The following is a 57,671-nucleotide window of genomic DNA, read 5'->3' on the forward strand; positions in this document are numbered from 1 at the left end:
GTCCCGTCCTGACCGCGACCACCCTCGGCCTGGAGGCGCGGGGCGGGCCCGCACCGTGCCTCCAGGCCGGCCCTGGTCGCGTCCACCGCGTCAAAGCGACAGTGGGTTGCGGAACATTCGCGGCACACTGTCGCTTTCGCGAACCAGACCCGGTGCGGTCCGCCTGATCTGTCGCTCGCGCGTCAGGCGGCGCCGGCCACCCGCCGCGCCTGCGCGACGGCCCGCCGCACGCCGAGCGACCAGCCCGGCCCGTGGCCGGGCAGCACGTGCTTCGCCTCGGTGTCCGCGAGCCGGTCGAGCGACGCGACCGCCGTGTCGACGTCGGAGGTCGCCGCGGGTGCGACGATCCGCGGTCCGATCCCGCCCGTGTACGGGTCGAAGGTGACGAGCGCGTCCCCGGCGATGACGGCGTCACGGTCGGCGAAGTGCAGTGCCACGTGGCCGTCGGTGTGCCCCGGGGTCTCGATGATCCACGGGTTGCCCGGCACGTCGGCGCGGTTCTCCATCGGTTCGGTGTCCGCGATGCCGTCGACCGTGACCGCACCGGCGAGCAGCATCCGGCCCAGGGGGCGCAGACCACCCGGGTGGAGCGCCACGAACCCGAAGCGGTTCGTCTGCGGCCGGTACGAGTACGGGTGCGCGGCGAGGTGCCGATCGCCCGGGTGGACGAACACGGGCGTGCCCCAGTCGCGGTGCATCCGTGCGGCGGTGCCGACGTGGTCGAAGTGCCCGTGCGTGAGCAGGAGCCCCTCGACCTGGTCGGGCGTGTAGCCCAGGTCGTGCACGGCGAGCTGCAGGTGCGGCCATGCGGCGGGCAACCCCGCGTCGACGACGAGCAACCGATCGCCGGTCTCGACGAGGTACGTGTTGGTGTGTGCGATCTCGAGGCGGTGGATCCCCTCGGCGGCGTCCCGGAAGAGCATGTGCGGCACGGTAGACGCGGCCTGCTGGGCACGATCCCGGGTGGGACGTGTACGAAATGGGGAATGGCCAAGGACAGTCTGCCCGAGCTCGAACTCGCCAACGTGCGCACCCGCGAGGGCATCACGGACACCGTGACGGAGCTGAAGCGACGCGCGGACCTGCCCGCCCGGACGCGGCTCGCGGTCGCCAAGACGAAGCAGCGGTGGCACCGCGACCCCACGCCGCTGGTGGCGATGGGCATCACTGGGCTGACCGGTGTCGCGGCGATCGTCCTCGGCATCGCGCTCCGGAACAAGCCCGCTGGGCACCTGGCTCAGCCGCCGGCGAACTCGGCCTTCACGGCGCTGCTGCCGTTCGGCGCGCGTGGCGACGCCCCCTCGGCGAAGGAGCAGGCGCAGGCAGGTCGCAAGGGCCGGAAGGCGCGGGCCAAGGCTGCCGAGGAAGCCCTCGAGCGTGACCCGGCACACCGGGGCCGCGTGAAGCAGCAGGTCGGCATCGCCGCGGTGCAGCGACGCGCGAACAAGAACCGCAAACAGGCGGTCAAGCGGTCGAAGGCGGCCGTGAAGGCGAGAGGCTAGTCCCATGGCGCACGAAGAGCAGAAGCCGGACCCGGACGACTCCCGGAAGCCCGACAACCCCACCGACCTGAAGAAGCCGACGCTCGTCTACACGCTGAAGAAGACGCTGCGCGAGTTCACGAGCGACCAGTGCACCGACCTGGCGGCGAGCCTGACGTACTACTCCGTGCTCGCGCTGTTCCCCGGGCTGCTGGCGGTCGTGTCGCTGCTCGGCCTGGTCGGACAGGCCGACAGCACGATCAAGACCCTGCTGCAGATCATCGGCAACATCGGGTCCGACCAGGTCGTGGACCTGATCAGGGAGCCGCTCGAGGGGCTCGTCCGCTCGCCCGCCGCCCCGATCACGTTCATCGTCGGTGTCGTCGGCGCCCTCTGGTCGGCCTCCGGCTACGTCGGCGCGTTCGGCCGTGCCATGAACCGGATCTACAACGTCCGTGAGGGCCGCCCGATCTGGAAGCTCCGCCCGACCATGCTCGGCGTGACCGTCACCACCGTCGTCCTGCTCGTGGTCGGTCTGCTGGTGCTGGTGAGCGCTCCGCTCGCCCGCAGCTTCGGCGACGTCATCGGCCTCGGCGACGTGGCCGTCACCGTCCTGTCGATCGTGCAGTGGCCGATCCTGCTCGTCATCGCGATCATCGTCGTCGCGGTGCTCTACTACTGGTCGCCGAACGTCAAGCAGCCGAAGTTCACCTGGGTCAGCGGCGGCTCGATCCTGGCGCTCCTCATCTGGATCATCGCGAGTGTCGGCTTCGGGTTCTACGTCGGGAACTTCTCGAACTACAACGCCACGTACGGCTCCCTCGGTGGGGTCATCGTGTTCCTGCTGTGGATCTGGATCACGAACAACGCCCTGCTCTTCGGTGCCGAGTTCGACGCCGAGATCGAGCGGGGTCGCGAACTGCAGGCCGGCATCCGCGCGGAGGAGGACATCCAGCTCCCCGAGCGTGACACCCGCCAGATCGAGAAGCAGGACGAGAAGCGGGCGCAGGACGTGCTCGAGGGCATCCGCATCCGCCAGGGCGTCGACAACGACTGACCGCGGTTCGTCCGACCACCGCTGACGGGCGCTCTCCGGGTCGGGGCGCTACGGTGCGAGCGTGCCGTCCTTCCTCGAGGGGCTCCCGTTCCGGTGGCTCGTCCTCGCGCTCTTCGTGATCGTGTTCTGCCGTGCGCAGGCCACGTACTGGGTCGCGCGGCTCGCGGTGACGGGGGCGTCCCGATCGCGGTGGGGCGGCTGGCTGCGGTCACCGGCGGTCCGCCGCGGTTCGGCGCTGCTGGACCGCTGGGGATTGCCGATCGTGACGGTGAGCTTCGTCGTGGTCGGCCTGCAGACGGTGATGAACGCCGCAGCGGGGCTGGCACGGGTCGCCTGGTGGCGGTACACGATCGCGATGGTGCCGGGGTGCGTGGCATGGGCGTTCCTGTACGCGACCATCGGGCTCGCCGTGTTCTGGGCGGTCGTCGCGGCGCTCGCCGGCTCGCCGTGGGGCATCGCAGCGCTCGTGGGTCTGGTGGTCGTCGCCGGCGTCGCGCTGACGGTCCTGCGTCGTCGTCGCGACCGCACAGGAGGCCCGGCCCGGCTTCCGTAGGCTGGCATCCGTGACGACAGACCAGCTCCAGAACCGTCCGGTCGCCCTGGTGACCGGAGCCACCCGCGGCATCGGCCGCGCGATCGCCGCCGACCTCGGCCGCACCCACCACGTGCTCGTGGGCGGCCGGTCCGCCGACGCCGTGGACGCCCTCGTCCAGGAGCTGCCGAGCGCGGCGCCGTTCGTCGGTGACCTGGGCGCGGGCGAGGTCCCCGCGCTGCCCGATCGGCTCGACGTCCTCGTGCACTCGGCCGGTGTCGAGCAGGGCACCACCGTCGCCGACACCCCGCGCGCAGTGTGGGAGCAGGTCTTCGCGACGAACGTGTTCGCGGTCGCCGAGCTCACCCGGCTGGCGCTGCCGGCACTGCGGGCAGCCCGGGGCATCGTCGTGCCGATCAACAGCGGCTCCGGGTTCCACTCGGGCCCCGGTGGTGGGGTGTACGCGGCGTCGAAGTTCGCGCTGCGGGCCTTCGCCGACGCCCTGCGCGAAGAGGAGCGGGCGAACGGCGTGCGGGTGTCGAGCGTGCACCCGGGCCGGACCGACTCGGACATGCAGCGGCAGCTCGTGGCGAAGCTCGGGGAGTCCTACGACACCGACTACTACCTGGCACCCGAAGACGTGGCCGCCGCGGTCCGCACCGTCGTCGACCTGCCCGAGCGCGGCACCGTCGAGTCGCTCGCGATCCGGCCGACCCGACGGCGCTGACGTCCGTCCCTCGACGGGTCACCGCAGCTCGATCCGTTCGTCGAGCTCGAGCCGTTCCAGGAACGTCTCGTCGTGGCTCACCACGACGAGTGCTCCCCGGTAGGCCCGCAGCGCGTCCACGAGCTGGTCGACGCTCGTCAGGTCGAGGTCGTTCGTCGGCTCGTCGAGCACGAGCAGCTGCGGCGGCGGGTCGGCGAGCACCAGGGCCGCCAGCGCCACCCGGAACCGCTCGCCGCCGGACAGGTCACCGGCCGGGCGGTCGACGGTGTCCCCGCGCACCAGGAACTTCGCCAGCCGGTTGCGGACCTCGGCGACGGGCACGTGCGGGGCGTCCCGGCGCACGTTGTCGAGCACCGTGGCGGAGTCGTCCAGGCTGTCCTTCCGCTGCGGCAGGTACGCGATCCGGTCGACGTGGGCGACGGCCGTGGTCTCGGGCAGCGGGTGCTCCCGCGCGGCGGAGTCGCCGACGAGCTGCTCGAGCAGGGTGGACTTGCCGACGCCGTTGTCCCCGGTGACGGCGATCCGTTCCGGCCCCTGCACGATGACGTCCCGTCCGCGGACGGTCACGGTGGCGATCCGACGCGAGGCCGGCACGTCCGGGTCGGGCAGGGTGACGTGGATCGACTCGTCGTCGCGCAGGCGGAGCTCGGCCTCGCGCTTGGTGGCGAGTGCGGCGGCTTCGTCGTCCGCGTACCCGACGCGCAGTCGACCGGCGGTCTCCTGCGCCTTCTTCCGCTGCTCGTTCGCCAGGATCTTCGGCATCGAGCGGCCCGCTTTCTCGCCGGCCTTCGCACGTCGGGCGATCTTCGTCTCCGCCTCGATGCGCTGCCGCTTCTCGGTGCGGTGCCGCTGTTCAGCGACGCGGACCTCGCGCTCGACGGCCGCCTGCTGCACGGCCAGGTGCTCCTCGAACGCGCTGAACGTCCCGCCGAACACCGTCATCGACCCGGCGCGGAGCTCCACGGTCTCGTCGACGTGCTCCAGGAGTTCCCGGTCGTGGCTGACGACCACCAGGGTGCCGCGCCAGTCGTCGACCAGGTCGAGGAGCAGCCCGCGGGCCCGGCGGTCCAGGTTGTTCGTCGGCTCGTCCAGGAACACGATCGGCCGCGCGCGCAACCGAACTCCGGCGACGGCCACGAGCACCGACTGCCCGCCGGACAGCGTCGACACCGGCCGGTCGAGGTCGGTGCCGTCGAGCCCGACCCGGTCGAGCACCGCGGCGGCCCGTTCCTCCAGGTCCCAGTCGTCGCCGACTGCCTCGAGCTGTGCGGCCGTGGCGTCGCCGGCCAGGACGGCCCGGAGCGCGGTGAGTGTGGGCCGGACGCCGAGCAGGTCGGCGACGGTGTCGTCCTCGCTGGCGTGGGCCCACGCCGCCGGTTCCTGATCGACGCGCCAGCGGCGATCAGGCCGTGCCGGTGGGGAGAGGCGCTGCGGCAGGTGGTCGACGGGACCCGACGTCGCGATGCTGCCCGACGTGGGGTGGAGCCGGCCGGTCGCGAGCCGGACCAGCGTGGACTTGCCGGCCCCGTTCCTCCCGACCAGGCCGGTCCGGCCACGTCCGAACGCGGCGGTGAGGTGGTCGAGCGCGACGGTGCCGTCGGGCCAGGCGAAGGTGACGTCGTGCAGGACGACGGACGGACTGGTGGGCATGGGGGTGTCTCCCGGTGTCGATGCTGGGCGCACGACACCGAGGCCACCGCGGTGCGGTGGAGCGCCCGACGGGGCGCGCGATCACGGTGTCAGCGCGTGGGCTGAGCGGTACCGGTGATCGACAGCAATCCGTGTGCTTCCGTCGGGGGACCCCCGTGTCCGCCATCCGTTCCGCCGGTCGGTCTCCCGCCCCGGCGGCCCCGCGATGACGACGAGGTGACCTCCACGGTAATCCCGTGACACGGGCACCCGCAAGGGATGACAGGCTGGGGGCATGCCGGAGAACCTGTTGCCGACCCCGTCGTCGAACCCCGAGACCCTGCTGCCCGCCGAGCCGGAGGTGACCGCCGCGATCGAGGCGGAGGCCCCCGTCGCCAGCGTGGTGGTGTCCTACCCGTCGTCGAGCCTGGCGTGGGCGCTGCTCGCCGACGAGGCGTGGGCGCGTGGCGCGACCCTCGAGTCCTACGCGTACGCCCGTGTCGGGTACCACCGTGGGCTCGATGCCCTGCGCAAGGCCGGCTGGCGCGGTGTCGGCCCGGTGCCGTGGTCGCACGAGCCCAACCGTGGCGTGCTGCGGGCGCTGTTCGCCCTGCGGCGTGCGGCCGAGGCGATCGAGGAGCCGGGTGAGGCCGAGCGCCTGACCGACTTCCTGAACGCGAGCGACCCCGAGGCCCTGCGCGCCCTGTCCGCCGGCGCGTAGCTCCCGCACGCAAAACACCGGTGTTCGCACTGCACGCCGCGGGATGCGGGTGTGCAACGTGCGAACACCGGTGTTTTGCGCGTGACCGCCTAGCCCAGCAGCACGCTCCAACTGAAGGCCTGCGGCCAGAGCTGGTGCTCCGGCAGCACGTCGAGCCCGCACGCCCGGCTGCCGAGCCCGTGCTGCGCAGCGTCGAGGTACAGGTACAGGTGGTCGGACGTCGGCAGCTCGTACGGGTGCTCGGCGCGGTCGATCTGCTGCGCGGTCCACGGCGACAGGGTGAACCCCGCACGGTGCGACCCGACCGTCGCCACGGTGAACGGCCCGACCGACAACGAACGCAGCGATGGCCGGTGCCCGGTCTCCTGCGGCCGCGAGTACTCCACCCCGAGCGACCGCACCGGCGCGGTGAACCGGCCGACACGGGCAGCGTGCGAGGAATCGGCGTACGACTCCAGCGGTCCGGTCCCGAACCAGGTGGCGTCCGCGTCGGCCAGCGACGCCGGCAGGTCGAACCGCACCCCGATCCGCGGCCACGTGACGTCCCAGGCGCCGAACGGCACGGCGTCGGTCTGCAGCACGAGTCCGTCGGACGTCAGGGTCCAGCGGTGCGTGACCTCGAGGCCCCACCCGCTGTTCGCCGCCGCCACGCGGACGCGCTGCTCCAGACCGGAGTCGGTCCGCGACACCGACACCAGCCGGTGCGTCAGCCGGTCCAGCCCTCGGTCGCGCCAGCGCGTCGCTGACGGGGGAGCGGTCGGGTCACCGACCCCGTGCGTGAGCACCGGGTCCGCGGTCTCGTAGCCGCCCTGTGACGCCAGGCTGTCGTTGTCCGTCGGTGCACGCCACAGCTCGAGGCGGGGCCCGGCGACCTCGTGGCCCTTCCAGGAAACCAGGTCACCGCGGGCACTGAAGGTGCCGTCACCCAGGTGGTCGCCGTCCCACCCCTGCCGGGAGGCCCGTGGTGCGTCCGCCGAGCGCGCCGCGACGAGCCGCTGGGTGCGTGCGACGACGTGGCCGGTGTCCGCCCACGCGGTCGGCCCCGCCAGTTCCACGGTCAGGTCGAACCAGAGCTCGTCGCCGGGTGCGAGTTCGGACGTGGCCGCGTCGAGCACCTCCGCGGGCACCGGGACCGTCGCGGACTCACGGGCGGCGACGATGCCCGTGGACAGGCGCCCCGAGGCTTCGACGACGCCGTTCCGCGACAGGGTCCAGCAGAGCCGGAGCCCGGCGGTCGAGGCCGAGTGGTACCGGTTCTCGACCAGCACCGTGGTGTCCGAGACCGCCAGGCGGATCGGGGCCACGACGGCGGCGAACTCGGCGAGCCCCGGTGTCGGGGTGTCGTCGGGCAGTACCAGGCCGTCCATCACGAAGTTGCCGTCGTGCACGACCTCGCCGAAGTCCCCGCCGTAGGCGTAGTAGTCCTCGCCGGCGGGCGTCTTCGCGAGCAGGCCGTGGTCCCGCCACTCCCACACGAACCCGCCGTGCAGCCGCGGGTACCGGTCGACCAGGGCCTCGTACTCGGCGATCTGCCCGGGGCCGTTGCCCATCGCGTGCACGTACTCGCAGTGGATGAAGGGCTTCGACCGCTGCCGTGCGGCCTCGGCCGGGCCGCAGCCGAGCAGGGGCGTCGGGGTGCCGCCGCCGATCGACTCGGTCTCCTGCAGCGTCGGGTACATCCGCGAGTAGACGTCGGTGTACTCACCCGTGTAGTCGCCCTCGTAGTGCACGGGGCGCTCGGCGTCGCGGTCGTGCACCCACTGCGACATCGCCGCGAGGTTCCGACCGGTGCCGGACTCGTTGCCGAGCGACCACATCACGATCGACGCGTGGTTCTTGTCGCGCTCGACGGTGCGGGCGATGCGGTCGAGGTAGGCCTCGGCCCACGCCGGGTCGTCGGAGGGGTTGCCGACCCAGTCGGTGAACAGGAACCCGTGGGTCTCCAGGTCGCACTCCAGGATCACCCAGAACCCGAGCTCGTCGGCCAGGTCGAGCACGCGGGGGTGCGGCGGGTAGTGCGAGGTGCGGATGGCGTTGACGTTGTTCCGCTTCATCAGCGCCATGTCGGCGCGGGCGTGCTCCTCGTCGAACACCCGGCCGCGCACGGGGTGGGTCTCGTGCCGGTTCACGCCGTGGAACACCACGCGCTCGCCGTTCACCAGGAACCGGTCGCCGACGATCGACACGGTGCGGAACCCGAGTCGGAGCGAGACGGTCTCGCCACCGGCGCCACCGGCGGCACCGCCCGAGCCGACGGCCGCGCCGGCCGCCGCGAAACCCGTCGACAGCGTCGCGTCGTACAGCTTCGGCAGCTCGGCACTCCACGGCTCGACGCCCTCGACCTCGATCGGCGCGACGTCGTCCGCCGTGGCCCAGGTGACGTCGACGCCCAGGTCGGGCACCGAGAACCGCACCGGGAACACCGCGTCGAGCGTCGGGAACGTGATCGTGCCGGTCCCCGTCTCCGGCCGTCCCGACGCCGCGGTGCCCGCCGACGCAGCCGTGCCGAGCGTCGCTCGCCAACCGGCACGCACGAACACGTCGTCGATCGGCGCCGTGGGCCGGACGAGCAGGGTGACGTCACGGAAGATGCCCGGCAGCCACCACTGGTCCTGGTCCTCCAGGTAGGACGCCGCCGACCACTGGTGCACCCGGACCGCGAGCTCGTTCGCTCCCGGGCGCACAAGCTCGGTGACGTCGAACTCGGTCGCCAGGCGCGAGCCCGTCGACCACCCCACGAGCGTCCCGTTCAGCCACACCCGGAAGTGCGACTCGACCCCGTCGAACCGCAGCAGCACCCGGCCGGTGCCGTCGAGCGACGACGGCAGCTCGAACGTGCGGCGGTGGTCACCGGTCGGGTTCTCCTCCGGCGGGTGCGGCGGGTCGATCGGGAACGGGTACTGCAGGTTCGTGTAGCTCGGTGCGCCGTGCCCGTGCAGCACCCAGTGCGACGGCACCGGGAGCTCGCCCCAGGCCGGGTCGTCGTCCTCCCCACCCTCGGTCGCGAAGTCCTCGGAGACCGAGGCGACGGGCGACCACCGGAACCGCCAGTCCCCGTTCAGCGACAGGGACGGGGCGTCGGTGTGCAGCCAGGCACGGGGTGCCAGCCGCGAGTCGGAGCCGGGTGCGGTGGACGAGAGTGCGGAGTGGGTCAACCCTTGACCGATCCTTCCGTGAGGCCTCCACGCCAGAAGCGCTGGAGGACGATGATGGCGATGACGAGCGGGATGACCGAGACGAGCACCCCGCCGGTGGTGAGCTGGTAGAACTCCGGCAGGCGGTCGACCTGCGAGCGCCAGTTGTTCAGACCCAGTGTTATCGGGTACAGCTTCTGGTCTGCCAGCATGATGAGCGGCAGGAAGAAGTTGTTCCAGATCCCGACCACCTGGAACAGGAACACGGTGACGAGCGCCGGGGTCATCTGCCGGAGCACCACGGTGTGGAAGATCCGCAGTTCACCGGCACCGTCGATGCGTGCCTGTTCGAGCAGGGTGGTGTCCACCGACGCGGCGGCGTACACCCGGCACAGGAACAGCCCGAACGGCGACACCAGGCTCGGGATGAGCACGCTCCAGTACGTGTCCGTCAGGCCCATCGACGAGAACAGCAGGAACAGCGGCAGTGCTGTCGCGGTCCCCGGCACGAGCACGCCGCCGAGGATCGTGCCGAACACGAACTGGCGCCCCCGGAAGTCGTACTTCGCCAGCGCGTACCCGCCGGCCGCGGCGAAGTAGGTCGCCAGGACGGCACCGACGCCGGAGTACAGGATGCTGTTCGCGATCCACCGGACGAAGATGCCGCCGTCGTAGGTGAACACCTGCTGCAGGTTGCTCCAGAGCGCGAACTCGCCGCCGAACCAGAACCCGTTGGTCGAGAACAGCGCGCCCGTGGTCTTCGTCGCCGCGATGACGACCCAGTACAGCGGGACGATGAAGTACAGCGCGACGACGACGAGGATCCCCGTGACGACGATCTGCGAGCGCGGCGACCGGTCGAGCTTGCGGCGCTGGTGCGCCGAGATCGACGTGGTGTCCACGGGGACGGCGGTCTTCGCCGTGGCCGGCGCTTCGATGGCTTCGCTGGTCATGCGTCGGCCCCCTTCGTTCCGTTCTGCAGACCGGACCTGGCCTGGAGGCCCGGGTCGGCTTGGGTGGTGACCGTGCTGCCCGCCGCAGCGCGCGTCTGGAGCGCGGTGCGGGCCTCCCGGCCGTCGCGCCGTGCGCGCTTGCGGCGGTCGCGTTCGTCCTTGGGTGGTCGGTTCGTCAGCGCGAGGAACGTGAACGACAGGATGAACGCGGCCAGCGCGATGATGACCGCCTGCGCACTCGCGACGCCGTACTCGTTGAACGCGAACGCGTTCGTGTAGGCGGCGTAGTTCGGCGTGTACTCGGTGTCGATCGCCGGGGCCACGGTCGACAGGATCTGCGGCTCCGCGAAGAGCTGCAGGGTGCCGATGATCGAGAACACCGTCGTGAGCACCAGGGCCGGTGCGATGAGCGGGATCTGGATCCGCCACGCGACCTGGAACGCGTTCGCGCCGTCGACCTTGGCGGCCTCGTAGACCTCGCCGGGGATGGACTTCAGCTGCGCCACGATGATGAGCATGTTGTAGCCGGTGTACGTCCACGTGACGATGTTCGCGATCGACCACAGCACGCTGTTCGCGCCGAGGAAGTCCGGCTGCAGCCCCATCGACTGCAGCAGCGACACGATCGGCGACAGGCCGGGCACGTACAGGAACGACCACAGGATCGTGGCGATGACGCCCGGGACGCCGTAGGGCATGAAGTAGATCGCCCGGAAGAAGCCCGGCCAGCGGGCGCTCGCCGACTCGAGCAGCAGCGCGAGGATCGTGCAGGCGATGATCATCACCGGGACCTGGACGATGCCGAAGAGCAGCATGCGGCCGATCGAGGCGACGAACCCGCTGTCCTGCAGGGCGATCGCGTAGTTGTCGAACCCGGCGAACCGACCGACGACGCCGTCCTCACCGAACAGGCCTTCACGGTCGACGGTGGTGAACGACTGGAACAGGGCGCTGATGATCGGGATGACGAACGTCAGCAGGAACAGGGCAAGGAACGGGGCGAGCAGGATCCACGGGGCACGCTTCTGCGCGCTCGTGGCCTTCGTGCTCGTGCGGAACGCGGGCGTCCCGCCGGCCGGTCGGCCGGTGGACTGCCTGGTGGTGGTCTGCTGGGTCATCGTGCCGTCCTGACGCTGAGGCCCTTGTCCTTGAAGGACTGGACGATCTCCCGCTGTGCGAGCTCCACGGCGTCACTGAGCTTCAGGCCCGAGGTGAGCTTGCGGCGGAACTGGTTCTGCAGGCTGGTGAAGGCCGACTGGGTCACCGGGGACCACGACCAGTCGATGTTCTGCTCCTTCGAGGCCGGCACGAAGACGTCCTCGTTGTAGTTCTGGCCGGAGAACCACTTCGACGGCTTCTCGCGCTGCGCCCCGATGTAGTCGACGGCGGGCGACCAGCCGATGCCGCAGTGCTTGATCATCGCGTCGATGCCCTCCTTCGAGGTGGTCATCCACGTGATGAACTCGAGCGCCTCCTTCGGGTGCTTCGCGTTCGCCAGCACCGCGGCCGTCGAACCGCCGATGGCGCTCGAGCCGAAGCCGTCGGCGCCCCACTTCTGCATCGGGGCGACCTTCCACTTGCCCTCGCCGCCCTGCACCGACTCGATCAGGGCGTCACCCCAGCTCGCGCTCGTGACCGCGGCGATCTTGCCGCTCGCGGCCGCGGCGTACCACCCGGGGGAGTACGCACCGGCACTCGTGTCGACGAGCTCGTCGTCGATGACCCCGTCGAAGAAGTCCGCGACCATCAGGGTCTTGTCGTCGGTCATGTCGACGACCCACTCGTCGCCGTCGACCTTGAACCAGCGCGCGCCGGCCTGCTGTGCGTACGCGGCGAACGGTGAGGCGTCCGCGACCGGGAACACTTCGAGGTAGTTCTGCTTCCCGGTGCTCCGGACCTTGTCGGCCAGGTCACGCCACTCGTCCCACGTCGTCGGGGGTTCGCCGCCGGCCTGCTCGAGGATCGCGGTCTGGTAGTAGAACCCCATCGGGCCGGTGTCCTGCGGGATGCCGTAGATGCCGTCGACGAACGACACCTGCGCCCACGCGGCCTCGTCGTACTTCGACTCGAAGTCCTTCGCGCCGTACCGGGCCAGGTCGACCAGGCCGTTCGCGAGCATGAACTCGGGGATCTGCCGGAGCTCGACCTGCCCGATGTCCGGGCCGCCGCCGGCCGCGAGCGCGGAGTACATCTTCTGGTACCCGCCGCTGTTGCCGCCGGGGATCCAGTTCGCCGACACCTGGATGTCCGGATGTGTCCTGTTCCAGACGTCGCAGACCTTCTGCAGGTCCTTGAGCCAGGCCCAGTAGGTGAGCTGGACGGTCTCACCCGAGGCCGCGGCGGGCACGAGGGCCGCCTTGTTGACGTTGGTCGAGCCCGGGACCGCACAGCCGGCGAGGAGTCCCGCCGCCGCGGTGCCGAGGCCGAAGCCCAACAGGTGTCGTCTCGTGATGGGTCGTGGTCGTGGCGCCATTGCCGCACTCCGTTCGTCGTTGATCGGGGTTGTCGACACCCAATCACAGAACCGAACGCCGTTGTGGTTTCGTGACCGTACCGACACTGCGCGTTCCCGGCGCACCTTGGAACGGCCCCAGGCCCGGGCGCGGACGGTGGGGTCACAGAGCAGACACCGACGCCCCGGACGGCGAAGGCCGCCGGTGGCACGACCGGGAGGACAAGCGATGACCGAACGCGGGAACACCACCCATCGCCCCGAACTCGACGAGCAGCTCGCGCACGAGGCGCAGAGCATCGTCCAGGGGCACGGCAGCAACGCCCACGTCGAGGAGTTCCGGCAGTCCGAGCCGGTCCCCGACGACACCGACGGCCCGGAGACCCTCGCGGCGTCGGGCTACGACGGCGAGCTCGAGGGCGAGCTGCAGGACGACGCCACCGACGTGCTCCCCGAGGACGACGCCGACCGGGCCGACCCCCTGCCCACCGGCGACGGCGACGGAGCCGACGCGACCGTGTACCGCACCGAGACCGGGGAGGGCAGCACCGATGGCTCTGACGCAGAATGACGCGCCGCACCTGCAGTCCGGCATCGCCGAACGCCTGAAGCGCGGGGGCACGTGGACGTGGGCCTACGTCGACGCGTCCGGTGACCGTGAGGACCCGCAGCACCTCGCCGCCCTGCAGCGCCGGAAGGCCGAGGACGTGCTGCGGTCGGCCGGGGCGGGCGCCGAGGTCATCGACACGGTGATGGCCGAACTCGAGGAGACACCGGGGGTGCCGGCACCCGTCAGCCGGTACGTGCTCGTGCACGACGGCGAACTCGTGCTCAGCGAGGTCCTGCCCGGGGCGATGCACGCCCCGACGTCGATCGGCCACGACCCCGTGCCCGACCTGCTGCCGCTCCTGGCGCACCGGCCGCTCGACCTGCCGTTCCTGATCGTCGAGGTCGGTCGCGAGGGCGGTGGCTACCGCGCCTACCGCCTGGGCCACGCCGACGTGCCGGACCGCCGCGACGAGCAGCGCGTGCAGGGCCGCACCGACACGCTCCACAAGTTCCAGGGCGGCGGCTGGTCGCACCTGCGGTGGCAGCACCACACCGAGGAGATCTGGCGCGACAACCAGAACGAGGTCGCCACGTCCGTCGACGAGGCCTTCCGGCGGTTGCAGCCGAAGCTCATCGTGGTCGCGGGGGACATCCGCGCACGGGGGCTCCTGCTCGACCAGTTGTCCACCGAGGCGCGCGCCGTCGTCTCCGAGGTCCCGGTCGACACCCGGGCTTCGGATGCGTCGGAGACCGCGCTCGTCGAGCACGTCGACATCGCGCTCGCCCGGGTCATCGCGACCCGTCGGCACGACTTCGAGGACCTGCTCCGCACGCACGTCGGCCGCGGGGACAACCAGACGGTCACCGGCCTCGGGTCCGTCGTCGAGGCGCTGCAGCAGGCGCAGGCCTCGGTCGTCGCGATCGACGCCGCCGCGATCGGCGACCGCACCCTGCTCGCGCTGGGAGCGGTGCCGTGGATCGCCACGGCACCCGAGCAGGCGGCGGGGGCACCGGTCATCGGACCGGTCCCGGCCGTGTGCGCGATCGTCCGGGCGGTCGCCCTCACCGACGCGGAGCTGCTGCTCGTGAACGCCGCGTCGCTCCCGAACGGCGCGCCCGCCGCGGCGTTGCTGCGGTGGCCGGTGGGACCGGCGGTGCCGGCCGCCTGAGCGGTGACCGGACGACGGACGGGAGGCCCGGTGCCGGCTGGTACCGGGCCTCCCGTCCGTCTCGGCGCGATCCTGCGGGCCGCCACGACGGCCGCGTATAGCGTCCCGGCCATGACCGACGACCGCCGACGTGAGCTCGGCACCAGCGACGCACCCGTGGAGGACGAACTCGCGGAGTCCTTCGACGCGACCATCGAGGAGGGCGCGGAGCGGCTGCAACGGACGACCCGCGCCGTCCTCGTCACGGGGTTCTTCGGCGGCCTCGAGGTCGGTCTCGGCGTGATGGCGTACCTCGCGGTGCTCACCGAGACCGACAGCCACCTGCTCGCCGGGCTGGCCTTCGGCATCGGGTTCATCGCGCTGCACCTGGCGCACAGTGAACTCTTCACCGAGAACTTCCTGATGCCGGTCGCCGCCGTGGTCGCCCGCGAGGGGACCGTGCTGCAGCTCGTGCGACTGTGGGGCGGCACCCTCGTGGCGAACCTGGCCGGGGGATGGGTGTTCATGTGGCTCGTCGTCCAGGCGTTCCCGCAGTGGCACGCCACACTCTCGGAGTCGGCGCACCACTACGTCGACGCACCGTTCGGACTGCAGAGCATCGTGCTGGCGGTCCTGGGCGGCAGCACCATCACCCTGATGACGCGGATGCAGCAGGGCACCGACTCGGACCCCGCGAAGCTCGTCGCCGCCGTCGCCGGAGGCTTCCTGCTCGCCGGGCTGCAGCTCTTCCACTCGATCCTCGACTCGCTGCTCGTCTTCGGGGCGATCCAGTCGGGCGCGGACATCACCTACGGGCAGTGGCTCGGCTGGTTCGGGTACACGCTGCTGTTCAACGTCCTCGGTGGGCTGGTGCTCGTGACGGCGCTGCGCCTGCTCCGGACGAAGGAGCTCATGCAGGACCGCCGCCGGGACTCCCAGGACGACCCCGAGCGCGCCGACCACGAACAGGGGTGACGGGCGCGACGGGCGGCGCAGGCTGACGGGGTCGTCCGCGGTCAGTCGCGCGAACGGTCAGTCGTGCGAACGGTCGCGTCGGGGCACCAGCGGGACCGCGAGCAGCGGGAGCACCGCCACGATGCCGAACGACGCCGCGAACCCGAGCGTACCGACCAGCGCCCCGATGCCCGGACCGACGGCGCTCGCCGCGATGAACTGCCCGGTGTTCTGCGCCCCGAGCGCCCGGCCGGACCAGAACGGCCCCGCCGCCTCGGCGACCGACGTGTACGCCAGCCCGTTGTCGGCGACCGTCACGCTCGTCGCGAGCACCAGGAACACCGCGGCCCCGGCCAGGTGCGTCGCGTCGACGACCGCGAGCACCGCCATCACCACCGCGGCGCTCACCGCGACGATGCGCAGGGGTCCGACGCGCGATCCGGCACGGTCGCTCCAGCCACCGACCAGGATCCGGCCGATCGCCCCGACGAACTGCGCGGCGCCGACGAGCAGCCCGGCCGCCGGTGTCGACCAGCCGAGGCCGACGAGCCAGACGAGCCCGTACGTCGACAGGGTGAACTGCGGTACCACGAGCAGGACCGACACCGCGTGCACCCGCCACAGGAAGCCGCTCGAGCGGTAGGGGTTCGCGGTCGCCGTCGTCGCCACCGTGGCCCGGGCAGGGCGTGGCGGGTCGGTGATCCCGATCGCGCAGCAGACGGCGAGCACCGCGCACAGCACGATCGGCAGGACCAGGGCCGCGCGGATCCCGGAGCCCTCGGCGAGCTGCGGCACCGTGACCGCCGCGAGCGTCACGCCGAGCGGCTGCGACATCTGCCGGATGCCCATCGCGAGCCCCCGGCGCTCCTTCGGGAACCACCCCACCACGACCCGACCGCTCGCGGCGTTCGTCGAGGCGCTCGTCATGCCGCCGGCCAGGAACGCCAACCCGAGCAGCACCGGGTCGCCCGCAGCGAGCCAGGCGCCGACCACCGCCAGCGTGGTGAGCACGAGTCCGCCGGCGATGACGACGCGCTCGCCGAACCGGTCGGTGATCGCACCCCAGGCGATGAGCGTCAGCACCATGCCGAAGGTCGGGGCGGCGGCGAGCAGCCCGGCGGCCGGCAGGGACGTGCCGCGGCTGAGCAGGTGGGGGATGAGGAGCGCCGGCGCGGACACGACGAGCGTCCCCGCCGCCTGGGCCGCAACCCCGAGGGCGAGCATCGTCCAGGCGCGGGCGGAGACCGGCGGCGTCGTGGTGGATCGCTGCGGGGCGTCGGTCGTGGGCATGCGTCTCGGCCGTTCGTCGTCGTTCCATCGCGGAACGGATTGGTATACCAGAACGGTATACCATTCCCGCCGTCACGCCGCTAGGCTTGTCCGCCGTGACCGACACGACCGACGCCGCGCCCGTGTCGCAGACGGCCCAGCTCTACGACAACCTGCGCGCGGCCATCCTGACCCTCGACATCGCACCGGGGGAGCGCATCTCGGAGCGGGGGCTCGAGGCACGGTTCCACGCCTCGCGCACGCCGGTCCGCGCCGCACTGTCGCGGCTCGAGCGCGAGGGACTCATCCTGCACGAGGGCCGCTCGTGGACGGTCACCCCGATCGACCTCGACGAGATCGCCTCGCTCGCCGAACTCCGCGGCATCCTCGAGCCCGCTGCCGTCCGGTTGGCCGTCCAGCGTGCCACTCCCGAGCAGCTGGCGGAGGTCCGCGGGCACCTCGACGCGCTCCAGCCCACCCCCGACCAGCAGGCCGGCATCCGCATGGGGTCGACGTTCCACCTCGACCTCGCCGCGCTCGGTGGCAACCGGTTCGTCACCGACGCCATCGCCGACGCCCTGACGCGGCTCGAGCGCACGCGCTGGATCGAGGTCCGCACGCCCGAGGCCCGCGACGCCGCGTGGGACGAGCACAGCGCCATCATCGACGCCGTGCGCGACGGCGACGCGGACCGCGCAGCGGACCTCGTGGCCGCGCACGTGGCCGGCACGAACGACCGGCTCCTCAGCTGGATCGCGCAGGAGCGCCGACGCCTGCGCGGGGCAGGCATGACGATCGTGGGCGCGACCGAGCGCTGAGTGCCCGCGGACGGTGAGCGGTCTGCGGGCGCCTGCCCGGGCCTCCTGGCCGTGTCCGGGGGGAGGCCGGGCGCGAGCCGCTAGCGCAGGTCCGTCGTCTCCTGCGGTGCGTCGAGGTCGTCGAACGTGCGGATCGAATCCGTGCGTTCGAGCAGCGCGTCGCGCACCTCGGCCTCGTCGTGGCTCGCGCGGAGTGCGAGCTTGCTCCCGGAACGTGTCGACTGTGACATGTCGTGTCCTTCCCCTGTGTGTGGGCAACCTGATCGGTGCGGGCACGCGGCCCGCTGGTGCGCTTCCTCACGGGACGTACTGAGGTCGGAACAGTGTCGCGCGACCCCCGCTGTCCCGCAAGCGTTTCCGGCACCGTGTGGAGAACTCCCGGCACACGGCATGCCTAGGATGGTCCGGCCGCACAGCGCGAGGCGCGGCACCAGCGGACGTCGAAGGGGAGGCACGGGTTGGCCGACCAGCGCACCGCACCTCCCACGGTCTACGACGTCGCCTCTGCAGCCGGCGTCTCCATCGCCACCGTCTCGCGCGTGCTCCGCACGCCCGACGCCGTCCGCGAGGGCACCCGGGACCGCGTGCAGGCGGCGATCCGGAGCCTCGGCTACGTCCCGTCCGGCAACGCCCGCGCCCTCGCCGGCAAGCGCACCGGCGTCGTCGGACTGCTGCTGCCCGGGTTCGACGTGGTGCCCGACGAGCGGCCGGACCTGGTCACCGACGGCGGCGTCCGCGTGGTCGACGACCGGCGGCACGTGACGCAGCCGTTCTCGTCCAACCTGTACTTCGACGAGGTCCTGCGCGGTGCCGAGACCGAGGCCTGGCAGCGGGGGCTCGCGCTCATGGTCGCCGCCGGACGGGGTTCGTCGCGCGACGTCATCGTGAACGACGTCGCCGGCCGGGTCGACGGGCTCGCCGTGCTGGCGCAGACCGTGCCCGACGACCTGCTCGAGCACGTCGCCCGCCGCATCCCCGTCGTGGTGCTCGCCGACGACCGGCGCTCGCACGGGTTCGACTCGGTGAGCGTGGACAACGCCGCGGGCATGCGGACCCTGGCGTCGCACGTGATCGGGCGCCTGGGGATCCGGTCCCTCGCGTACGTGGCGGGGCCGATCGACTCGCCCGACGACATGGAGCGCTCGGCGGGGTTCCGCGCGGCGCTGGCCGACCACGGGGTGCCGGCCTCGGCGGTGCGCACCGTGCACGGCGACTTCGGGCGGGCCCGGGCGCGGGAGCTCGCGGTGTCGCTGCTGGCCGACGACGTCCCGCGCGCCGTGGTCTGCTCGAACGACCAGTCTGCGCTCGGGGTGCTCGACGCCGCCGCTGCCCGGGGGCTCCGGGTGCCCGAGGACCTCGTCGTGACCGGGTTCGACGGCATCGACGCCGGCCGGTTCTCGTCGCCGCGCCTGACGACGGTGCACCAGCCGATGGGGGCGCTCGGGCGTGCTGCCGTCCTGGCGATCGTGGACCGGCTGGAGCGCCGCGAGGGGCCGCCGCGCGCCGTGCGCCTGCCCGTCGAGGTGCTGCTGCGCGAGAGCTGCCCGCCCGCGCTGTAGGCGTGCGTGCCGTCGCGGGGTCGCACCGTGCGGCCTTCCGCATCCCGTGCGACCTTCCGCGCCCCGTGCGAGTCCGTAGCAGCGCACAGAGCGGGCAACCTCGCACCAGTCGGCGCACCTCGCACCGTGCGCCGCCCTCCCTCAGGACCGCAACCTCGCACCAGTCGGCGCACCTCGCACCGTGCGCCGCCCGACGCCGACGCCCCCACTCCACCGTGCCGCCCCGCGAAACAACACCCGCAGTTGCACGTCGCGATGTAAGCGCATACATTGAGCACGTACCGAATCGACATGGAGGTCGACCGAGCAATGACGCTTCCCCCACAGCGCACGCGCGGCACGCGTGACCCAGGCCCCCGCCGCCGAGGCCGCCTCGTCGCGGCCATCGCTGGCCTCGCCGCAGTGGCCCTCGTGGCCACCGGCTGCAGCATCCAGGTCCGATCCGAACCCGATCCCACCATCGGCAAGGACACGATGCTCATCAACGCGGACCGCGGCAACCCGCTGTTCGACCGCAACTTCAACCCGTACATCGCGAACGCCCGCACGGCCTCCAAGTGGATGTACGAGCCCCTCATCGAGGTGAACCCCCTCGACGGCAAGCGCAACCCGTGGCTCGCCAGCGCGTGGCGCCAGCCCGACGCGAAGACGATCGACATGACGATCCGCTCGGGTGTCGAGTGGTCCGACGGGTCGCCGTTCAGCGCGAAGGACGTCGTCTTCACCTTCGACCTGCTCAAGAAGTTCCCCGCCATGGACGTCAAGGGCGCCTGGCAGCACATCAAGAGCATCGAGCAGGACGGCGACCACGTCGTCTTCCACCTCAAGAGCGAGGACGTCCCGAGCCTGACGATCATCGGGCAGACGTACATCCTCGGTGAGGACCACTGGGGTGGCGTGAAGGACCCGACGACCTGGCGCGACCCGAACCCGGTCGGCACCGGGCCGTTCGTCCTCGGCAACTACACCGACCAGCAGTACTCGATGAACAAGAACCCGAAGTACTGGCAGGCCGACAAGATCGCCATCAAGCACCTCATCCTGCCGGCGACGAACACGCAGCTCGACACCGTCACCCGCGGCTACGACTGGGCGTACTCGTTCATCTCCGACGTCAAGGGCACCTGGGGCGCCGCGTCGAAGACGAACGAGTGGTGGTTCCCGGCCGGCGGTGTGATCGGCCTCATCCCGAACCTCACGAAGGCGCCGTACAACGACGTCAACGTCCGCCGGGGCATCTCGCTCGCGCTGGACCGAGACGCCATCGCCGAGACCGCGTCCGAGGGCAACCTGTCGGCGGCGGGCCAGACCGGCCTGATCCTGCCGAACCAGGAGCGCTACCTCAACCCGGACATCCCCGACAAGGGCATGATCACGCAGGACACGAAGGCGGCGCTCGCCAGCCTCGAGAAGTCCGGCTACACCGTGCAGGGTGGCAAGGTCGTCAAGGACGGCAAGCAGCTCGCCATCACGATCATGACCGCGAACGGCTACTCCGACTGGCTCCGCGCCGCGCAGGAGGTCCGCCGCGAACTGACGGCCATCGGCATCAAGGTGACGATCCAGGCGCCGCAGCCCGCCGGGTACCAGCAGAACATCAACAACGGCACGTTCGACATGGCGATGGGCGGCATGGGCAACGGTGACGTCTACCAGGCGTTCAACTCCCTGCTCAGCAGCGAGTTCTACCAGCCCGTCGGCAAGTCGACGGTCAACAACTACGAGCGGTACAAGAACGCCGACACCCAGAAGCTCCTCGACGAGTACAAGGCGACGACGGACACCGCGAAGCAGCAGGAGATCCTCGACCAGCTGCAGCAGACCGTCTACGACGAGCTCCCCGTCATCGGCATGTACTACGGCGGGCTCTGGGGCCTGTTCAACACCGGCAAGTTCGTCGGCTGGCCGAGCGCGAAGGACCCGTACATGGCACCGCAGAACTACGACTCGGCACCGCTGCTCATCTTCACGAAGCTCCGTCTGCGCGACAGCGCCGCCGGCAAGCAGATCCTGCAGGAGCAGGACGCCGCGCAGCAGGAGGACCAGAAGTGAAGTACATCCTCCAGAAACTCGTCCTCTTCGTCCTGACCCTCTGGGCCGCGGTCACGCTGAACTTCGTGCTCCCGCGCCTGATGCCCGGCAGCCCGGCCGACGCCGCACTCGCGAAGCTCAGCCAGAACGGCCCGGTCACCGACGCCACCAAGAAGGCGATCGAGGCCCAGCTCGGGGTGCCGACCGGCAACCTCTGGGACCAGTACGTCAGCTACCTGCACCAGGTCATCACCCTCGACTTCGGCACGAGCTACACGTTCTACCCTCAGCCCGTCGGTGACCTCGTGTCGAAGGCCCTGCCCTACACGCTGATCCTCGTCGGGGTCGTCACGATCCTGGCGTTCGTCCTCGGCACCCTGATCGGTGTCGCGGCGGCGTGGAAGCGCGGCACCTGGCTCGACTCACTGCCCACCCTGTCGGGCAGCTTCATGTCGACGTTCCCGTACTTCTGGACCGCCCTGCTGCTGCTGTTCTTCCTCGGCTACGTGCTGCACTGGTTCCCGACCACGGGCGCCTACTCGGCCACGACGACGCCGGGCCTGAACGGTGCCTTCTTCGGCGACGCACTGCAGCACGCAGTGCTGCCGGCGGTCACGATCCTGGTGACGAGCCTCGGCGGCTGGATCATCGGCATGCGCAACGCGATGATCAACACCCTCGGTGACGACTACGTGACCTTCGCCGAGGCCAACGGCCTGCGCGGACGCACCGTCGCCATCCGCTACGCGGCCCGCAACGCGATCCTGCCGAACCTGACCGGCTTCGGTCTGGCGCTCGGTGGCGTGGTCGGCGGTTCGGTCCTGGTCGAGCAGGTCTTCGGCTACCCGGGCATCGGCTACCTGCTGTTCAACGCCGTCATCGGGCAGGACTACCCGCTCATGCAGGCTCTCTTCCTGATGATCACCGTGTCGGTGCTCATCGCCAACTTCATCGTGGACGTCATGTACGGCGTTCTGGACCCGAGGACGCGTCGATGACCAACACCACCACCCCGGACGCCACAGTCGCAGTCCGCACGCAAGAAGAAGCAGCCCAGGCGCCGTCCAAGTGGCGCGCCGCCGCCCGCCAGTTCGGCGTCGTCTGGTCGAACAAGAAGGCCCGGATCGGCATCATCATCCTCGGCGTCTTCGTGTTCGTCGCGATCTTCGCCCCGCTCCTGGCCCCGTACGGCGCCAGCCAGAACGGCTTCGCCCGGTCCGCCGACGCGACGCCCGACCACTGGATGGGCACCACCGCCGCCGGCGAGGACGTCCTGTCCCAGATCATCTACGGCGCCCGCATCTCGGTCATGGTCGGCGCGGTCGCGGGCATCCTGTCCACGCTCGTCGCCGTCGCGATCGGCCTCAGCTGGGGTTACGTCCGCGGCTGGGTCGCCGAGGTCATCGGGTTCATCGTGAACCTGTTCCTCGTCATCCCGGGTCTGCCCCTGATGATCGTCATCGCCGCCTACCTGCAGAACGGCGGCATCGCGGTGATCATCGCGGTCATCGTCGTGACCGGTTGGGCGTGGGGCGCTCGCGTGCTCCGCTCGCAGACGCAGTCGCTGCGCGGCCGGGACTTCGTCACCGCCGCCCAGTTCTCCGGTGAGGGCGCGACCCGCATCGTGTTCCGCGAGATCCTGCCGAACATGACGAGCCTCATCGTCGGCAGCTTCTTCGGGGCCGCCACCAGCGCCATCCTCGCCGAGGCGGGCCTCGAGTTCCTCGGACTCGGCGACTCGTCGATCGTCAGCTGGGGCACGATCCTGTACTGGGCGCAGAACTCGAACGCGCTGCTCACCGGGCAGTGGATCCTGCTCTTCGCGCCGGGTCTCTGCATCGCGCTGCTCGCGATGAGCCTCACCCTGATCAACTTCGGCGTCGACGCCGTGTCCAACCCGCGGCTGCGCGACGGCGCACGGCCCCGTAAGGAGAAGCGCGCATGAGCGGCTTGCCAGAAACGCACCCGGCAGACGGCCTGGAGGCGCCCACCGGCGCCGCCACGGGCCTCCAGTCCGACGCCCGTCACGACCAGGGCGACGCCTCCGTCCTGCTCGACGTCCGCGACCTGTCGGTCGTCTACGAATCGGCCGGCCAGACGGCCGTCCAAGCCGTCGACCACGTGTCGTTCCAGCTGAAGAAGGGCGAGTTCGTCGGCCTGGTCGGCGAGTCCGGTTCCGGCAAGTCGACGCTCGGCTACGCGCTGACCCGGCTGCAGAAGCCGCCGGCGCGCACGAACGGCGGCAGCATCGTCTTCGCGGGCAAGGACATCCGCGACCTCGACGACGAAGCCCTGCGCCAGCAGCGGCAGGGCGGCTTCGCCATGGTGCTGCAGTCCGGCATGAACGCGCTCAACCCGGTGCGCACCATCCGGAACCACTTCATCGACGTCTTCAAGGCGCACGGCCACGTGTCGCGCGACCGCTGGGACGCCCGGATGAAGGAGCTCATCGAGAAGGTGAAGCTGCCGACCTCGATGCTCGCCCGGTTCCCCGGGGAGCTCTCCGGCGGCATGCGGCAGCGCGTCTCCATCGCCCTGGCGCTCTCGCTCGAGCCGCAGCTCATGGTGTTCGACGAGCCGACGACGGCGCTCGACGTGCTCGTGCAGCACGCCGTGATGGACACGATCATCGAGCTCCAGCGCACCGAGGGCTTCACGGCGATCCTGATCAGCCACGACCTCGGCATCGTCCTCGAAGCCACCGAGCGCGTCCTCGTGATGCACGAGGGCCGGATCGTCGAGGACGGCGGCTCCCGCGAAATCCTCCGCGACCCGCAGGACGAGTACACGCAGATGCTCCTGTCGCACTACGCCGACCCCCGCGCCGAGGTGGTGTCGCTGCCGGGCTTCCCGGACCGCTCGCTCCGCGCCGAGGCCGGCGAGAAGCGGCAGGAGACGACCTCGTCGTTCAGCACCGTCGGGTCCCGCGAGCGCAGTGCCGCCCGCAACCCGATCGTCGTCGACCACATCGTGAAGACCTACCCGGCTCCCCGCCGCGGTGAGCAGCCGGTGCAGGCCGTGCGCGACGTGTCGTTCACCCTCGAGCCCGGGCAGTCGCTCGCCCTGGTCGGCCAGTCCGGTTCGGGCAAGTCGACCATCGCGAAGCTGCTCACCGGCGTCGAGAAGCCGACCACCGGCACCGTCCGGTTCGGGGACCTCGACGTCGCCCGCCTCGGCAAGCGCGGCCTGCGGGACCTCCGCTCCGAGGTCCAGATGGTGTTCCAGGACCCGTACTCGGCGCTCAACCCGCTGCACACGGTCGAGTACACGCTGTCCCGGCCGATCGCGAACTACACCGGGCTGACCGGGCGCGATGCCCGGCGCCGGGTGCTCGAGCTGCTCGAGACGGTGGGGCTCACCCCCGTCGAGCAGTTCGCCCAGAAGCTCCCGCACCAGCTCTCCGGCGGGCAGCGGCAGCGTGTGGTGATCGCCCGGGCGCTCGCGAGCGACCCGCAGGTGATCATCGCCGACGAGCCGGTGTCCATGCTCGACGTGACGCTGCGCGCCGGTGTGCTCGCGCTGCTCGAGGACCTCCGCGAGCAGTGGGGCGTCTCGCTCCTCTACATCACGCACGACCTGCTGAGTGCGCGGCTCATCACGGACGACATCATGGTGCTCCACGAGGGCGCCGTCGTCGAGCGGGGGCACACGGCCCAGGTGCTGCAGGACCCGCAGGACCCGTACACGATCGCCCTCCTCGACGCCGTTCCCAACCCGCGGAGGACCCTGCGCGCATGACGAACCTGCACGACTTCCCGACGGTCCCGCCGTTCGGGCACCTGCCCACCCCGGACGGCGTCGACGTCGTCGGGATCGACGTCCCGGTCGGGCGGCTCACGGCCTACCGGATCGTGCCCGAGGGGGTGTCGAAGGGCACCGTGCTCATCGTCCCCGGGTACACCGGCTCGAAGGAGGACTGGCGGACCTTCCTGCCCGTCCTCCGCGACGCCGGCTGGACCGCGGTCGCGATCAGCCGGCGTGGTCAGGCCGACTCGGCAGCGCCGACCGAGCCGCGGGACTACTCACTCGACGAAGAAGCCGCCGACGTCGTCCGGGTCGCGCGCCTGCTCGACGACGGTGCCCCCGTGCACCTGGTCGGGCACTCGCTCGGCGGTGTGATCGTCCGGGCCGCCGCGCTCCAGGACCCGACGGCGTTCCGCGACGTCGTGCAGTTCTGCTCCGGGCCGCACGGGTGGCCGTACCGCAAGGTCGCCGAGCTGACGATCCTGCACGACACCGGGGGGAACCTCCGGCAGCTGTTCGACTCGACGAACCCGCTCTGGGCGTACCGGCCCGACGAGGAGCTGCCCGACGACGTCCGGATGGTCCGCGACCGGTTCGACGCGACGAGCCCGCTCAGCGTCGTCGCCGGTGGTCACATCCTCGAGGACCACACCGACGCCTCCGACGCCCTGCGCGCCACGGGCCTGCCGGTCCTCGTCGCCCACGGCGAGTGGGACAACGCCTGGCCGATCCCGTGGCAGCGGGCGATGGCCGAGCAGACCGGCGCCGAGTACGTCGTCATCCCCGCGAGCTACCACGGCCCCCAGGTCGAGAACCCGCTCGGGACGGTCGCCGTCTTCGACGCATTCCTGAGCCAGCACTGACTCGAACAAGCACTGAAAGGCACCATCATCTCCACGCTGCAGTTCCCCGACGGCTTCCTCTGGGGTGCCGCCACCGCCGCCCACCAGATCGAGGGCAACAACGTCAACAGCAACTGGTGGGTGCACGAGCACGAGCCGGACACCACCATCGTCGAGCCCTCGGGCGACGCGGCGGACAGCTACCACCGGTACCGCGAGGACATCCGCATCGCGGCGGAGCTCGGGCTGAACTCCTACCGGTTCAGCATCGAGTGGGCCCGCATCGAGCCCGAGCGCGGGTTCGTCAGCCGTGCCGAGGTCGACCACTACCGCCGCATGGTCGACGCCTGCCACGAGTTCGGCATCGAGCCGATCGTCACCCTCATGCACTTCACCGTGCCGCGCTGGTTCGAACGCGACGGCTTCTGGCGGGCACCCGACGCCGCCGACCTGTTCGCCCGCTACACCGAGGCCGCGCTCCCCGTGGTGCAGGACGGTGTCCGCTACGTCTGCACGATCAACGAGCCGAACATCGCGGCGATGCTCGCCGGCGGCGAGGACGCGGCCAACCTGGTGGCCTTCGGCCTGCCGAACCCGGACCTGGGGGTCGCCGACGCCCTGCTGGCCAGCCACAAGCGGTCGCGCGAGGTCCTGTCACAGGTGTCGGGCCTCCAGTCGGGGTGGACCATCGCGACCCAGGCCTTCAAGTCGTCCGGCGAGCCCGGGGCGGACGCCATGCTCCGCGAGTACGGGTACCCGCGCGACGACTGGTACCTCGAGCAGGCCGCCGGCGACGACTTCCTGGGCGTGCAGGCCTACACCCGCACGTTCATCGGTCCGGACGGGCCCCTGCCCGTGACGGACGACGTCGAGACCACCCTCACCGGCTGGGAGTTCTACCCCGAGGCCTCGGCCGACGGGCTCCGCAGCGCGTGGGAGCTCTCCGGCGGCGTCCCGCTGATGATCACCGAGAACGGCATCGCCACCGCCGACGACTCCCGCCGGCAGGCCTACACGCAGGGCGCCCTCGAGGGCATCCACCGCTGCATCGAGGACGGCATCGAGGTCCTGGGCTACCAGCACTGGTCCCTCCTGGACAACTACGAGTGGGCCTCCGGCTTCCGCCCGACCTTCGGGTTGGTCGCGTGGGACCGCGAGACCTTCGAGCGCACGCCGAAGGACTCCGCCCGCTGGTACGGGCGGCTCGCACAGGCGAACGCCATCGAGTCGGTCGCCGTCTAGGACGGTCGACCCGCAGGCGCGCGGCGGACGGGAGGCCCTGCTCCCGTCCGCCGCGCTTCGTCACGTCCGGCGCGGGTCGGCCCACGGGCCGTGGTGCGGACAGCGCTCAGGCGGCGGCGAGCAGGTCGGCGACGGCCGTCTCGCGGAGCAGCTCCGCCCGGTCCGCGGCGCTCGAGCCCTCGTCGTCGACGGCATCGCGGTCGACGTCGAGCGACAGCACGACCCGGACGGTGTCGAGGTCGCCGGAGTCGACGGCCGCGATCAGCAGCGTCGCGCCCCGAGACCCGCGCGCCCTGGTGTCCGCACCCGCGGTGGCGAGTGCACGCACGATCGCGGCGTGCCCGCCCCACGCAGCGCGGACGATCGGGGTGTTGCCGTCGCCGTCACGGGCCTCCAGGTCGGCACCCGCTCCGACCAGCACGTCGACCGCCCGTCGTGCGTCGCGGTCGATCGCCAGCGTCAGCGGCGTCCGCCCCTCGGTGTCCTCCAGCTGCAGGGTCGCGCCGCGGCGCAGGAGTTCCTCGAGCATCTCGGGGTGGTCGAACCACGCGGCGGCGTGCAGCGGGGCGAAGCCCCAGCGGGGATCGACGTCGTCGACGTCGCTCGCGTCGTCGGCCAGGTGCAGTCCGCCGAGGTCGCCGTAGGCCGCTGCCCGCACCACCTCGGTCGTCCACTCGACCCAGCCGTCCGGCACCGGGCCGTGCCAGCCGCGTGCCGGGCGCGCCTCGAGGTCGGCGTACACGCTCTCGGCGACGCTCCGGATCGCCACCCGGACGCCCCGGAACCGGATCGCGACCTCGCCGACGGGGGAGATCAGCAGGCGGAGCTCCCAGGCGTCGTGCTCGTTCAGGTACTCGAGCTCACCCCGGGCGACGTGGGCGTCACCGGCGAGCAGTGCTGCGGCGTCGACACCCGGCGGGTCGATGACGGCGTCCCGGAGCCGGAGCGACACCCTGGCGTGGTTCCAGCGGCGCCACAGGCCGCTCGGGGTGTCGAGGACCTCGTCGTTGCGCACCACGATGTCGGCGTGCACGACGACCGGGTCGGGCACACCGTGTCCCGGCAGGTCGACGGGGGTCGTCACGTCGTCCTCGTCGGCGTCCGGGTCGACGACGGCGTCGGCGGACTCCACGACCCAGCGTTCGATCCTCGAGTCGGTCCACTTGACCGTCAGGAGCGCGGCGACCGTGGGCGGGGCGTCCTCGAGCAACCGGGTCACGTGTTCGCGCTGGCCGTCGAAGTCCTCGAGGGAGACGTAGCCAACGGAGGGCCAGTTCACTCGACTCCATCGCACGGGACGACACTACCGGCGTCCGGCGCCGGGGCTGCGGTGCGATCGCATCACACTCGCAATCATCACACTTGATATGTCGTACCGGTATATCGTATGGTGGTCCGGCAGCGGAGGTCCCGCCGCGCCTGATCCGGAAGCGCACCCATGACCCCCAGTCCCACCCTCCCGACGGCGTTCATCGCCCCGGCAGCCGTCGTGTCGCCCTCGGCGGCCGTCGCTCCCGGGGTCCGCATCTGGGACGACTCCCACGTCGAGGCGCACGCGTCCGTCGGCAGCGAGACCCTCGTCGGCCGCGGCGTCACGATCGGCGCCGGCGTCCAGATCGGTGCCCGCTGCAAGATCCAGAACGGCGCCCTCGTCTACGGACCGGCGGTCGTCGGCGACGGAGTCTTCATCGGCCCCGGTGCCGTCCTCACCAACGACAACACGCCGCGGGCGATCAACCCGGACGGCTCCGTGCAGGACGCCGACGACTGGCGGCCCACGGCCGTCGTCGTCGAGCACGGCGCGTCGATCGGCGCCGGGGCGCTCTGCGTCGCCCCCATCCGCATCGGCCGGTGGGCGATGGTCGCGGCCGGCGCCGTCGTCGTCCACGACGTCCCGGACCACGCGCTCGTCGCCGGGGTCCCCGCCCGCCGCATCGGCTGGGTGAGCCGGACCGGCCGACGGCTGGCGCAGGTCGACGACCGCACGCTGGTCTGCACCGAGACCGGTGACCGCTTCCTCCACTCCGAGACCACCGACACGATCGAGGCGATCCGTTGACCACCACACTCGAACTCATCCCCGCGGCGAAGCCCCTCATCGGCCTCGAAGAACGCCGCGCCGTCGATGCCGTGCTCGAAGGCGGCGGGCTCGCACAGGGCCCCGAGGTCGCCGCCTTCGAGCGCGAGTTCGGCGACGTCCTCGTGGACGGAGCCGCGGTCACCGCGGTCAACAGCGGCACCGCTGCACTGCACCTGGCGCTCGTCGCGCTCGGCATCGGTCCGGGTGACGAGGTCATCGTCCCCTCGTTCACCTTCGCGGCCACGGCGAACGCGGTCCGACTCGTCGGCGCCGAGCCGGTGTTCGTCGACATCGATCCCCTGACCTACTGCGTGGACCCGGCGGCTGTCCGGGCCGCCGTCACCCCGGCGACCCGTGCGGTCATGCCGGTGCACCTCTACGGGCACCCGGCCGACATGACCGCGATCACCCGGATCGCCGAGGAGCACGACCTGCTCGTGGTCGAGGACGCTGCGCAGGCGCACGGAGCCCGGTGGGCCGGCACGCGCGTCGGCAGTTCGTCCGACGCCGCGGCGTTCAGCCTCTACCCCACCAAGAACATGACCGCGGGCGAAGGGGGCATGGTCTCGACCCGCGACACCGCGGTCGACCGGATGCTCCGGCTGCTCCGGAACCAGGGCATGGAGCAGCGCTACGCGAACGAGGTCATCGGCTTCAACGCGCGGATGACCGACATCCACGCCGCGATCGGGCGTGTGCAGCTCCGCAAGGTGCTCGGGTGGACCGCACAGCGCCAGGCGAACGCGGCCTACTTCAGCCGTGAACTCGACGGGGTGGTGACACCGACGACCGACCCCCGAGCCGAGCACGTCTTCCACCAGTACGTCGTGCGGGTGCCGTCCGACCGCGACGGCTTCGCGGCCGCACTGCGCTCCGAGTTCGGCATCGGGACCGGGGTCTACTACCCGACGCCCGTGCACCGGCTCCCGTCGTTCGCACACGACCTCGACCTGCCCGAGACCGAGCGTGCCGCGTCCGAGGTCCTCGCGCTCCCCGTCTACCCGACCCTGACGCTCTCGCAGCTCGACCGCGTCGTCGAGGCCGTCAACACCCTCGCCGGGGCCGGACGATGAGCGGCGTGCTGCGAGCCGGGGTCATCGGCCTCGGGATGATGGGGCGGCACCACGCCCGGGTCCTCCGGTCGCTCGAGGGGGTCGAGCTCGTCGGCGTCGCCGATGCCCTCGGCGACCAGCACGACGTCGCCCAGGGCGTGCCGGTCGTCCGGTCCGTCGGTGAGCTCGTCGCACTCGGGCTCGACACCGCGGTCGTCGCGGTCCCCACGGCGCACCACGAAACCGTCGGTCTGGAACTCGCCGCGGCGGGGGTGCACGCCCTGATCGAGAAGCCCGTCGCGGTCGACGGTCCGGCTGCCGCGCGCCTCGTGGCCGCCTTCGACCGCGCCGGACTCGTCGGTGCCGTGGGCCACATCGAGCGCTACAACCCGGCGCTCCAGGCGCTGCGACAGCGGCTCGACGCCGGTGAGCTCGGCGACGTCTACCAGATCGTCACGCGTCGCCAGGGGCCCTTCCCCGCACGGATCGCGGACGTCGGCGTCGTGAAGGACCTCGCCACGCACGACATCGACTCGACGTCGTGGATCGCCCGGTCACCGTTCGTCCACGTCGGAGCGCTCGCGGGCACCAAGAGCGGGCGTCCCCACGAGGACCTCGTCACCGTCACCGGACGCCTGGCCGACGGCACCCTGACCTCGCACCTCGTGAACTGGCTCACCCCGTACAAGGAACGTCTGTTGATCGTCACCGGTGACCGTGGCACGTTCGTCGCCGACACCCTCACCGCCGACCTGACCTTCCACGAGAACGGCACCGTCCAGACCGAGTGGGACCAGGTCGCCGCGTTCCGGGGTGTGTCCGAGGGGGCCAGCACCCGGTTCGCCATCACCAAGCGCGAGCCGCTCCTGGTCGAGCACGAGGCGTTCCGCGACGCCGTGCTCGGGCGGCCGTCGGACATCGTCACCCTCCGCGACGGCCTCCGGACGGTGCTCGTCGCCGAGGCCGTCCTCGAGTCCTCGCGGATCCAGCAGACCGTGCAGCTCGGCACGGACGCCGAAGGAGCAGCAGCATGAACGTCGTCGTCGTCGGTCTCGGCAAGATCGGGCTCCCGCTCGCCGTCCAGTACGCACGATCCGGTGCACACGTCACCGGCCTCGACGTCGCGAGCGGGGTGGTCGACGCCGTGAACGCTGCGACCGAGCCGTTCCCCGGCGAGCACGGGCTCGCCGACGGCCTGCGTGAGGTCGTCCCCGCGGGGCTGCTCCGCGCGACCACGGACGCCGCGGCAGCGATCCCCGACGCCGACGTCGTCGTGGTCGTCGTGCCGCTCTTCGTCGATGCCGACGGCATCCCCGACTTCGGCTGGATGGACGCCGCCACCGACACGATCGGCGACCACCTGCGACCCGGCACCCTGGTCGCGTACGAGACGACGCTGCCGGTCGGGACGACCCGTGGCCGCTGGGCGCCCCGGCTCGAGGCCCGCTCCGGACTCGTCGAGGGGCAGGACTTCCACGTCGTCTTCTCGCCGGAGCGGGTCCTGACCGGCCGGGTGTTCGCCGACCTCCGGCGCTACCCGAAGCTCGTCGGTGGTCTCTCCGACCAGGGCTCGGCGCGCGGCCGGGCCTTCTACGAAGCGGTGCTGCAGTTCGACGAGCGCGACGACCTCGGTCGTCCGAACGGCGTCTGGGACCTCCGTACCGCCGAGGCCGCCGAGCTCGCGAAGCTCGCCGAGACCACCTACCGCGACGTCAACATCGCGCTGGCGAACGAGTTCGCCCGGTTCGCCGAACGGCAGTCCATCGACATCGCCGAGGTCATCGACGCCTGCAACTCCCAGCCGTACAGCCACATCCACCGCCCCGGGATCGCGGTCGGCGGTCACTGCATCCCGGTGTACCCGCGGCTGTACCTCTGGAACGACCCGGAGGCCACGGTCGTCCGTGCCGCACGTGCCAGGAACGCGGCGATGCCGGCCCACGCGGTCGACCTCCTCGAGCGTCTGCACGGGGACCTGCGGGGGCAGCGGGTCGTGGTCCTCGGTGCCGCCTACCGTGGCGGCGTGAAGGAGACCGCCTTCTCCGGAGTGTTCGGCACGGTCGACGCACTCCGGGCGCACGGCGCGCTCGTGACGGTCTCCGACCCGCTCTACTCCGACGACGAACTCCGCCGTCTCGGCTTCGAGCCCCACACCGACGGCGAGCCCGTCGACGCCGCGGTCGTGCAGGCCGACCACGCCGAGTACGCGACGTGGGACGAGTCCCGCCTCCCCGGCGTCCGCACGGTCGTCGACGGCCGACGGGTCCTCGACGTCGAACGGTGGGCGTCCGCCACGGTGACCGCGATCGGTGCTCCGCCCGTGGTCCCCGTGGCCTGACACCGTGCGGTCCTCGCCCCGACGGCGCCTCCCGGCGATCGCGACGATCCTCGTCGGCACGGTCCTCGGACAGGGCCTGGTCGTGGCGATCTCACCGCTGCTGACCCGGCTCTACACCCCGGCGGACTTCGGCACGCTCGCGGTCGTCACGGCGGTCGCGAGCATCCTCGGAGCCGGTGCGACGCTCGGCACCGACCGTGCGATGGTCGTCGCACACGACCGGGCGACGACCAGCGCGCTGGTCGCACTCGGTCTGCTCTCGACGCTGGTCGTCGGTGCAGGCACCGCTTGGGCTGCCTGGGTCCTCCGCGGTGACGCGGCACGGTGGTTCACCGCACCGGCCCTCGAGGACCTGTGGTGGACCGTCCCCGTGACGGTCGTCGCGGTGGGGGCGCAACGGATCGCCTCGGCCGTGCTCGCGCGACGGCAGCAGCACCGGTCCATCGCCGTGCGCAACGCCTGCCAGGGCATCGGCCAGTCCGTCTGGAACCTGGCGATGGCCGCGGCCGGTCCGGTCGGGCTGGTGGGTGGCCTGGCGGTCGGCCGGATCGCGGCCGTGCTCGGGATGGTCCGGTTCCGGCGGGGTGACGGCGAGCGGATCACCCCTCGGTCGCTCTCGGCCGCCGCCCGTCACCATCGGCGGTTCCTCGTCATCACGCCGTGGTCCTCGATGCTGAACGTCGTCGGCCAGCAGGCTCCGGGTCTGCTCATCGCGGCGCTGCACGGCAGCGTCGCCGCGGGCTTCGTCGCCCTCACGATGCGGGTGCTCGGTGCGCCCGTCGGCATGGTCGCCGACGCGACCGCGCAGTACGCCGCGGGGGCGTTCGGGCTCCGCATCCGGTCCGGCGATCCCGTGCGCCGACTCGTCCTGCGGCTCGTCGTGCGTCTCGCCACCGCGGGTGCGGTCGCGGTGCTCGTCGTCGTGCTGCTCGGACCCGTCGTGTTCTCGACCGTGTTCGGTGCGGAGTGGGCGGTCTCCGGAACCTACGCCCAGGTCCTCGTGCCGGCGTTCGCGGTCCAGGTCGCCGCATCGCCGGTCACGCAGGTGCTGTCGATGCTGCAGCGGCAGGGGGCACAGCTGACGTGGGACGCATCGCGTCTCGTGGTGTGCGCCGCCGCGGTGCTCGTGCCGTCCGTGCTCGGGGCCCCGATGCCGGTCGTGCTCGTTGCGCTCGCCTCGGCGATGACGGTCTCCTACGCGGCGGTCCTGCTGCTCGTGGTGCGGGCGGCCCGCCACCACGACGATGATCTGCTCGGCGCAATGCCGTGAGCGGGCCTGGCTGCTGGAATGCAACATGTAGATAACTCGCTCGGGGGCAGAAACGCCCCATAGTTTCGCTGCATGGCCCCTCGACCCCGCCCGTTCGACATCGTCCACGTCTCGAGCGCCCACCCGTGGACCGACAACCGAGTGCACCTCCGTGCTGCGGCGAGCGCGGCGCGTGCCGGGTACCGCACGGCGTTGGTCGCCGTCGCTGCCGCAGGCGTCGGCGCCGATCCGGACTGGCACCTGCCCGATCCCGAGACGGGGGTGTACGTCCGACGCATCCCGGCTCGGCGTCGCGGGCGACGGGTGCTGCTGTCCTCGGTCCAGGCCATCGGGGCGGCACTCTCGTCACGGGCGCCGATCGTGCACCTGCACGACCCCGAACTGCTCTGGGCGCTCCCGCTCCTGCGGGTGCTGCACCGGACGGTGGTGTACGACGCCCACGAAGACCTGCCGGAGCAGGTGCGGGGCAAGGAGTACCTCGGCCCCGTCGCCCGCCGTGGCAGCACGGTGGCGGCGCACGCGGCAGTGGCCCTCGCACGCCGGTCACGCACCGTGGTGGCCGCGACGCCGACCATCGCGCGCCGCTTCCGCGCCGACCGGACCGTCCTGGTCCGGAACGTCCCACGGCTCCGTGCCCAGGACACCGACGCCCCGCCGGCCGCTGCTCGTGGTCAGGTGGCTGTCTACCTCGGGTCGATGAGCCGCGACCGGGGGATCGACGTCCTGACCGGCGTCGCGGCCTCACCCGGGCTCCCGGACGGCTGGCGTGTGGTCACCGCCGGTCCGATCGACTCGGCGGTCGACCGCGGTGCGTTCGACGCACTGGTCGACACCGGGCGCATCGACCACCGCGGCGTCCTGGCACCCCACGCGGCCCGCGACCTGTTGGTGACGGCTCGCGTCGGGCTCCTCCCACTCCTGCCGACGCCGGCCTACGCGGCGTCGATCCCCACGAAGCTCTTCGAGTATCTGGCGGCCGGACTGGCGGTCGTCGCCACCGACGTCCCACTCTGGCGGGAGCTGCTCGACGGCGCCGACTGCGCGACGTGGGTGCCACCGGGTGACCCGGAGGCCGTCGTGGCCGCACTCCGCCGGTACGACGGCGATCCTGAGCTGCTGCGACAGCACGCCGAAGCCGGCCGCGCCCTGGTGCTCGAACGCTTCCGGTGGGATCACGAAGAGCACGTCCTGCTCGACCTGTACCGCTCCCTGTCCGGCGCCTCGCCGATGCCGGAAGCAGTCGGGCGGTGACGCCGCTCAGGACACCCCGGTCGGTCGTCAGCCGACGGGGTGCGCTGTTCGGCGCGGCCGGAGCGATCCCCGCCGCGCTGCTCGTCACCGGGACCCGGCCGGCTGCCGCGTCCGGGCGCTCGAGTCCCGCGCCAGCAGACACGGCCCGGACGGTGACCGACGCCGGGGTCGCCCGGTTGCAGGACGCCGTCGCGGCCACCGACGCGGGTGCCGTGCTCGTCGTGACCCGGCACTGGGCGCTGTCCGAGCCGCTGCGGATCGACCGCGCGATGACGATCCGGTTCGTCGGCGGATCGCTCTCCACCACGCGCGACATCGACCTGGTCGTCGTCGCCGCGTCGGACGTCACCATCATCGACGCGGTCCTCCGTGGTTCCGGGGCGCACCACTCCGGACTCGGTCGGGGTGTCCACATCGTCGGCACCGTCACCCGGCCGTTCCGCGACGTCCGGATACACGGCGCCGACATCCGCGACTTCTCCCACGACGGTGTCCTGCTCGACCACTGCGCGGCGTTCACCGTCGCGGACTGCGTCATCGCCGACGTCGGCTACGCCGGGGTGCTCATGTTCTCGTGCACCGACGGCACGGTGCGCGGCAACCGCATCGCCCGGGTGACCCAGCCTGCGCCGTACCTGAACTCCTACGGCATCGAAGCCGTCCGCGCGACCACCACCGGACTCCTCGGCGCACCACGTTCGGCCCGGATCGTCATCGCGGACAACCACGTCTCCGACGTCCCCGCGTGGGAAGGCATCGACACCCACGGCGGGCAGTCCATCGCGATCCTCCGCAACCTCGTCGAGAACTGCCGGGTGGGGATTGCCGTCGTCCCCTCGAAGGACGAGGCGAACGCCGGCGCCACGAAGTACGCGCCCCTCGACTGTTCGGTCATCGACAACGTCGTCCGCCGCACGACGTCCGGCCCCGGGTCCGGCATCGTCATCCGCGGCGCGGGCGAGACCGTCGGTGACCCCGCCGAACGGGCGAACGGCATCGTCCTCCGCAACACGGTGACGGGGTACGGGGACGGTGACCGCGACGGGGCCGTCCTCGTCTACCTGACGCGGCACCTGATCGTCGCGCACAACCACTGCCCGGGCGGAGTCCGTCGCGGGCTCTCCCTGTACCACTCGAACGACGGCATCACGCTCGTCGGCAACCGGATCGCGGGGTTGCGGCGACAGGGCACGGCGACGTCGGTCGCGATCGACGTCCGCGCCACCGAGAACCGCGGGCACCTGGTGGGCAACCGGTACGAGGGCAGCGTCGAGAGCGGTGCCGTCTACGGGGTGCTGTGCCGCCAGACGGCCAACGACCTGGTGCTCGTGGACAACGACTGGGCTGCGACGACGACAGCGGTCGTGGCCGGTGCCGGCGCGGTGCTCCGGGTCCGCGAGGGCTGAGCTGCCCGACGCCCCGGCACCTTCCGCCGGTCGGTCCGGCCAGCGATCCGCGCACGTGCTGCAGCACCGCGGCGCCCCGCGACCTGCATCGGCGCCGGTGCCGCTGCCTGTGACAGCCCGGGTGCGGGTGCTCCGCCCACGAGTGCCGAGCGGCGGCCGGTCCGGGACCGTGCTCGCAGCCGATCGTCGCCCGGAGCGGTGGGCCGCCGTCTGGGCGAGGCCCGCTCCCAGCCGCTGCGCGGGGCGATCAGCAGGATCAGCGTCCCCATCAGCAGCCCGTGCGAGAGCATCGCCGTGAAGATGGACGTGTTGGACAGCATGATGCTCGGCATCACCACTGCCATCGCCGCGACCCGCATCGGGAGCCCCCGGCTCGCGCCGTCGAGGAACCGCAGCCAGACGAACAGCGCAGCCGCCGCGACGAAGATCCCGATCCACCCCAGGTTCGCGAACCCGTCAGCGAACAGGTTGGCGTTCGCGTAGCCCACCGACCCGGGCACCAGGTAGTCGGAGATCCGTTTCGGCGGCGGCAGATCGTACGGGTACTCGACCCAGGGGCTGAGGAACGAGTACCCGTATCGTGCGACGGGGTTGTCGGAGAAGTAGTCGACGTACACCGAGGACAGCAGCCCCGGCGTCAGCATGAAGCGGCGGGTGAACACCGACGTCCAGGTGATGCCGCCCTGCACCTCGTCGGCGACCGCGGAGACGATCATGATCGCGAGGGGCGCGCCGAGGAAGGCGAGTGACCGCGCCGGCTTCGCGCCCCGGAACAGCACCGCCATGCCGAGGACGGCTATGAACGAGAACAGGACCGCCTTGAACCCGGTGCTCGAGTACAGCAGGAACTGCCCGGCCAGGGCGAGGACCACGAGGGACGGGCGGCGACGGAAGATGCCGCGCGCGAGGACCAGCGGGTTGATCACGTACGCCTGACCGGTCAACAGGTACCCGAGGGCACCGCCGGTCCCGACGTCGGCCGAGTAGTCGGCACGCACCTCGTAGATGTCGTCGAGCGCCAGGAACCGGATGTGGATGCCGACCGTCGCCGCCATCAGGCCGTACGTGACGAGGGAGTAGAGGCCGCACACCAGCCAGGTGAGCGTGCCACGGTCGATCCGCCGCGCGCCGATGACCAGCACGTCGTCCGCCGCCTCGACCCGGGCTGCAGGAGCAGTCGCGCCGCTCGGCGTGGCCAGGCTGACCAGTGCGAACGCCGTCCCCACCGCGGCACTCAGCGCGATCGCCGTGGCGGTGGACACGTACCCGGTCGAGATGCTCATGATCATCGTCGGGCTGACGCACACCACGAAGATCGTCCAGAGTACGACGTGCGACGGCCGGACGAGCACCCGGGGGAGCGTCAGCGCCACCCCGGTCGTCAGCACGATGACGACGAGCAGCGCCTGCCAGGGCGCGGGGACGTAGCCGTACCCCAGGTACGAGAAGATCGGTGCGACGAGGTTCGCCGAGATCCAGTTCATCGTGAGGCCGAGGAGCCCGACCGCGACGAACACGCCCGTCACCCGTCCGACCGGACGTGCGAGCTCGGCCCGGTCGATCGTCGCCCGCGTCACCGGGTGGCCGTCGGCGTCGATCGTGCTGCGCGGACGCCGGGCAGGAGTTCGTCGTACATCTCGACCAGCCGCTCGGCCTCCGGCGCCCAGGTGAACCGCGCGGCAGCCCGTCGGGCCTCGGCGCCGTGCCGCTCGAGGAGCGCGGGGTCGTCCGCGTACCGGCGGATCGCCTCGGCGATGGCCGTGGGATCGTCAGCGGGGACGAAGGTCACGCACTCGACCCCGCGCAACAGGTGCCGCCACAGGGGGATGTCGGTGGCGATGACGGCGAGTCCGGCCGCGAGGTACTCGAACAGCTTCGTCGGGAAGATCTGGTCGGTGACGGGCGTCCGACGGAAGGGGACCACGCCGATCCGGGCGCGGAGGAGCAGGTCGCGCGCCTCCATCGGACCGACGACGCCGCCGTGCAAAGCACGGCCGGTGGCCTCGGCGGCACGCAACCGCTCCGTCGACGTCGCCCGGTCGATCGAGCCGACCATCTCGACCCGCCATCCGGCCGGGAACGACGGTTCCTCGACGACGGACGCGAGCACGTCGATGCCACGGTCGTGACTCAGGACCCCGACGTGCGCGACCAGGGCGGGCCGCGCCTCCAGGCCGACCTGGGCGTCGTCTTCCGGACGCGCGAAGGGGAAGTTGTGGATCGCGATCCGGCGCGGTGCCGGGAACCGGCGTCCGGTCCACTCGGTCGCGGTGACCACCCGGTTCGCCGTCCCGGCCACGCGGAGCAGCCCGTGCGAGAGCCACGCGAACACGGCACGCTGCCGGTGGGTCAGGTAGTCCTTGCCCCAGACCTGGTCGGGCAGGTCCTCGTGCGCGTCGTAGACGACGGTGCGACCGGCAAGCCGGAGCACCGGGATGGTCCAGATGAGCTCGGGATCGTGCAGGTGCACCACGCGGGCACGCGACCGCAGCGCGAGGGCGAGTGCCTGCGTCGTCGACACGACCATGCGCCGGACACGCGCTCGCCGTGGGATCCGCACCACCTCGACGGCCGTGGGTGGGGCGCCGAGGTCGGACTCGACCGCGATGAGGCGGACGCGGTAGCCGGCGTCGGCGGCTGCCGCGGCTTCCCGCAGGTGGACGCGGTTGTCGACCCAGGGGTGGGCGCTGGAGACGTGGACGATGTCGGGGAGCATGCTCGGGTTTCCTCGGACGGGACGGGACGGGACGGGACGGGACAGGACGGGACAGGGGAGGGTCAGGCGGCGACGGTGTCGTCGAGGACGCCGGCCAGGACGCCGGCCAGCCGGCGGTAGTCGTGCTCGCGGACGACGTGGTCGCGGCCGCGGGCACCCATGGCCTCGCGTTCGGCGGCGGGCATCGCCGCGAGCGCGAGGATGCCCTCGGCGATCGCCTCGGGGTCGTCCGGCCGGACGTGCAGGCCGCTGGCCGAAGCGACCACCGGTTCGAGCGTGACGGGTGCTCCGACGAGCAGCGGGCGGCCGAGCAGCATGTACTCGTACTGCTTGTTCATCGAGACGCCGTGTCGGTAGAGCGGCAGGTCGTGCATGTTGACGACCAGGCAGTCCGCTCGGCGTCCGATGCGGCGGGCGTCGTCCTGCGGCACCCGTCCGTCCCAGATCACGTCCACGCCGGCCTGGAGGCGCGACGCGCGTTCCCGGAGCGCGCTGACGTCCGATCCGTCCCCGACCATGCGGAGCACCAGACGCCGGCCGCCGCTCGCGGCTGCCCGGCGGGCGGCGAGGTCGAAGCCGTCGAGGACGGCTTCGAGCGCGTTCGCCGGCCCCATCGAGCCGATGTAGGTGACCGTGAAGCGGTCGTCAGCGGGCTCGTTCTTGCCAGCGTCGGGTGCGTCGGGCTCGTCCGCGGGCTCATCGGGCTCGCCGGCTTGCTCGTCGAGCGCGACACCGTTCGGGACCCAGGTGAAGGGCGTGGGCTGACCGCGGTCGGCGTAGTACCGGCCGACGCCCTCGAGCGGGGAGACGATGTGCGCTGCCCGACGGACGACGGTCCGTTCCAGCCGTCGGAGCAGCCGGACCACCGGGTGCCGTTCGGTCATGCCCGCCAGCCCGAGGGCTGACTCCGGCCAGAGGTCGCGCGGCTCGAAGACGAACGGCACGTCCATCCGTCGAGCGAGCACCGAGGCGCCCCATGCGGCCAGGGGATGGAAGGACCCACCGATCACGACGTCCGGTCGGGGGAGCCCTCGGAGCGAACCCGGCCGGAGCAGCAGCGCGGTGAACAGGCCGATGTCGGCGATGCGACGCATCGCTCGGCGGGCGCCGGCACCACGGTGGTCGACTCCGCGGAGCCAGCAGAACTCGTACCCGTCGCCCGTCCAACGCTCGCGCAGCGTCGTCCCGTGCAGGTGGGAGCGGCCGGACGGGTGGTCTGTGCCGGCAGCGATGACCACCGTGCGCCACCCGTGCTCGGTCAGACTCGCGGCGAGGTGCTGGTGGCGGGTCGCGCGGCCGTCCCGCTCGCGGTGGTGCGCGTAGTGGTTGACGATCCAGACGGTCCTCACCGTGATCCACCCGTCATCGCCGCGGTCCCCTCGAAGTCGTCGGAACTGACGTGGCCCGGCGCGGCGATGCCCTCGCGTCGGAGCACGACGACGACCGTGCGGAGGAGGATGCGGAGGTCGAGGCCGAGCGACACGGTGTCGACGTACTCGACGTCCGACCGGAGGCGCTCGGGCCACGGGAGCGCGTTGCGGCCACGGACCTGGGCGAGACCGGTCAGACCGGGCAGGACGTCGTGTCGGCGGGACTCCTCGGCGGTGTAGAGGTCGAGGTACCGGCAGAGGGTCGGGCGGGGCCCGACGAAGCTCATGTCGCCCCGCAGGATGTTCCACAGGCTGGGGAGTTCGTCCAGGCTCGTCGACCGCAGGAACGAACCGAACGGCGTGAGGCGGTCGCTGTCGCTCACCAGTCCGGCCGCGGGGTCCGGCTCGAGCATCGTGCGGAACTTCAGGATGGTGAACGTCTTGCCGTGGAGCCCGGGGCGGGGCTGCCGGAACAGCACGGGACGACCGAGCCGAGCCGCGACCAGGACGGCGACGACGGCGAGCACCGGAGCGAGTGCGACGAGCGCGAGGGAGGCGCCGACGATGTCGGAGAGGCGCTTGGCGCGGAGCGTGCGCGTGCGGCGGGGGGACTGCATGGGACGTGTCCTTGTCATCGGTCAGAAGGGCGAGCGCTCTTGTACTCAGAGCGGTAGTACGCGCTCCGGGAGGCCTTGTGCTTGGTCTTGGTCAGGACGATGCCGGCGACCTGCTGGCCGACGCGGGCCAGTGCCTCGATCGCGAGTCGGACGTCGGAACGCTTCGTCTGGTTGGCGGCGGTGACCAGCAGGGTCGTCGACACGAGCGTGCTGACGAGCGCCGAGTCGGTGACCGCGAGGACCGGCGGTGTGTCGACCAGGACGACGTCGTAGTTGGCGGCCAGCTCGGCGAGGACCCGTGCCATCGCCTCGGATCCGATCAGCTCGCTGGGGTTCGGGGGGATCGTGCCGGCGGGCAGGACCGAGAGGCCGTCCAGGCCCCAGTCCTGCAGGACGTCGTCGAGTTCGACGCGGCCGACGAGCAGATCGGTGAGCCCGACGGCACCTTCGAGGCTCATCACGGCGGCGACGTTCGGGCGACGGAGGTCGGCATCGATGATGACGGTCCGCATGCCGCTCTTGCTCAGGGCGATCCCGAGGTTGGCGGTGGTGGTCGTCTTGCCCTCGGACGGCCTGGCGCTGGTCACGGCGATGGTCGGTGCGCCGCTGGTCCGGAGGAACTGGATGTTCGTGCGGAGGCTGCGGAAGGCCTCGGACCGCGCCGAGTTCACCTCGTCGCGGATGATCAGCGGGTGCCGACCAGCGTCGGCGTCGAACGCGATGTCGCCGACCACGGGGACGTCGCCGTCCAGGTCCTCACTGGAGCGGACGCGCGTGTCGACCGCAGCGCGGAGCAGCGCGAGTGCAGCGCCCGCTGCGAGACCGCCGAGCAGACCGAGTGCGAGGTCGGCGGCCTTGCGCGGGGCGATGGGACTCAGCGGTCGGGACGCCGGTGTGACCTCTTCGAGTCTGACGGAGGGCGCTTGGTCGGCGCCGGCGGGCTCGATCTCCTGCACGACCGTGGCGAGGCTCTTGCCGATCTGCTCGGCGATCGTGGCCGCTGCCTTGGCGGACCCGTCCTGCACGGCGATCTTGATGATCACGGTGCCGGCGTCGACCGAGGTGGTGGCCTGGGAGGCGAGCGCCGCGGGGGTGGTGTCGAGGTCGAGCTCGTCGATCACGCCCTGCAGCACGCGGGGAGATGTCGCGAGTTGCATGTACGACTTGATCTTCTGCTGTGCGGCGGTCGACCCCTGTGCGATCTCACCCGCGGTCGCCGAGGTGTCGCCGGCGACCGAGACGTAGTACGAGGTCGACGCCTCGTACGTGGGAGGGGTGACGCTCGTGATGACGAGGGATGCACCGGCTCCGAGGAGCGTTGCACCAGCGATGATCCACCAGCCCGAGAGGAGGGCGCGGATGACGGCGAGGTAGTTCAAGAGGAGCCTCCGGTCGGGTTGCTGGACCAGTGTAAAACATCACATCTGAAAGAACAATACGGCGCGCAGAAGGGGACGGAAGTGATGCTCCCGTCCCCTCCTGATTCCGTCGGCGGTCGGACTCAGTCGGCTGCCGTGATGGTGTTCCCCTTGCCCTGGTCGTCGACCTTGGGCGCTTCCCCCTTGTAGGTGAGCGTGTTGTTCGACCCGCTGAAGTAGACCTTCTTCGTCGAGGAGACCGAGATCGTGGCGTTGCTCGCCTCGACGGTGATGGTGTCGATCGTGCCGAGGTCGTAGGTGCGGTCGGAACTGATGAGGTTCGCCGCTGCGCAGTCCTCGGTCGTGATCGTCTTGTCGGAGTCCTCGTCGTCATCCCAGAGCTGCACGGCCCCGTCGATGCACTCGTTGTAGGTGGTCTGGGCCGCCTTCGTGGTGCTCGAGGCGGTCGGGGCGGGGTCCTTCGCGTCGGACGAGCTGCACGCCGTGACGCCGAGTGCGGCGACGAGGGCGATGGATGCGGCGGCGAGACCGCGGCGGATCGTGGTGTTCATCGGGTTTCCTCTCCGAGGAGTTCGTTCGGCGGTGGCGCCGTGCGGAAGAAGGGGAGGCCCCTCCCGTCGCGTGGACGGGAGGGGCCAGGGTGCTACTTGGTGTCGGCCGGCAGGGTGAAGAGCTCGCTGAGCTCGACCTTGCCGTTCTTGGTCTGCTCGAGGGCGAACCGGAACTCGGTCGCGCCGCGGGAGACCGCACGGTCGAAGGTCCAGTTGCCCTCGGCGTCGACCTCGAAGGTGCCGGGGACGATCTGCGTGCCGGTGATGTTGAGCACGCGGTAGCTCGCGCCGGGCTCACCGGTACCGGTGAAGGTGTTCACGGCACCGGGAGTGACGGAACGGTTGGCGACGGTGACCGGAGCGAAGTCCGCGGCGTTGATCGTGAACAGCTCGGACTTCTCGACCTGGCCGTTCTTGGTCTGCTCGATCACGAATCGGAAGTTCGACGCACCGTTGGAGACGACGCGGTCGAACGTCCAGTTGCCCTGGGCGTCGACGTCGTGGGTGCCGGGGACGATCTGCGTGCCCGAGATGTTCAGGACGCGGAACGTCGCGCCGGGCTCACCGGTCCCGGTGAAGGTGTTCGAGCGGCCCGGGGTGACGCGCTCCGGCGTGGTGACGGTCACCGGGGCGAGTGCCGCGGCGTTGATCGTGAACAGTTCGGACTTCTCGACCTGGCCGTTCTTGGTCTGCTCGATCACGAATCGGAAGTTCGACGCGCCGTTGGAGACGACGCGGTCGAACGTCCAGTTGCCCTGGGCGTCGACGTCGTGGGTGCCGGGGACGATCTGCGTGCCCGAGATGTTCAGGACGCGGAACGTCGCGCCGGGCTCACCGGTCCCGGTGAAGGTGTTCGAGCGGCCCGGGGTGACGCGCTCCGGCGTGGTGACGGTCACCGGTGCGAGGGCCGACGCGTTCACCGTGAACAGCTCGGACTTGGCGACCTGGCCGTTCTTGGTCTGCTCGATCACGAAGCGGAAGTTCGACGCGCCGTTGGAGACGACGCGGTCGAACGTCCAGTTGCCCTGGGCGTCGACTTCGTGGATGCCGGGGACGATCTGGGTGCCGGAGACGTTGAGCACGCGGAAGGTTGCGCCGGGCTCGGCCGTGCCGGTGAAGGTGTTCGAGCGACCCGGGGTGACCGAGGTCGGACCGGACAGCGTGATCGGGGCGAGCTCCGTGCGGTCCTCGACCGTCGCGGTGACGGTCTTGCGGTCGATCTCGCGGTCGTTAATCTTCTGGACCACGACGAGGGCGTTGTCGCCGACCTCAAGGTCGTCGACCGTGATGGACCAGGCGCCGGTGATGGCGTCGGCCTTGGCGGTCTCGTCGCCGATCGAGATGTCGGCACCGGGGGTGGCGGTACCGGTGACGACTGCCGAGCGGGCCTCGCTGTCGACCGACGCGACCTCGGCGGTCAGGTCCACGATGGAGGTCCCGGTCCCGGTCGTGGTGGAGGTCGAGCCCTGTGCGCGGAAGTCGCTCGTGCTGCTCGTTCCGCTGAAGTCGAACTCCATGGCGCTCGGGGTCTCCGGTGCATCTGCCGCAGCGGTGACGTCGATCATGAATCGGTACTGCTGGTTCGTCGGGCGCTCACTGGCCCAGTCCACGTCGAAGGTGAGGGTCGTGTTGTCGTTCGACAGGCGACCGTTCGAGAGCGGGATGGACGTGGAAGCGTTCCACGCGGTGTTGCCGACGCGACGCCACGAGCCCTGCACGGTGTCCTGCTCGGAGAAGGTCGCCCCGTCCGGAGCGGTCAGCACGACCGTGCCCTTGGTGTCCGTGCGGGATTCGCGGTTCTCGACAACGAACGGCACCGCCGTGCTATCGCCGCGCTCGAGTTCGATCGGGCCCTGATCGACGCCGACGAGCGTGCCACCTTCGACGATCTCGGGGGACACGGTGACGCGGTCGTGTTCGACGCCGTAGACCGTCTGGACCACGACGAGGTCGTTCTTGCCGCCCTGAAGATCGGAAACGGTGATCGACCACGCTCCGGATGTAGCATCTGCCTTTACTTCTTGGGCACCGATCGACACCTTCGCGCCCGGGGTTGCAGTCCCCGAGATCTGGGCGCTCTTGCTGATGTTGTTCGTGTTCGACACGGATGCGGTCAATGGCTTGGCCAGCACCACCGGGGACAGGTTGCTCGTGATGGTCGTGAAGCTCGCGTTCCGCCCGAGGACGGCCTGAATCGTCGCTCCAGGAGTGAGGTTGGCACCCCAGTTCGACAGGTAGTTGTTGCTGGCCTTGAAGTTGGAGACGAGTGTCTTCGACCCGACCCCAGCGCCGCCAGCGACCCATGAGAACTGTTGAGCCTTGCGTCCGTCGCAGCGCTCAGATGTCACCTGGATCCCGCTGGTTGCGGTCATGCACAGGTCCGTGCCATCAGCCCGGATGGAGCCAGATGCGTCTGTGTTCGGCATGATCCAGGTGCCGGCGGCGGCACGCGCACTACTCGCCGACGACACGTAGACGGCCGGAACAACCGATCCCGCTGCCTTTGGCGCCTTGTAACCCGTGTACCAGTTGCCCTGGTTCACGTAGGAGATGACGAACTTGCCCCGGAGGCCAGTGACCTCGTTGGCCTGCGTCGAGCTGGCCCGGGAGTCGGGAGCGGCAGTGGCGGGTGCGGCACCGAAGGAGAGGCCGGACACGATGGTGGCAGCGGCCAGCCCGGCCGCACCCATGGACTTGAGAGCGAAGGGAGCCCTCTTCTTGTGAGACATGTGCATCTTTCAGGACAGGCCGCGCGGCGGCGGCTGTGCGGGAAGGGACACGCCCGTCGAGGTACTCCAACGGCGCATGTACATCCAGAATATCATGTGAAATACCAACATACGAACGTGCTAGTGCTCGCCGTCACGCCTGAGTGTTGAGTGAGACCGGCGCAGGGTTACCCTCCCTGAAGTTGACTCCAGTCGACTCAGGAGTAGAGTTGAGTCCATCGGACGCAAGTCCAACGACTTACCCCCAAGCAAGAGGAGCAACACATGGGACGTGCAGTAGGCATCGACCTCGGAACCACCAACTCCGTCGTCTCCGTTCTCGAAGGTGGCGAGCCCACCGTCATCGCCAACGCCGAGGGCATGCGCACCACGCCGTCGATCGTGGCCTTCACGAAGGACGGCGAGGTCCTGGTCGGCGAGACCGCCAAGCGCCAGGCCGTGACGAACGTCGACCGCACCATCGCGTCGGTCAAGCGTCACGTCGGCACCGACTGGACCACCGAGATCGACGGCAAGAAGTACACGCCGCAGGAGATCTCGGCCCGCACCCTCGGCAAGCTCAAGCGCGACGCCGAGCAGTACCTCGGCGAGGACGTCACCGACGCGGTCATCACCGTGCCGGCGTACTTCAACGACGCCGAGCGTCAGGCCACGAAGGACGCCGGTGAGATCGCCGGCCTCAACGTCCTCCGCATCATCAACGAGCCGACCGCGGCCGCACTGGCCTACGGCCTCGACAAGGGCAAGGAAGACGAGCTCATCCTGGTCTTCGACCTCGGTGGCGGCACGTTCGACGTCTCCCTGCTCGAGGTGGGCAAGGACGACGACTTCTCGACGATCCAGGTCCGCGCGACCTCCGGTGACAACCGCCTCGGTGGCGACGACTGGGACCAGCGCATCGTCGACTACCTGGTCAAGAAGTTCAAGGACGAGCACGGCGTCGACCTGTCCACGGACAAGATCGCCAAGCAGCGCCTGAAGGAAGCGGCTGAGCAGGCCAAGAAGGAGCTGTCGTCGCAGATGTCGGCGAACATCCAGCTCCCGTACCTGACGCTCACCGCCGAGGGCCCGCTGAACCTGGACGAGACCATCTCGCGCGCACAGTTCGAGCAGATGACCTCCGACCTGCTCGACCGCACCAAGAAGCCGTTCAACGACGTCATCAAGGAAGCCGGTGTCTCGGTCAACGACATCGCGCACGTGGTGCTCGTCGGTGGTTCGACCCGCATGCCCGCCGTGGCCGAGGTCGTCAAGTCGCTGACCGGTGGCAAGTCCCCGAACCAGGGCGTCAACCCGGACGAGGTCGTCGCCGTCGGCGCCGCACTGCAGGCCGGTGTGCTGAAGGGCGAGCGCAAGGACGTCCTCCTCATCGACGTCACGCCGCTGTCGCTCGGCATCGAGACCAAGGGCGGCCTGATGACGAAGCTCATCGACCGCAACACCGCGATCCCGACCAAGCGCAGCGAGACCTTCACGACTGCTGACGACAACCAGCCGTCGGTCGCGATCCAGGTCTTCCAGGGCGAGCGCGAGTTCACCCGCGACAACAAGCCGCTCGGCACCTTCGAGCTCACCGGCATCGCGCCGGCTCCCCGTGGCGTCCCGCAGGTCGAGGTCACCTTCGACATCGACGCCAACGGCATCGTGCACGTGTCCGCCAAGGACAAGGGCACCGGCAAGGAGCAGTCGATGGTCATCTCCGGCGGTTCGTCGCTGCCGAAGGAGGACATCGAGCGCATGGTCCGCGAGGCCGAGGAGCACGCTGCCGAGGACAAGGCCCGTCGCGAGGCCAACGAGCGTCGCAACCAGGCCGAGCAGCTCGTCTACTCGATCGAGAAGCTCATCAAGGAGAACGACGAGAAGCTCCCCGCGGACGTCAAGTCCGAGGTGCAGGCCGACGTCGACGCGCTCAAGTCCGCACTCGCGGGCGAGGACGACGACGCCGTGAAGTCCGCCTTCGACAAGCTCAACGAGTCGCAGGGCAAGCTCGGCCAGGCCATCTACAGCCAGCAGGACGCAGCAGCCGGCACCGCCGGTGGCGAGCAGCCCGCGGGTGAGCAGCCGGCCGACGACGAGGACATCGTCGACGCCGAGGTCGTGGACGACGAGGACGACAAGGACAAGAAGTAACGATGACGGATCCCAAGGACAACGCGCCCCACGAGGACGAGCCCCAGGTCGAGGGCGACGCCACGAACGCTGCCGAGCCCGAGGACCTCATCGAGGCGGAGGGGCCCGACGTCGAAGTACCGACGGACGGCCCCGCAGCCGGGGGCCCGGCGGCCGATGCAGCGAACGACCTCTCCCCGGAGGACGAAGCGCTGCTCGCCGACGCCGCCCGCGGCATCGCCGAGGACAAGCTGAGCACCGAGGACCGCGACCTCGTCGCCGAGATGCGTGCGGACATGCTCCGTGCGCAGGCCGAGCTGGTGAACTTCCGGAAGCGCGTCGAGCGTGACCGTGAGGCCAACCGCGAGGTCGCCATCGCCGAAGTGGTGCGGGCCCTGCTGCCGGCGCTCGACGACCTCACCCGGGCCGAGGCCCACGGTGACCTCGCCGAGGGCCCGATGCAGGTCATCGGCCAGAAGATCCGCGGGGGCTTCGAGAAGTTCAAGCTCGTGCAGATCGGCGAGAAGGGCGAGGCGTTCGACCCGAACATCCACGAGGCGATCGTCCAGCTCCCCACCCCGGGTGCCACCGGACAGACCGTCGCGGACGTCGTCGAGCCGGGCTACAAGCTCGGTGAGCGGGTCCTCCGCGCGGCCAAGGTCGCGGTGGCGGTCCCGGCCTGAGCCGGGTCCCCACGGTGACGACAGAAGAAGGCAGGTGATCCATGGCCAGTCAGGATTGGTTCGACAAGGACTTCTACAAGGTCCTCGGCGTGTCCAAGGACGCCTCCGACGCCGAGCTGAAGAAGACGTACCGGAAGCTCGCGCGGCAGTTCCACCCGGACTCCAACCCGGGTGACGCCGCCGCCGAGAACCGCTTCAAGGAGATCAGTGAGGCGTACTCGGTGCTCTCCGACAAGGAGCAGCGCCAGGAGTACGACCAGGTCCGCGCCATGGGCTCCGGCGCTCGCTTCACGGCGGGCGGCGGGGGCCAGGGCGGGTTCGAGGACGTCTTCGGCGGGATGTTCGGACAGCAGGGCGGTGGCGGACAGCGCGTCCGCTTCGGCCAGGGCGGCCCCGGCGGTGCCGGCGGTTTCGAGGACATCCTCGGCGGGATGTTCGGCGGGGGTGGCGGCTTCGGCCAGACCTCCGGCGGCTACCGCGGCTTCGGTGGGCCGACGAAGGGCCGCGACGTCACGGCGTCGACGACCCTCGACTTCACGACGGCCATCGCCGGTGACACCGTCAAGCTGTCGCAGGGCAACGGTCGACCGGTGAACGTCCGCATCCCTGCGGGTGTCGCCGACGGTCAGAAGATCCGTCTGCGCGGCCGCGGCGAGCCCTCGCCCGACGGTGGTGAGGCCGGTGACCTCGTGGTCGCCGTGTCGGTGCGGAAGCACCCGGTGTTCGAGCGCGACGGGCTCAACCTGCGGGTGGACGTCCCCGTGACGTTCACCGAGGCAGCGCTCGGCGCGACGATCGAGGTCCCGACGCTCGGCGGTTCGCCCGTGAAGCTCAAGGTCGCCCCCGGCACACCGTCGGGTCGTGTCCTGCGCGTCAAGGGCCGCGGCGTCACGACGAAGAACGGCACGGGCGACCTGCTCGCGACCGTCCAGGTCGCGGTGCCGTCACACCTGTCGGACAAGCAGCGCGAGGCCGTCGAGGCACTCGCGGCTGCGCTGCCCGACGAGAACCCCCGCGAGGACCTCCTCGCCAAGGCGCGCGACTAGCCCGCACGCAACCACAGCAGTAGACCGGTCTGGAGGCCCGGCGCGGCTCCGTCAGGAAGCCGCACCGAGCCTCCAGGCTGGTTTCCACCCCACGCGGACGACGGAAAGGAACGCGCCATGACCGACATGGACGAGAACTCGCCCGTCTTCGCGATCGCGGTCGCTGCGGAGCTCGCCGAGATGCACCCGCAGACGCTGCGGCAGTACGACCGGCTCGGCCTGGTCGTGCCGGGCCGCACCCGGGGTGGGTCGCGGCGGTACTCGATGCGCGACGTGGTGCAGCTGCGCGAGATCGCGCGTCTCGGCTCCGAGGGGGTGTCGCTGGAGGGGATCCGGCGGGTGCTCGACCTGGAGAACGAGAACAAGGCGCTGCGCGACCGGGTGCGCGAACTCGAGTCGGCACTGGCCGACCAGCTCATCAACCGGCCCGGTGCACGGGTCTTCGCCGCCACCGCGAGTGGTGCGGCCATCTCGCTCAAGGCGGGGTCGCGGCCGCAGCGGAACACGCAGATCGTGCTGTACCGCGGGCCGCGCTGACACGGGTGTTCGTGCCGACGACGGACAGCGGACGCCTCCTGCTCGGAGGCGTCCGCTGTCCGTACGTGGGAGTTCTCAGCGAGTGGGTGCGACGCCGACCGGGTACTCGAAGCCTGTGACGGCCCGAGCCGTGATCGTGTTCGCGTTGCCGAAGTACTCGAGTGCTCGAGCGGGAGTCCCCGTGATCCGCAGGGCCCCCGAATCGGTTCGAGTCCACAGGGTGCGCGCGGAGTTGCACGAGTTCGAGACGATGGTCCACCCGTTGCCGTTCGGACCGAAGGCCTGCAGGCACTTCCCGTTCTCGAACGTCACCTGACCTGTTTTGCCGACGGCGGGAGCGGTGACCGTCGCCGCGCGCGATGCGGCGCCCTCGAACGAGGTGAGGATGCCTGCCGACGCGACCACCGCGCCGTCCGATCGGAGGTCGAACGGCATGTAGACGTCGGCCTGCCGTTCCACCACGAGGGGGATGCGTTCGGTCGTGTCGGGCGCGCCACCGGTGGTGGCGTGTGCCGCCGTGGGGACCAGGGTGATCGCTGCGATGGCGGCGAGGGTGATGGACAGGGCGCGGAGTGACCGAGCGGGCTTGAGCTTGTTCATCTCTCCAGCATATGTGTATCAATGTGAAATGTGAAAGGGGCGCCCGGTCGAAGCCCGCGCGCCCCTCCCTCAGTCGACGGTCACCGGGTGTTCGCGTACACGGTGAAGAGCGAGGTCGTGTACTCCGAACCCGAGACCGACACCGCGAACTTGCAGTCGAACTTCGTGGCGCCGCGGGAGACGACCCGCTCGAAGCTCCAGTTGCCCTCGGGGTCGACCGTGACGCTGCCCGGCACGATCTGTGTGCCCGATGCGTTGAGCACGACCATCGTCGCCCCGGCCGGGCCGGTGCCCTCGAAGGTGTTCACGAAGCCGGGGTCGACGGCGCGTGTGGTGATCTCGACCGGCGCGAAGCCCTCGTTGGCAGCGATCGTGAAGAGCTCGGACCGCTCCGGTCCCTGTTCGCCCTTCGTCTGCTCGATGACGAACCGCAAGCTCGCGGAACCGCTCGTCACCACCCGGTCGAAGGACCACTTGCCCTCGTCGTCGACCTGGTGCGTGCCGGGCACGATCTGGGTGCCCGAGACGTTCAGGACGCGGTAGCTCGCGCCGGGTTCGCCGGTCCCGGAGATCCGGTTCGACACCCCGGGGGTGACGGTCGCCGGCCCCGAGAGTCGGACCTGGGTCAGGCGGCCGGTCTCGCCGGGGTTGATCGTGACCTGTGCGGTGGTCGTGTTGTCGCCCTTCGAGCCCTGGATCACGCGCAGGACGTGCTCGGCTCGGTCCAGCGAGTCGGTGTCGACGAACCAGCGGCCGCTGGGCAGGACCCCCTCGGTGCTACGACCGACCGTGCGCTCGCCGTCGGCGGTCACCTCGACCACCTCGATGGTGGACCCCGGTTCGCCACTACCCGACATCGAGACCGAACCGCCAGCGTGGGCGGCGCCCTCGGCCGGGGTGGCGATGCTCACCGCGGCCCCGTAGTCGACGTTGCGGGTCACCTCGTTCGCGGTGTCGCGGACGCCGTCGACGAACTGTGCGGCAGTGACCCGCAGGACACCGCCGGCATCGGGTGCGGGGATCGTCGTCTCCCACGCTCCGTCCGGACCTGCCGTGACCGTGTCGCCGAGCTGGTTCCCCGCGGCGTCGTAGAGGCGGACCGCGGCCTCGGGCTGCGCGCTCCCACTGGCCGTGACCGGATCGGACAGGGCGTCGACGAAGGTCGTCTCGAACGTGAGCGGTGCCACCGTCAGCGTGATCTCGAGCTCTGCGGCGCCGGTGCGTTCGGTTCCCTCGTACTGCTCGAGCTCGAGGGTGCTGGTGCCGAGGGGCAGGTTCGTGACGCGGGCCGTCCAGCGACCGTCGGGCCCGACGACCTGCGGGTTCCGACCGTCGATGAGGACCGTCGCATCGGGGGTCCCCGTGCCGGAGACCTGGGCGCTCCGCGTCGTGACGTCCGTGGAGTCGACCCGTGCGGTGAACGAGGGCGTGAAGTCCTCGATGTTCGGCAGTCGGTCGGCGACGTTCTGGGACTGCAGGCGCATCACCCGGTCGGTGTTGAACAGCCCGAGGAACCCGCGGTTGTAGGTCGACTGCAGGCCGGTGCCGATCGGGTTGTTCGAGCCGGTGTTCGCCGCGGTGCGGAACCGCTGCTTGGCGTCACCGTCGACGCACGTCTCGAGGGTGACGGGCGAGTAGCTCGTGATCGACGCGGTCCCGGCCGTCAGGCAGAGATCAGGGGCGGAGAGGGGCCGCACGGTGGTGACCGCTCCCGGGGCCGGGACGGACCACCGCACGGCTGCAGCCCGAGCGGCAGCCAGGGTGCTCGCTCGGTTCGCCGGGATCTCTGCGCCGGCCGCCGCCGCCGAGGGGGCGCTGTACCGCGGGGTGGACGGGTCGCCGGCGAACGCCGAGGTCTCGGTGACGAGCGGGCCGACCATGGTCAGCTCCGACTCGTCGAGCTCAGCGGCGGCGGCCGGGGACAGCCCGGCGGTCGCGGCGATCGTCAGGACCGTCAGGCCGATTGCCGTGCGAGCGGTGGTCCTGCGGGGATGTCTCGTCATCGATGTCTCTCTCGTCTCTGAGGGTGGATGGGCGGTACCGATCGGGTCCGTGTGACCTGATCGGAACGCAACATATCAGAGCTGAAAACCCATCGACTATGCGGCAACGCGAGATACAGAATGCCTTCCGTATTCTGAAATTCCGACGTCTCGACACGGCGCCTGGCGCGCCGTAGTGTTGCGGCGCAAGGCCGGGTGATCGGCTCGACGACAGGGGCAAGGATGGACGATCGGGTGCGGCCAGAGGAACGGAGTCGGCGTCGTGTGCTGGTCGCTGCCGTGGTCGGCGGACTCGGGCTGGCGGCGGCCGTGGTCCTGGGGCAACGCCCCGGATCCACCGAAGCGGTGGGCGACGCTGACGACGACCTGCAGACGGCACTGGACGCGGTGCCCTCCGGAGGGGAGTACGTGATCGACCGGGCCTGGACGCGTTCGCGGAGCCTCGTCGTCCGGCGTCCACTGCGGTTGCGGTTCACCGGCACCGGTGCCCTCCACATGACGACGGGGTCGAGTGCCCTCCTGGTGCAGGTGTCCGACGTCGAGATCGTGGACGCCGTGATCACGGGCGCCGGTGCCGACAGCGGGGCCCTCGGCCACGGGATCGCGGTGATGGGGCTTCACGGTGCTCCGCTGCACGGGATCGCCGTGCGACGCGGGCACTTCCGAGACATCCCGCACGACGGTGTGCACCTGGAGTACTGCGACCGATTCGAGATCACCGGGACGACCATGGAGCGCCTCGGGTACGCGGGCATCGTCGGGGTCGGCGTCGTCGACGGGGCCATCGACGGCAACACGGTGCGAGATGTCCGGCAGCCCGCGCGTCGAGTCAATTCCTACGGCATCTCCCTGACGCGTGACGCCCGGTACGCCCCCTCGGAGGCCCGCCGGTCGGCTCGGGTCCGGGTGACGGGCAACCGGATCGACGGCGTCCCCGCTTGGGAGGGCATCGACACGCACGCCGGCGAGGACATCGAGATCCGCGGCAACGTCGTGACGGGCTGCCGGGTCGGCATCGCCGCCGTGCCGTCGAAGGACCCCGCCGATCGGGAACAGACGAGCGTGGCGCCGATCGGACTGGTCATCGCGGACAACACCGTGACCAGGTCACCGGGTCTCGCACCGGGGTCCGCCATCATCGTGAGCGGTGCCGGAACGACCGTCGGTTCCACTCGGCCACGGGCAACGGGAGTGGTCTCGGGCAACGTCGTGACCGGTGGCGGCGGGTCCTCGGGTGAGGCGGGCATCCTGCTCAAGCTGACTCGGGGGATGGTGGTCGCCCGCAACCGGATCGAGGCGAGCGTCGACAACGCCGTCTGCCTCGCGCACTCGAACGCGTCGGTCGCGGTCCGTGGGAACCGCATCGTGGGGGTCGGTGGCACCGGGGTCGGGGTGAACGTGCGTGCGGGAGCGAACCACGGCGTGATCACGCGGAACCACTTCGAGTCCGCACCGCACGCGCTGGCCGTGGCGGTCCGGTTCGGGGACGCGGACAACCGGTTCGCCGTCCGGCACAACACCTGGGGGACGGCACGGGTCCGGATCGCCCACGGCGGAGCGACGGTGACGACCGGCTGACCTCTCGCCCCCGACGCAGAGCACCCCCGGAGCCTCGTGGGCCCGGGGGTGTTCTGGTTCAGCGGTGGAGCGGCGATCAGCTCGCGGCGAGGGAGAAGGTGCCGGACTTCTTCGGGGTGCCGTTGACGGTCTGTTCGATGACGATGTCGAGCTTGGTGGCGCCCTTGGAGACGACGCGGTCGAACGACCAGGTGCCGTCGGCGGTGACCTGGTGGGTGCCGGGGACGATCTGGGTCCCGCTGGGGTTGAGGACCCGGAATGTCGCGCCGGGGGTGGCGGTGCCGGCGATGTGGTTCGAGACGCCAGCGGTCACCGTCTTCGTCGTGACCGTGACGTTCCGTTCCGCGGACGCGGCGAGGGAGAAGGTGCCGGACTTCTTCGGGGTGCCGTTGACGGTCTGTTCGATGACGATGTCGAGCTTGGTGGCGCCCTTGGAGACGACGCGGTCGAACGACCAGGTGCCGTCGGCGGTGACCTGGTGGGTGCCGGGGACGATCTGGGTCCCGCTGGGGTTGAGGACCCGGAATGTCGCGCCGGGGGTGGCGGTGCCGGCGATGTGGTTCGAGACGCCGGCGGTCACCGTCTTGGTGGTGACCGTCACCGGGGCGACGGTCTGCGCCTCGGCTTCGAAGGCGATGTCCCGCATCACGGACGTGCGGCCGTCGGTGGTCGTCTGCGTGAAGGTGAGCTCGTACCCGGCCGTGCTGGTCAGGGCGGCCGAGGCCTTCCATGTCCCCACGCCGGAGCGCGCACCGGTCACGGGCGTCTTGAAGAGCTCACGGCCGCGCTGGTCGGTGGCGGTGATCGTCGCACCGGCCTCGGCCGTCCCCTCGAACGCGCGTGCCCCCGGCTTGTAGGTGTTGTCGTCCGTGATGCCGTCGACCTGCAGGAGACGGGGGAGGGCCACGCGCTCCGACAGGGACGAGAACCCCTGCCCGTCGAACCCGAGGTTCGCGATCTCGAGCTGCTTGCCGGTCTCCTGCGCGCGGATGACGTAGCTCCAGAGATCGCTGCGCGAGAAGCCGTCGATGACACGGTCGCCGTCGAGGATCCACAGGCCCGGAGCGCCGTCCGGTTCGCCGACGACCTGGACCCGGCCGTCGGTGTGGACGTAGACCGAGCGCAGTGTCGGCTTCGGCACGGACGCGTCCGTCGGGAGCTGCGCGAGCGGGGCTGCGGTGCGGCTCGAGGGTGTCCCGTCTGCCGCCTTCGCGACGACGTAGACCGTCGAGCCGATGCGTTCCTGCGCGACCTGTGCGACGTAGCCGGACTGGGTGAGGGTCGCTTCGGCGATCGTCGCTCCCGATGCGTCTTCGACGACGACCGAGCCGACGGACTCCGCGTACTGACCGGTCACCACGAACGAGCCGTCCAGGCGCCGTTCCGTGGTCTCGAGGGTGGGTGCGGCCGGGGCGTCGCTCGCAGACGGTGCGAACCGGACGTCGCGCAGCTCGTTGGTCCGACCGTCGGGCGTCGTCTGCGTGAGGGTGATCACGTGGTCGGCGTCGGCGAGGTCGGCGTCGGCGCTCCACGAGCCACTGCCGTTCCGAGCGTTGCTGACGTCGGTCGTGAACAGGGTGTCACCGGACACGGTGTCCTTCGCGACGATCGTGGCTCCTGCGGTCGCACTGCCAGCGAAGTGGGTCGTGCCCGGCGTGAACGTGTTCTGCTCCTGCAGTCCGTCGACACGGATGCTCCGCGGCATCGGGATGCGCTCACCGCGGTCTGGGTGCCGTCGGCGGCGGTGTGGACCCGGATCACCTCGAGTCCGGCGTCCTGGTGACGGTCCTGCACGTTCAGGAAGAACAGGCCGCCTCCCGTCGAGCGGTCGTAGGCGGTGTTGCCGATGACGAGCCAGACGTCGTCCCCACCGGCATCCCCGGCGACGATGCGGGAGCCGAACGGCGTGCTCCAGTCCTGGTGGAACTTCGGGGCTGTCAGCGAGGGATCGACGGGAATGGCGTCGAAGTCGGGATTGTCCTCCTGCACGGTGGAGCCCGACGATGACGCGGGAGTGGTCGTGGCCGCGGTTGCGACGGCGGGCGTCAGCAGGCCGAAGCCGAGTGAGGCGGTGAGGACACCGCAGACGACTGCGGCGCTCCGGAACGAGGTGGATGCCATTGGGGGCTCCTTCTGGTGGGGGGATTCCCAGTGTATTGACATGTGAAATACACAGCCTGTTGATATCGCGAGTGCGATCACCACTCGCTCCGGTGCGGGCCGCCGCCGGGTACGCTGACGCGGTGCCAGACTTCGCCGACCTCTTCCGCCGACGCGACGACGACGCGCCCGACCTCATCGCGATCGACGGCACCGACCGCTTCCTGCTCGACGAAGCCCCGCACGTGCACGGGGACGCACTCCGCCAACCCGGCGAGGTCGCGGTCGTCGACGACCGGTACGGGGTGCTGACGCTCGGCCTCATCACGCAGTACGGGGCGAGCGACATCCGCGTCGTGCAGGACTCCCTGGTGGGGGAGCGAGCGCTCGAGGCCAACGCCGGCACGTTCGGGCTGCGCGGCTTCCACCACCCCGACTCGCTCGAGGACGCGTTCCGCGACGTGCGGCTCGTGGTGCTGCGGCTCTCGAAGTCGCACGATCGCCTCGACGAGATCGCCCGCGCGGTCGCGAGGTTCGCGGCGCCCGACGTGGTGCTGCTCTCCGGCGGCAACGTGAAGTACATGCACGTGACGCAGAACGACGTGCTCCGGCGCTCGTTCGGCGAGGTCACGGCATCACGAGGCCGTGGCAAGTCGCGACTGCTCATCGCGCAGGACCCGCTCCGCGCACAGGCGAACCGCGCCGCCACGACGAACCCCTGGCCCCGGTCGGTGCACGTCGACGACCTCGGCATGACCCTGGTCGCCCACGGGGGTGTGTTCGCCGGGACGTCGCTCGACCAGGGCACGCGGGTGCTGCTCGACGCGATGGACCAGGCGGTCCCGACCGCGCGCACGATCGTGGACCTGGGGAGCGGCAACGGCGTCATCGCGGCTGCGGTCGCTCGTCGGCGACCGTCGGTGCGGGTGATCGCCACCGACGTGTCCCGGATCGCGGTCGAGTCGACGCGCGCGACGGCGGAGGCCAACGGCGTTGCCGACCGGGTGACGGTGCTGCGGACCGATGCGGGCGACGAGCTCGCCGAGGGGTCCGCACAGCTCGTGCTCTGCAACCCGCCGTTCCACGCGGACACCACGGTGACCACGGACACGGCCGAGGCGATGTTCCGGAACGCGGCCACGATCCTCCAGGCCGGTGGTGAACTGTGGTGCGTCTGGAACACGCACCTGCGCTACCGGCCGGTGCTCTCGCGCCTGGTCGGTCCGACCCGTGAGGTCGTCCGGACCCCGAAGTTCACGGTGACGGCCTCGGTCGCGACCAACCGCTGACCGGCCACGGACGGCGAGAGCCGCCCGGGCTGACCCGGACGGCTCTCGCGACGTGGTGCGGTGGGGGACCGATCAGGCCGGCACGTAGTCGAACGTGTCGGGGTCGGGGCCCGTGCGGTGACCCT

Annotated in this window: 48 protein-coding genes and 1 pseudogene (2 of these 49 running past the window's edge); 30 read left to right on the plus strand and 19 right to left on the minus strand. The window is 70.9% G+C overall.

Features of this window, described 5'->3' with window-relative positions:
• A protein-coding gene (locus tag DEJ11_RS02265) for a Gfo/Idh/MocA family protein (protein WP_027464923.1) crosses the window boundary here: on the plus strand, positions 1-12 show its 3' portion. 1,032 nt of this gene lie to the left of the window's left edge; 12 of the gene's 1,044 nt are visible here — the last part of the coding sequence; the start codon falls outside the window, past its left edge; the stop codon is at positions 10-12.
• 170 nt (positions 13-182) lie between these two features.
• Here the strand turns inward: DEJ11_RS02265 and DEJ11_RS02270 are convergent, their stop codons facing one another.
• Entirely contained in the window at positions 183-923 is a 741-nt protein-coding gene (locus DEJ11_RS02270; protein WP_111104745.1) for an MBL fold metallo-hydrolase, read from the minus strand.
• A 63-nt stretch (positions 924-986) separates the two neighbouring features.
• Here DEJ11_RS02270 and DEJ11_RS02275 point away from each other — a divergent pair, with 63 nt between their 5' ends.
• From DEJ11_RS02275 to DEJ11_RS02290, 4 genes are all read left to right on the plus strand, one after another.
• Positions 987-1,502, plus strand: a complete 516-nt coding sequence (locus tag DEJ11_RS02275) for a hypothetical protein (RefSeq protein WP_111022700.1) — start codon at positions 987-989, stop codon at positions 1,500-1,502.
• A gap of 4 nt (positions 1,503-1,506) precedes the next feature.
• Entirely contained in the window at positions 1,507-2,538 is a 1,032-nt protein-coding gene (locus DEJ11_RS02280; protein ID WP_111104748.1) for a YihY/virulence factor BrkB family protein, read from the plus strand.
• Positions 2,539-2,599: 61 nt separating this feature from the next.
• The gene (locus tag DEJ11_RS02285; RefSeq protein ID WP_111104750.1) at positions 2,600-3,091 is read left to right on the plus strand and encodes a DedA family protein; all 492 of its coding nucleotides are present in this window, start codon (positions 2,600-2,602) and stop codon (positions 3,089-3,091) included.
• A 10-nt stretch (positions 3,092-3,101) separates the two neighbouring features.
• Complete coding sequence (locus DEJ11_RS02290) at positions 3,102-3,797, plus strand: SDR family oxidoreductase (RefSeq protein WP_111104753.1); 696 nt, start codon at positions 3,102-3,104, stop codon at positions 3,795-3,797.
• An 18-nt stretch (positions 3,798-3,815) separates the two neighbouring features.
• Here DEJ11_RS02290 and DEJ11_RS02295 read toward each other — a convergent pair whose 3' ends face one another.
• The gene (locus DEJ11_RS02295; RefSeq protein ID WP_111104756.1) at positions 3,816-5,447 is read right to left on the minus strand and encodes an ABC-F family ATP-binding cassette domain-containing protein; all 1,632 of its coding nucleotides are present in this window, start codon (positions 5,445-5,447) and stop codon (positions 3,816-3,818) included.
• Between the two features lie 274 nt (positions 5,448-5,721).
• On the opposite strand from DEJ11_RS02295, the gene DEJ11_RS02300 reads away from it, so the two are divergent.
• Positions 5,722-6,147, plus strand: a complete 426-nt coding sequence (locus DEJ11_RS02300; protein ID WP_111039402.1) for a DUF3151 domain-containing protein — start codon at positions 5,722-5,724, stop codon at positions 6,145-6,147.
• 89 nt (positions 6,148-6,236) lie between these two features.
• Here the strand turns inward: DEJ11_RS02300 and DEJ11_RS02305 are convergent, their stop codons facing one another.
• The 4 genes and pseudogenes from DEJ11_RS02305 to DEJ11_RS02320 form a co-directional block, all read right to left on the minus strand.
• Positions 6,237-9,302 carry a glycoside hydrolase family 2 TIM barrel-domain containing protein gene (locus DEJ11_RS02305; protein WP_111104762.1) on the minus strand — a complete coding sequence of 1,022 codons (3,066 nt, stop codon included), beginning with the start codon at positions 9,300-9,302 and terminating at the stop codon, positions 6,237-6,239.
• Positions 9,299-10,234: a carbohydrate ABC transporter permease gene (locus DEJ11_RS02310; protein ID WP_027464914.1), complete on the minus strand. Its 936-nt coding sequence runs from the start codon at positions 10,232-10,234 to the stop codon at positions 9,299-9,301. The genes DEJ11_RS02305 and DEJ11_RS02310 overlap by 4 nt, the downstream gene beginning before the upstream one ends.
• 167 nt (positions 10,235-10,401) lie before the next feature.
• Positions 10,402-11,352: pseudogene (locus DEJ11_RS02315) on the minus strand (carbohydrate ABC transporter permease); the annotation flags it as partial.
• Positions 11,349-12,707 carry an extracellular solute-binding protein gene (locus tag DEJ11_RS02320; protein ID WP_111029697.1) on the minus strand — a complete coding sequence of 453 codons (1,359 nt, stop codon included), beginning with the start codon at positions 12,705-12,707 and terminating at the stop codon, positions 11,349-11,351. The gene DEJ11_RS02320 and the pseudogene DEJ11_RS02315, both read right to left, overlap by 4 nt.
• A gap of 208 nt (positions 12,708-12,915) precedes the next feature.
• Here DEJ11_RS02320 and DEJ11_RS02325 point away from each other — a divergent pair, with 208 nt between their 5' ends.
• The 3 genes from DEJ11_RS02325 to DEJ11_RS02335 all read left to right on the plus strand — a co-directional run bounded on the left by DEJ11_RS02325 (position 12,916) and on the right by DEJ11_RS02335 (position 15,358).
• On the plus strand, positions 12,916-13,257 hold the full coding sequence (locus DEJ11_RS02325; protein ID WP_111104768.1) for a hypothetical protein: 342 nt from the start codon (positions 12,916-12,918) through the stop codon (positions 13,255-13,257).
• On the plus strand, positions 13,238-14,404 hold the full coding sequence (locus DEJ11_RS02330; protein ID WP_111029699.1) for a baeRF2 domain-containing protein: 1,167 nt from the start codon (positions 13,238-13,240) through the stop codon (positions 14,402-14,404). The genes DEJ11_RS02325 and DEJ11_RS02330 overlap by 20 nt, the downstream gene beginning before the upstream one ends.
• A 111-nt stretch (positions 14,405-14,515) precedes the next feature.
• A complete protein-coding gene (locus DEJ11_RS02335) occupies positions 14,516-15,358 on the plus strand; it encodes a formate/nitrite transporter family protein (protein ID WP_111053885.1) in 843 nt (280 codons plus the stop codon).
• Positions 15,359-15,415: 57 nt separating this feature from the next.
• Here the strand turns inward: DEJ11_RS02335 and DEJ11_RS02340 are convergent, their stop codons facing one another.
• A complete protein-coding gene (locus DEJ11_RS02340; RefSeq protein ID WP_111104770.1) occupies positions 15,416-16,627 on the minus strand; it encodes an MFS transporter in 1,212 nt (403 codons plus the stop codon).
• A 95-nt stretch (positions 16,628-16,722) separates the two neighbouring features.
• Here DEJ11_RS02340 and DEJ11_RS02345 point away from each other — a divergent pair, with 95 nt between their 5' ends.
• Positions 16,723-17,424: a GntR family transcriptional regulator gene (locus DEJ11_RS02345; RefSeq protein WP_239001395.1), complete on the plus strand. Its 702-nt coding sequence runs from the start codon at positions 16,723-16,725 to the stop codon at positions 17,422-17,424.
• An 80-nt stretch (positions 17,425-17,504) separates the two neighbouring features.
• Here DEJ11_RS02345 and DEJ11_RS02350 read toward each other — a convergent pair whose 3' ends face one another.
• The gene (locus DEJ11_RS02350) at positions 17,505-17,654 is read right to left on the minus strand and encodes a hypothetical protein (protein ID WP_155896754.1); all 150 of its coding nucleotides are present in this window, start codon (positions 17,652-17,654) and stop codon (positions 17,505-17,507) included.
• A gap of 228 nt (positions 17,655-17,882) precedes the next feature.
• Here DEJ11_RS02350 and DEJ11_RS02355 point away from each other — a divergent pair, with 228 nt between their 5' ends.
• From DEJ11_RS02355 to DEJ11_RS02385, 7 genes are all read left to right on the plus strand, one after another.
• The gene (locus DEJ11_RS02355; protein WP_071250632.1) at positions 17,883-18,983 is read left to right on the plus strand and encodes a LacI family DNA-binding transcriptional regulator; all 1,101 of its coding nucleotides are present in this window, start codon (positions 17,883-17,885) and stop codon (positions 18,981-18,983) included.
• Positions 18,984-19,385: 402 nt separating this feature from the next.
• Positions 19,386-21,035, plus strand: a complete 1,650-nt coding sequence (locus DEJ11_RS02360) for an ABC transporter substrate-binding protein (RefSeq protein WP_111104772.1) — start codon at positions 19,386-19,388, stop codon at positions 21,033-21,035.
• Positions 21,032-22,012 carry an ABC transporter permease gene (locus DEJ11_RS02365; RefSeq protein ID WP_017886395.1) on the plus strand — a complete coding sequence of 327 codons (981 nt, stop codon included), beginning with the start codon at positions 21,032-21,034 and terminating at the stop codon, positions 22,010-22,012. The genes DEJ11_RS02360 and DEJ11_RS02365 overlap by 4 nt, the downstream gene beginning before the upstream one ends.
• The gene (locus tag DEJ11_RS02370) at positions 22,009-22,959 is read left to right on the plus strand and encodes an ABC transporter permease (RefSeq protein ID WP_111091982.1); all 951 of its coding nucleotides are present in this window, start codon (positions 22,009-22,011) and stop codon (positions 22,957-22,959) included. Before DEJ11_RS02365 ends, DEJ11_RS02370 begins: the two co-directional genes overlap by 4 nt.
• The gene (locus DEJ11_RS02375) at positions 22,956-24,752 is read left to right on the plus strand and encodes an ABC transporter ATP-binding protein (RefSeq protein WP_111053883.1); all 1,797 of its coding nucleotides are present in this window, start codon (positions 22,956-22,958) and stop codon (positions 24,750-24,752) included. The genes DEJ11_RS02370 and DEJ11_RS02375 overlap by 4 nt, the downstream gene beginning before the upstream one ends.
• On the plus strand, positions 24,749-25,621 hold the full coding sequence (locus tag DEJ11_RS02380; RefSeq protein ID WP_111088474.1) for an alpha/beta fold hydrolase: 873 nt from the start codon (positions 24,749-24,751) through the stop codon (positions 25,619-25,621). The genes DEJ11_RS02375 and DEJ11_RS02380 overlap by 4 nt, the downstream gene beginning before the upstream one ends.
• Before the next feature lie 24 nt (positions 25,622-25,645).
• Positions 25,646-26,842, plus strand: coding sequence for a family 1 glycosylhydrolase (locus tag DEJ11_RS02385; protein ID WP_111104775.1), 1,197 nt, complete (start codon positions 25,646-25,648; stop codon positions 26,840-26,842).
• 106 nt (positions 26,843-26,948) lie between these two features.
• Here the strand turns inward: DEJ11_RS02385 and DEJ11_RS02390 are convergent, their stop codons facing one another.
• On the minus strand, positions 26,949-28,136 hold the full coding sequence (locus DEJ11_RS02390) for an ankyrin repeat domain-containing protein (protein ID WP_146250099.1): 1,188 nt from the start codon (positions 28,134-28,136) through the stop codon (positions 26,949-26,951).
• 144 nt (positions 28,137-28,280) lie between these two features.
• Here DEJ11_RS02390 and DEJ11_RS02395 point away from each other — a divergent pair, with 144 nt between their 5' ends.
• From DEJ11_RS02395 to DEJ11_RS02425, 7 genes are all read left to right on the plus strand, one after another.
• The gene (locus DEJ11_RS02395) at positions 28,281-28,901 is read left to right on the plus strand and encodes an acyltransferase (RefSeq protein ID WP_111029708.1); all 621 of its coding nucleotides are present in this window, start codon (positions 28,281-28,283) and stop codon (positions 28,899-28,901) included.
• A complete protein-coding gene (locus DEJ11_RS02400) occupies positions 28,898-29,995 on the plus strand; it encodes a DegT/DnrJ/EryC1/StrS family aminotransferase (RefSeq protein WP_111104069.1) in 1,098 nt (365 codons plus the stop codon). Before DEJ11_RS02395 ends, DEJ11_RS02400 begins: the two co-directional genes overlap by 4 nt.
• Positions 29,992-31,008 carry a Gfo/Idh/MocA family protein gene (locus DEJ11_RS02405; RefSeq protein ID WP_111104071.1) on the plus strand — a complete coding sequence of 339 codons (1,017 nt, stop codon included), beginning with the start codon at positions 29,992-29,994 and terminating at the stop codon, positions 31,006-31,008. Before DEJ11_RS02400 ends, DEJ11_RS02405 begins: the two co-directional genes overlap by 4 nt.
• Positions 31,005-32,312: a nucleotide sugar dehydrogenase gene (locus tag DEJ11_RS02410; protein WP_111104073.1), complete on the plus strand. Its 1,308-nt coding sequence runs from the start codon at positions 31,005-31,007 to the stop codon at positions 32,310-32,312. The genes DEJ11_RS02405 and DEJ11_RS02410 overlap by 4 nt, the downstream gene beginning before the upstream one ends.
• Positions 32,313-32,316: 4 nt before the next feature.
• A complete protein-coding gene (locus tag DEJ11_RS02415) occupies positions 32,317-33,582 on the plus strand; it encodes a lipopolysaccharide biosynthesis protein (RefSeq protein ID WP_181440864.1) in 1,266 nt (421 codons plus the stop codon).
• Between the two features lie 72 nt (positions 33,583-33,654).
• Positions 33,655-34,833 carry a glycosyltransferase family protein gene (locus DEJ11_RS02420; RefSeq protein ID WP_111104077.1) on the plus strand — a complete coding sequence of 393 codons (1,179 nt, stop codon included), beginning with the start codon at positions 33,655-33,657 and terminating at the stop codon, positions 34,831-34,833.
• On the plus strand, positions 34,830-36,239 hold the full coding sequence (locus DEJ11_RS02425) for a right-handed parallel beta-helix repeat-containing protein (RefSeq protein ID WP_111104079.1): 1,410 nt from the start codon (positions 34,830-34,832) through the stop codon (positions 36,237-36,239). Before DEJ11_RS02420 ends, DEJ11_RS02425 begins: the two co-directional genes overlap by 4 nt.
• A gap of 1,573 nt (positions 36,240-37,812) precedes the next feature.
• On the opposite strand, the gene DEJ11_RS02430 is transcribed toward DEJ11_RS02425, so the two are convergent.
• From DEJ11_RS02430 to DEJ11_RS02455, 6 genes are all read right to left on the minus strand, one after another.
• Positions 37,813-38,955: a glycosyltransferase gene (locus tag DEJ11_RS02430; protein WP_111104081.1), complete on the minus strand. Its 1,143-nt coding sequence runs from the start codon at positions 38,953-38,955 to the stop codon at positions 37,813-37,815.
• A 62-nt stretch (positions 38,956-39,017) separates the two neighbouring features.
• The gene (locus DEJ11_RS02435; RefSeq protein ID WP_181437715.1) at positions 39,018-40,304 is read right to left on the minus strand and encodes a glycosyltransferase family 4 protein; all 1,287 of its coding nucleotides are present in this window, start codon (positions 40,302-40,304) and stop codon (positions 39,018-39,020) included.
• The gene (locus DEJ11_RS02440) at positions 40,301-40,942 is read right to left on the minus strand and encodes a sugar transferase (protein WP_111046189.1); all 642 of its coding nucleotides are present in this window, start codon (positions 40,940-40,942) and stop codon (positions 40,301-40,303) included. Before DEJ11_RS02440 ends, DEJ11_RS02435 begins: the two co-directional genes overlap by 4 nt.
• Before the next feature lie 14 nt (positions 40,943-40,956).
• Complete coding sequence (locus DEJ11_RS02445; protein ID WP_111104085.1) at positions 40,957-42,321, minus strand: tyrosine-protein kinase domain-containing protein; 1,365 nt, start codon at positions 42,319-42,321, stop codon at positions 40,957-40,959.
• A 122-nt stretch (positions 42,322-42,443) separates the two neighbouring features.
• Positions 42,444-42,872, minus strand: coding sequence for a DUF3060 domain-containing protein (locus DEJ11_RS02450; RefSeq protein ID WP_111104087.1), 429 nt, complete (start codon positions 42,870-42,872; stop codon positions 42,444-42,446).
• A 92-nt stretch (positions 42,873-42,964) separates the two neighbouring features.
• Complete coding sequence (locus DEJ11_RS02455) at positions 42,965-45,601, minus strand: RICIN domain-containing protein (protein ID WP_146250075.1); 2,637 nt, start codon at positions 45,599-45,601, stop codon at positions 42,965-42,967.
• A 264-nt stretch (positions 45,602-45,865) separates the two neighbouring features.
• Here DEJ11_RS02455 and dnaK point away from each other — a divergent pair, with 264 nt between their 5' ends.
• From dnaK to DEJ11_RS02475, 4 genes are all read left to right on the plus strand, one after another.
• Positions 45,866-47,731, plus strand: coding sequence for a molecular chaperone DnaK (gene dnaK / locus DEJ11_RS02460; protein ID WP_071246129.1), 1,866 nt, complete (start codon positions 45,866-45,868; stop codon positions 47,729-47,731).
• A 2-nt stretch (positions 47,732-47,733) separates the two neighbouring features.
• The gene (locus DEJ11_RS02465) at positions 47,734-48,393 is read left to right on the plus strand and encodes a nucleotide exchange factor GrpE (RefSeq protein ID WP_082046895.1); all 660 of its coding nucleotides are present in this window, start codon (positions 47,734-47,736) and stop codon (positions 48,391-48,393) included.
• A 41-nt stretch (positions 48,394-48,434) separates the two neighbouring features.
• Entirely contained in the window at positions 48,435-49,439 is a 1,005-nt protein-coding gene (locus DEJ11_RS02470) for a DnaJ C-terminal domain-containing protein (protein ID WP_017886377.1), read from the plus strand.
• 126 nt (positions 49,440-49,565) lie between these two features.
• On the plus strand, positions 49,566-49,976 hold the full coding sequence (locus tag DEJ11_RS02475; RefSeq protein WP_027464889.1) for a heat shock protein transcriptional repressor HspR: 411 nt from the start codon (positions 49,566-49,568) through the stop codon (positions 49,974-49,976).
• Between the two features lie 75 nt (positions 49,977-50,051).
• Here the strand turns inward: DEJ11_RS02475 and DEJ11_RS02480 are convergent, their stop codons facing one another.
• Positions 50,052-50,576: a ricin-type beta-trefoil lectin domain protein gene (locus tag DEJ11_RS02480; protein WP_111104093.1), complete on the minus strand. Its 525-nt coding sequence runs from the start codon at positions 50,574-50,576 to the stop codon at positions 50,052-50,054.
• An 80-nt stretch (positions 50,577-50,656) separates the two neighbouring features.
• Positions 50,657-52,579, minus strand: a complete 1,923-nt coding sequence (locus DEJ11_RS02485; RefSeq protein WP_111104095.1) for an Ig-like domain-containing protein — start codon at positions 52,577-52,579, stop codon at positions 50,657-50,659.
• A 234-nt stretch (positions 52,580-52,813) separates the two neighbouring features.
• Between DEJ11_RS02485 and DEJ11_RS02490 the strand changes: the two genes are divergently transcribed.
• Positions 52,814-54,157 carry a right-handed parallel beta-helix repeat-containing protein gene (locus tag DEJ11_RS02490; RefSeq protein WP_181440865.1) on the plus strand — a complete coding sequence of 448 codons (1,344 nt, stop codon included), beginning with the start codon at positions 52,814-52,816 and terminating at the stop codon, positions 54,155-54,157.
• 76 nt (positions 54,158-54,233) lie between these two features.
• Here the strand turns inward: DEJ11_RS02490 and DEJ11_RS02495 are convergent, their stop codons facing one another.
• Positions 54,234-55,862 (minus strand): hypothetical protein, encoded by a 1,629-nt coding sequence (locus DEJ11_RS02495; protein WP_284176651.1) that lies wholly within the window; start codon positions 55,860-55,862, stop codon positions 54,234-54,236.
• Positions 55,863-56,400: 538 nt separating this feature from the next.
• Here DEJ11_RS02495 and DEJ11_RS02500 point away from each other — a divergent pair.
• The gene (locus DEJ11_RS02500; RefSeq protein ID WP_258375460.1) at positions 56,401-57,546 is read left to right on the plus strand and encodes a class I SAM-dependent methyltransferase; all 1,146 of its coding nucleotides are present in this window, start codon (positions 56,401-56,403) and stop codon (positions 57,544-57,546) included.
• A gap of 72 nt (positions 57,547-57,618) precedes the next feature.
• Here the strand turns inward: DEJ11_RS02500 and DEJ11_RS02505 are convergent, their stop codons facing one another.
• On the minus strand, positions 57,619-57,671 hold the final stretch of the coding sequence (locus DEJ11_RS02505) for an aldo/keto reductase (RefSeq protein WP_111104101.1). It continues 778 nt past the right edge of the window; only the last 53 of its 831 coding nucleotides appear in the window; its start codon lies off the right edge, out of view — the gene reads right to left on this strand; the stop codon is at positions 57,619-57,621.

Source organism: Curtobacterium sp. MCLR17_058, assembly GCF_003234705.2.
Lineage (GTDB): Bacteria > Actinomycetota > Actinomycetes > Actinomycetales > Microbacteriaceae > Curtobacterium > Curtobacterium flaccumfaciens.

What these genes read in the sequence shown, in the direction of transcription:
- DEJ11_RS02395 (WP_111029708.1), top strand. Translation starts at nt 28,281, where the DNA reads ATGACCCCCAGTCCCACCCTCCCGACGGCGTTCATCGCCCCGGCAGCC.
- DEJ11_RS02375 (WP_111053883.1), top strand. Translation starts at nt 22,956, where the DNA reads ATGAGCGGCTTGCCAGAAACGCACCCGGCAGACGGCCTGGAGGCGCCC.
- DEJ11_RS02410 (WP_111104073.1), top strand. Translation starts at nt 31,005, where the DNA reads ATGAACGTCGTCGTCGTCGGTCTCGGCAAGATCGGGCTCCCGCTCGCC.
- DEJ11_RS02465 (WP_082046895.1), top strand. Translation starts at nt 47,734, where the DNA reads ATGACGGATCCCAAGGACAACGCGCCCCACGAGGACGAGCCCCAGGTC.
- DEJ11_RS02485 (WP_111104095.1), bottom strand. Translation starts at nt 52,579, where the DNA reads ATGACGAGACATCCCCGCAGGACCACCGCTCGCACGGCAATCGGCCTG.
- DEJ11_RS02455 (WP_146250075.1), bottom strand. Translation starts at nt 45,601, where the DNA reads ATGTCTCACAAGAAGAGGGCTCCCTTCGCTCTCAAGTCCATGGGTGCG.
- DEJ11_RS02380 (WP_111088474.1), top strand. Translation starts at nt 24,749, where the DNA reads ATGACGAACCTGCACGACTTCCCGACGGTCCCGCCGTTCGGGCACCTG.
- DEJ11_RS02335 (WP_111053885.1), top strand. Translation starts at nt 14,516, where the DNA reads ATGACCGACGACCGCCGACGTGAGCTCGGCACCAGCGACGCACCCGTG.
- DEJ11_RS02350 (WP_155896754.1), bottom strand. Translation starts at nt 17,654, where the DNA reads ATGTCACAGTCGACACGTTCCGGGAGCAAGCTCGCACTCCGCGCGAGC.
- DEJ11_RS02310 (WP_027464914.1), bottom strand. Translation starts at nt 10,234, where the DNA reads ATGACCAGCGAAGCCATCGAAGCGCCGGCCACGGCGAAGACCGCCGTC.
- DEJ11_RS02325 (WP_111104768.1), top strand. Translation starts at nt 12,916, where the DNA reads ATGACCGAACGCGGGAACACCACCCATCGCCCCGAACTCGACGAGCAG.
- DEJ11_RS02495 (WP_284176651.1), bottom strand. Translation starts at nt 55,862, where the DNA reads ATGCCGCGGAGCATCCGTGTCGACGGACTGCAGGAGCAGAACACGTTC.
- DEJ11_RS02275 (WP_111022700.1), top strand. Translation starts at nt 987, where the DNA reads ATGGCCAAGGACAGTCTGCCCGAGCTCGAACTCGCCAACGTGCGCACC.
- DEJ11_RS02280 (WP_111104748.1), top strand. Translation starts at nt 1,507, where the DNA reads ATGGCGCACGAAGAGCAGAAGCCGGACCCGGACGACTCCCGGAAGCCC.
- DEJ11_RS02450 (WP_111104087.1), bottom strand. Translation starts at nt 42,872, where the DNA reads ATGAACACCACGATCCGCCGCGGTCTCGCCGCCGCATCCATCGCCCTC.
- DEJ11_RS02440 (WP_111046189.1), bottom strand. Translation starts at nt 40,942, where the DNA reads ATGCAGTCCCCCCGCCGCACGCGCACGCTCCGCGCCAAGCGCCTCTCC.
- DEJ11_RS02320 (WP_111029697.1), bottom strand. Translation starts at nt 12,707, where the DNA reads ATGGCGCCACGACCACGACCCATCACGAGACGACACCTGTTGGGCTTC.
- DEJ11_RS02475 (WP_027464889.1), top strand. Translation starts at nt 49,566, where the DNA reads ATGGACGAGAACTCGCCCGTCTTCGCGATCGCGGTCGCTGCGGAGCTC.
- DEJ11_RS02430 (WP_111104081.1), bottom strand. Translation starts at nt 38,955, where the DNA reads ATGCTCCCCGACATCGTCCACGTCTCCAGCGCCCACCCCTGGGTCGAC.
- DEJ11_RS02300 (WP_111039402.1), top strand. Translation starts at nt 5,722, where the DNA reads ATGCCGGAGAACCTGTTGCCGACCCCGTCGTCGAACCCCGAGACCCTG.
- DEJ11_RS02470 (WP_017886377.1), top strand. Translation starts at nt 48,435, where the DNA reads ATGGCCAGTCAGGATTGGTTCGACAAGGACTTCTACAAGGTCCTCGGC.
- DEJ11_RS02340 (WP_111104770.1), bottom strand. Translation starts at nt 16,627, where the DNA reads ATGCCCACGACCGACGCCCCGCAGCGATCCACCACGACGCCGCCGGTC.
- DEJ11_RS02480 (WP_111104093.1), bottom strand. Translation starts at nt 50,576, where the DNA reads ATGAACAAGCTCAAGCCCGCTCGGTCACTCCGCGCCCTGTCCATCACC.
- DEJ11_RS02420 (WP_111104077.1), top strand. Translation starts at nt 33,655, where the DNA reads ATGGCCCCTCGACCCCGCCCGTTCGACATCGTCCACGTCTCGAGCGCC.
- DEJ11_RS02330 (WP_111029699.1), top strand. Translation starts at nt 13,238, where the DNA reads ATGGCTCTGACGCAGAATGACGCGCCGCACCTGCAGTCCGGCATCGCC.
- DEJ11_RS02405 (WP_111104071.1), top strand. Translation starts at nt 29,992, where the DNA reads ATGAGCGGCGTGCTGCGAGCCGGGGTCATCGGCCTCGGGATGATGGGG.
- DEJ11_RS02370 (WP_111091982.1), top strand. Translation starts at nt 22,009, where the DNA reads ATGACCAACACCACCACCCCGGACGCCACAGTCGCAGTCCGCACGCAA.
- DEJ11_RS02295 (WP_111104756.1), bottom strand. Translation starts at nt 5,447, where the DNA reads ATGCCCACCAGTCCGTCCGTCGTCCTGCACGACGTCACCTTCGCCTGG.
- dnaK (WP_071246129.1), top strand. Translation starts at nt 45,866, where the DNA reads ATGGGACGTGCAGTAGGCATCGACCTCGGAACCACCAACTCCGTCGTC.
- DEJ11_RS02270 (WP_111104745.1), bottom strand. Translation starts at nt 923, where the DNA reads ATGCTCTTCCGGGACGCCGCCGAGGGGATCCACCGCCTCGAGATCGCA.